This is a genomic window from Bacillus sp. FSL H8-0545, assembly GCF_038006105.1.
Taxonomy (GTDB): domain Bacteria; phylum Bacillota; class Bacilli; order Bacillales; family Bacillaceae_G; genus Bacillus_A; species Bacillus_A cereus_U.
Genome location: NZ_JBBOUO010000001.1, coordinates 1336887 through 1394557 on the forward strand (window position 1 = coordinate 1336887; position 57671 = coordinate 1394557).

A 57671-nucleotide genomic window follows, 5' to 3' on the forward strand; every position below is an offset into this window, starting at 1 on the left:
AATGTTACGTTTAGAACAGAACAGTATAAAGAAGCCCCTCGTCGTATTAAAATTATTTCTTCGCTTGTCGTAGGCGATACGGAAGTGAGGAAAGTATAATGAAAAAACAAAGGAATATTTCGTGGATGTATATTCGTTATTCTATGTTGTCCTCTGTGAGTATCGCACTTATTTGTACAATTGTATATGTATGGAAAAGCGAGCAACAAGTTTATGATTTACTATGGAAAGAATCCATTGCTTCTGTTCCAATTGGCTTGTTTATTATAAGTACGAGTCTTCTTATCGGAGGAATTGTAGGATATGCAATCGGTTATTATATAGAGCAGCGTATACAAGGATTAAATACTTTTCTATTTGAAGTAGAGCGAGGGAATTTTCCGAGTGATGTTTCATTTACTGCGGATGATGAATTTCATGAAGTGGAACGAAAAGTAATTGGTCTTGCTCGTCGCTTAGAGGAGCAAGCTGGGCTATTTCAAAAAGTAACGAATGAACGAGCCCATTGGAATGAAGAGATGAGACAAGAAGCGATTTCTCAAGAAAGGCATCGATTAGCGAGAGAGCTGCATGATTCTGTAAGTCAGCAGCTTTTTGCAATGTCGATGATGATGTCAGCCATTAATGAACAAGTAGCTAAAATTCCAGACACGACGCAAAAACAGTTGCAGCTTGTTGAAAATATGGTTGTAAATGCACAATCAGAAATGAGAGCATTGCTCCTTCATTTACGCCCAGTGCAGTTAGAAGGTAAGAAACTAACAGAGGGTATAGAAGAATTATTAACAGAGCTGTCTAGAAAGCAACATATGAAAATTGAATGGTTAATTGAACAGATTCAATTGAAAAAAGGTGTAGAGGATCATTTATTCCGTATTGTACAAGAGGCGCTGTCTAATACTTTACGGCATGCGAAGGCAAAGAAAACCGAAGTACGCCTTCGTAAAATTGATCAATATGCGATTTTGAAAATTATTGATGACGGTGTTGGGTTTAAAGTTGGTGTTAATAAGGCTGGTTCATACGGTTTAAGGTCAATGCAAGAGCGAGTTCATGAAATTGGTGGTACATTAAAAGTTCTTAGTTTTCCGAATAAAGGCACGCAAATAGAAGTGAAAGTACCGATTATGATTGAGAGAGGGGGAGAATCATGATAAAAGTATTATTAGTTGATGATCATGAAATGGTTCGAATGGGTGTATCAGCATATTTATCAACGCAGCCAGATATTGAAGTAGTTGGAGAAGCTGAAAATGGAAGAAAAGGTTCAGAGTTAGCTTTGCAATTAAGACCGGATATTATTTTAATGGACCTTGTTATGGATGAGATGGATGGGGTTGAAGCGACACGTGCTATTATTCAAGAATGGCCAGAAGCGAAAATTGTAGTTGTCACGAGCTTTTTAGATGATGAAAAGTTATATCCTGTTATTGAGGCGGGGGCGACAAGTTATTTATTAAAAACATCAAGAGCGAGTGATATTGCAGATGCTGTACGAGCTACTTATGATGGGGAAACGGTATTAGAGCCGAAAGTTACTGGCAAAATGATGTCTCGTATGCGTCAGAAGAAAGAACAACCTTTGCATGAGGAGTTAACAGAAAGAGAGTCTGAAATTTTGTTATTAATTGCAGAGGGGAAAAGTAATCAAGAGATTGCAGATGAGTTGTTTATTGCCCTTAAAACAGTAAAGACACATGTGAGTAATATATTAAATAAGCTAAATGTAAGTGACCGGACACAGGCGGTTATTTATGCGTTTAGACACCAATTGACGAAATAAGAAGGAAGCTTTGGCTATATATGGTCAAAGCTTTTTGTTGACGGTTAATCATGTAAGCGTTATCATTAAGGTGTTAACAGTACATACAAAGGGGAGAGAGTGTATGTTAGTTCAAACGATATTTGGAATGGATGAAACGAAAAAATTAGGTAACTATGTGAATGCGTTGCAAGCACTTTGTGAACAATATGATATTGAAACAGATCGTATTGCAATTATTGAGGCGACAGAAGAATATTATTTATTTCTAGTAAAACAAGAAGATTGCTATGATGTTGTAAAAGTAGAAACAGTGGATACGAATATTGATTACTATACGAAAGCTTATAAAGTAAGTAGCTTTAATCATACTTCTTATCAAATGTAAAAAACTCCCGAAATGGGAGTTTTTTTATGATACTTTCGATTCAGGTGAATGATCCGTTAATGGTACTGCTTTGGCACCACTTAATTTTGCGATAGCAAAACCGATAATAGCCCCAATTAATGCTGGTACTAACCAGCCAATTCCTTCATTATATAATGGAATAAACTCGAAATAAGATGTGATAGATGAAACAGGAATATTCCCTTGTTTTAAACCATCAAATACGCTCACAACTGCAGATCCAATTAACGCACCTACATAAACAGAACGATATCCACCGAAATATTTATGAAGTAATGATAGTAATACGAGTACAATCGCAATTGGATATACAACAAGTAAAATAGGAACAGAGATTGCGATAATTTTTGTTAAACCTAAGTTGGCAACTAATAATCCTAACGAGCAAATGACACTTGCTAACGTTTTATATGAAAATTTCGTTAATAATGTTGAGAAGTATTGACTGCATGCAGATACAAGTCCAATACATGTTGTTAAGCAAGCGAGTGTAACGATAAGAGATAATAGAATTAAACCATATGGACCGAGTAATTGTTGTACGATAACGGTAAGTAGCTGTCCGCCATTTGTTGCGTATCCGAGAGAGACACTAGTTGTACCGAGCCAGCCAAGTGCACCATATACAAGTACGAGACCGGTAGCGGCAATAAGTCCTGCTTTTGCTGTTGCGATGGCAATGGATTTACGGTCATTCACACCTTTTGAGCGAATTGCATTTACAACGATAATTCCAAATGCAAGTGCTGAAATGGTATCCATTGTTAAGTATCCTTCCATAAAACCTTTGAAAATTGGAGAAATTTGATACTCTTGCATTGCTGGTCCGGATTGCCCGAGGGGTGTAAATACACCCTTAACGAATAATAAGAAAATAGAGAGTAATAAAATAGGTGTTAATACGCTTCCGATACGATCGACGAGTTTAGAAGGATTTAAACTAAGCCAAAATACGATAGCAAAGAAGATGACTGTGTATAAAAATAGCGCTAGGCTGCTAGAGCGAATAGTTTCTGGTAAGAAAGAACTAACTCCCATTTCATAAGCGACATTAGCAACACGTGGGATGCCCATAGATGGACCGATTGCAATGTATACAACTACTGTAAAGAATATTCCGAATGATGGGTGAACATGACTTGCAAGTTGTTGCATTCCATTTCCTGATAGAGAAATGGCGATAACAGTAAGTAGCGGTAAGCCGACTCCTGTTAGTAAAAAACCAATCATTGCTGGCCAAAAGTTTTCACCAGCATTTTGTCCAAGCATTGGAGGGAAAATTAAATTACCTGCTCCAAAAAATAAAGAAAATAGCATAAGACCTGTGAAAAAAATATGTTTTTTTGATACAGTGTTCATTGTTTTTGCCTCCTTTTTTGTAAATTCATTGTAAGAACACAAAAAACTCGTCCCTTAAGAAAGGGACGAGTTATATTTACCCGCGATACCACCCTAATTTATACATGTAGAAATATATTTATATGTATACGGCTTACAACGTACAACATGATACGTGTTCCTTGTAACGGAGGACGACCGGTAAGAACTTACTTCAGCATTCGGTTCTACTTCTCGGAGATGATTTTCGGTTACGAACTGAGCATTGGCTTTCAGCAAAATACCAACTCTCTGGGGAACAGCCCTGTAACGTACTCGTTCTCGTCAATGAATTTTTATTTAAGTATTCTGACAATATTTTCACATGTTTTTTTTAGAAAGTCAATATATTTTTTGGGAAATATACTTTCCTGTAGAAATATAGCTGAGAATATGAGGTTTAATGCTGTTTGTAAAAATGCTGTAAAACATTATAGAGAATTGTAAAGTTTATGGAGAAAATCGATATTTATAGGAGTAAGGGAGGAATTATTTGAATTTACAGAGAATAATACAACAATCCACTTGCTGGAAAGAACAAACCAAAAGAGGTGACTGAAATGCTTGCGATGGGAGTATTATTTGGCATTATTGCTATAATTGGTTTTATGTGGTTATATTATTCGCGTTCGTTTAAACAAGCAGAAGTTTTACTCTTTCAAAAAGGTAGTTTGTTGACAAATCAGTCTAGATATTTAGTATGTCCGAAGTGTGGAAGTGCGCAGGCCAGGAGTGGAGGATATCAAGAGTGTTGCAAAACTAGATTATGAAAGAAGGAAGCCTCACATTATTTTGTGAGGCTTCCTTCCTTACAATTTCTTAGCGCTCCAAATTGTCCAATGATCTCTTTCGATGATAGGAGAGACGTTTTGTAATGCCGTTTGGATATGATGTAGAAGTTGAGAAAGTTCATTATCTGTTAATTCATATAGAATGGATCGTCCGGTTCGAGGAGATAAATCTTGCAGCAATGCTTCTACAGAATCATGTGTTTTTCGTACTTCCCAGTGTGCTTGAATGGGGAACACTTGAAGAGAATATTTTTGTAATTCTTGCTGTATAGTAGTGGTTTTTGGTCTTCTTTTTGATTCTATTTCAATGAGTTTTGGAAATACAGAGAAAAAGTATCCACGAATGTGTTCAGGACTTCCTGGAATTGTACAATCTTCAATAGTTCGGTCTTGTAAAATAAGTATACCGTCTTTTTTTAATATACGAGAAGCCTCTCGTATAAATGTAGGAACATCTTGTAAATGATGGATGACTGCGCGAGAAATGACAAGGTCGAATGATTCGTTAGGATATGGAATGTTATGCGCATCACCGTGAATGAATGAAATGTTTGGGAAGGCATTACAATTTTCTTTTGCAGCTTGTAATATTTCTTTTGAAAAATCAAGCCCAACAACATTTTTGGCTCCCATAAGAGCAAGTTCTTTCGTATAAATGCCTCCACCACAACCTATATCAATTACTTGTTTGTTTTGTACATCTACAATATTGTTTATTGTTTCCTGCCATGAAATATGTGCGTTACGATTTGCATACGTATACTTATTATTTGCATCATGAAAATTAATGGACATTGTAAAATCCTCCCTTCAGTGTATAGTATAGCTCATTCTATATAATGTAACGTTTTTGTTTTATGCATGAGGATTATAAGAATTTCTTATTGGAAAAGGAGAATCGATTTGAAAGGGAAATATTTAATGTTTTTATGTGTTATTTTACTCGCGTCGTGTGGTCAAGCCGAGCAAAAGAAGGAATCGAAACAAGTAGAGGAGACAGTGAATGAAGTGAAAGAACCATTACAAATAACTGTTATACAAAAAGGTAAAGAAGAAAAAAATTTAAAGAAAATGGATGCGGAGTTGGTGGTGGATATTATAAACAAAGCGGAAAAACAAGAAGTAACGGGTAGTTTTGGTGAACCGGAATATGAAATACAAATTAGTAGAGATGGGAAAATTGAAACATATTATGCATGGTTAAGAGGAGAAGATCGCCGAGGATGGATTCAATATAAGAAAGATATGTATATGCTGAACGAAAAAGATACTGAAAAACTTTTGGCTATATTTCCAAAGATTCCAGAACAAAAAGAAGATGAGATGCAAGTAGGGCCTTTAACGGAAGTAACGAAAAAAGATTTGCAGATTACCGCGTTTCATATTAAAGCAGGCGATCAAAAAATAAATTATACGGTACGTTATACGATTTCACAATCACTATATAATAAGTTAGCAAAGGAACAAGAATATTATTTGCAATTGATTTTCCCGGAAAAGGTTCAAAAATTAATTGGCGCAAAAGATAGTGAAATGATTTCAGCTGAAAAAGTAAAGGAAGGGTATAAACAGTATGAATTGAATGTTACTGTTCCGATAAAAGATGCTTCAGAATCACAATTAAAATCACTAGAAACCTATTATGATAATTACGATTTACAAATATTAAATAGTAAGAAAGAAAAAGTAGGAGCATTTCAAAACATTATTCAAATTGTTAAAGAGTATGGTGAAAAAATGAATTTACAAAGATAAAGTGAAACTTTAATCAGTGGGGGGCATCCCCCGCTGATTATTAGCACGACTCCCACCTAACTTCTTTGCTCCAGCCGAATTTTGAGGTGGGAGTCTTACTGCCCGCAAATAGCGGACAGTAAGAATCATAAAGTCTATATGGCCTTTCCTAGGAAATGATAATAGAGGGGAAAGATCCCCTCTATTATTTTGCTTTTGCAGATGGCTCATTCATTGATTTTCGTGTAATTAGAAAAGAAATCATAAGAGCAGAAAGAATAATAAGGGCTATAAATAAGTGATTTGGCAACCAATCTAATAATAATACGTAACTGACGGTATAAAAAATAAGAGTTGAAGCTAAAAACGATAGCGCGCCTATCATAAGAGATTGTAATTTCATTTGTATTTACCTCCTTTTATTTTTATTTTTGGCTAAAAATGGATGAAATAAACATTATTTCTAACAATAGAAAAAAATATGTCATAATAGAGAAAAAGAATAAGTTTTGATGAGTGTATATGGCTCAGTAAAGCGAGATAAAGGAGAGGAATATGAAAAAAAATAAAAAAGGATTATGGGGAGTTATCGTTGCAATAGGGTTATTTTTACTGTCTAAGTTAAAATGGGTATTTGCCATTTTTAAGTTAGCAAAATTTTCAACTGTATTTAGTATGTTTTTATCGCTTGGTGCATACGCAGTCATATATGGTTGGAAGTTTGGGGTAGCACTCGTTTATTTGTTGTTTGTACATGAGATGGGGCATTTATGGGCAGCGCGAAAGAAAGGTATACCAACATCGCCAGCAATCTTCATACCTTTTATGGGGGCTCTTATTGGGATGAAAGAGATGCCGAAAAATGCAAAAGATGAAGCATACATTGCCTATATGGGACCTCTTTTCGGATTGTTTTCATTTTTACCCGCGATTCCACTTTATCTGGTAACGAAAGAGCCGTTTTGGGCGCTTATTATTTTACTTGGCAGTATGATTAATTTCTTTAACTTAATTCCAGTTTCTCCGTTAGATGGTGGACGAATAATTTCAGTTGTAAGTACGAAAATTTGGGGAGCAGGGCTAGTTTTACTACTCGGCTATTCTATTTACTATAAGAGTATTTTGGGAGGATTTATTGTTATTATCGGCTGCATGGAACTATATAGAGTAATAAAGAGAGATGAGCCGATTAAGGAATTAGGATATAGAATCGATGGAATGAAAGCATATGTTGCTAGGCTTGAAGAGGAATTAAAAGAAACTGGTGCGGTGCATCGAACGATTTATATGATTCACCATGAGATGAATGTATTAAGACAAAGAGAACGTGAAAAAGAATTAAAAACAGGAGAACTTCAAAAGTTTGAAGTGCTAGAGTACCTTTTACCAAAGTTTGAGCCGCTTGATTATGTCCCATATGAAGATGAAAAAGAAATGCATACAATTCATATAAGAGAAGCATTTGAAATGTCAGAAAGAAAATTAAATGAATGGGAAACAGAAAAAGAACAACAAGAAAATTATTATAAAGTCGATACGAAAACGAAATGGACAGTATTTGCTTGTTATATCGGATTAATGGCTATACTCGGTTATACAGCTTATGAAGGTTATGTTGTTTTACAAGAGCATTTACCAAGGAGAAGTTTGTAGGAAAATAGTGTCGAAATGACAAGAAGGATTTAAACAGGAATTACATTTCTACGAGAGAATGTTACAAGTGTAACAGTACATTGTAATATTCATAGTAGAAAAGGGGTTCTGTATATGAAGAGATTGTTAAGTGTATTGGTAACTATTACTGTGATGGCAATAGCGAGCTATAGTCTTATGAAAGTACTATTATATTATGCGAATAAGTCTGCTGGAGTAAATACAGTAGCACAAATAGAAGAGGTACAAGAGAAGAAGAAGACACTCGATTTTGTTCGTACAACACATGAAAGTTATAATAATTTCTTGAATTATGGTAAGGCAGAGAAATATACAGATGGGGACTGGAAACATTTTAAACAATGGTTTCAAGAGCAAGAAGCCTCTTTAAAAAATATACATAAAGAAATAAAAAATGAAAAAATAAAACGCGATGTGAATAGAAGTTATGAAATTGTAAAGAAAGGTGTGGAGCTTCAGAATATTGAGTATGTAGTCTATGCTCATCGCGTATATCATGACTTGGATATACTTGTGAATAAATATAAAGGTGAAATGAATGTATGGGGGTATACAGAGTTTGGAGATGGGCAGAATATAAAAAGGATTGAACAAGCAATACAAACAAAGTAGTAGGCTAGCTAGAATTCTAGTTAGCTTTTTTTTGAGCACAATTAATGTGGGCTAATAATTAGTGGCGGATGGTAGCACGCCACTAGTTAAAATTTATTTAATATGTGAATTGTTCATATATTTTTCACAAAAACACCATGTTAATAGTGATTAAAATCACAATATGTATTATACAATTCAGTTAAACTAAAAACAGTTAAGGAAATAGAGGAGTGGGATACAATGTTAAGTGCAAAAACAATTGAAATCGTAAAGTCAACAGTACCGTTATTACAAGAAAAAGGCGTTGAAATTACAACGAGATTTTATCAAATTTTATTTTCGGAACATCCGGAGTTATTGAATATTTTTAACCATACGAATCAGAAAAAGGGAAGACAACAACAAGCGTTAGCAAATGCTGTTTATGCAGCTGCAACGTACATTGATAATTTAGAAGCTATTATTCCAGTTGTAAAACAAATCGGTCATAAGCATAGAAGTTTAGGTATTAAAGCAGAGCATTATCCAATAGTAGGTACATGCTTGCTACGAGCGATTAAAGAGGTCGCAGGCGCACCTGATGAAGTTTTAAATGCATGGGGAGAAGCGTATGGCGTCATTGCTGATGCATTCATTAGCATTGAAGCGGATATGTATGAAGAAGCTGCACATAAAGAAGGTGGATGGAAAGATTTCCGCAACTTTGTGATTGTTAAAAAAGTGAAGGAAAGCGACGTTATTACATCATTTTATTTAAAACCTGAAGATGGCGGGAAAGTTTCTTCATTCATCCCAGGACAATATGTAACGATTCAAATAAATATTGAAGGTGAAACATATACGCATAATCGTCAATATAGCTTATCTGATGCTCCTGGAAAAGAATATTATCGTATTAGTGTAAAGAAAGAAAAAGGTGTAGATACACCAGATGGTAAAGTATCTAATTACTTACATGATCATGTAGGGGAAGGAGATGTCTTACCAGTAAGTGCACCAGCGGGAGATTTCGTATTAAATATGGAGTCAACATTACCTGTTGTACTAATTAGTGGTGGAGTAGGTATTACACCGATGATGAGTATGTTAAATACGTTAATTGAACAAGAATCAAAGCGTAATGTATGCTTTGTTCATGCGGCGATAAATAGTAATACACATGCGATGAAAGAGCATGTTGAGACAGTAGAAAAAGAGTATGAACAAGTTAAAGCATATACTTGCTATTCTTCACCGACAGAGCAAGATGTGGAAATGAAGAATTTTGATAAAGAAGGATTCATTGAACGTGAATGGTTACAAACTATTATTCCAACGACTGAAGCAGAATTTTATTTCTGCGGTCCAGTACCATTTATGAAACATATAAATGCTGCATTAATTGATTTGGGTGTTAAACAAGAGAACATTCATTATGAATTTTTCGGTCCAGCAGCAAGCTTACAATAGATTAAATTTGAACAAGCGAAAAACGAGGTATTATTTTACCTCGTTTTTCGCTTGTTCTCTTAATAATCGATTTACTGTTTCACGGCGTACACCTATGAGCTGACCAATTTCAGTTTGTGTTAATATTTCATAAATAGGGATGTCACCTAAATATACGGTGAACCATTCTTGTAAACGATGAAGGCGCTCTTTAGGAGAGACCGTTGTCAATTGATCGATACGCTGTTGCATCATTCGTAACTTCGATTGTAATTGCATAGCGATATTTGCATATGATGCAGGATTTGCCTGAAGTTGATCGTACCATTCATTACTAATTATAGGCTCAACTTCTGTTTTCATTAAAGCGATAGCTGTACCATGATATTCCTTCGGTGAAATTAAAGAATGGTGAGGTATCGTTTCACCAGGAACGATAATATTAAATAAAAATGGTGTTCCGTTTTCTTCTAATCGAATAACTTTTAATAAACCTGTTTTTATAAAGTATAAAGGACCGTCCTCACCTTGACGGAATAATATATCTCCCTTATGTAGAATCAATGTTAGCCCCCCATTAAAATATTTCTATTTCTTATATTTTAGCGTATATGTATAAAGATAATATGCTTTTTAAACAGTAATTTCATTGACGAAATGTATGCTATTACAGTAGTATACTATTTAGTGTGTAATAGTACTAGCAATGAATACGCTGTAGGGGGTTTAGTATATTGTTAGATGCGATGAAGATGACGGATATGAGAATTCCGGCGAATGCTATCATTCATGTAGAAGAGATGAAAGGTGGAGTCGTTTTATCCGTTGAAATAGACGGCCAAATTATTTATACGATGGCTTATGATGAAGAAACAGATAGTTATGCTGAATTATATGATCGAAACGATAAGAGGGCGTGCCAAGTACATGAAGACTTTATGGGATGGTCACTTCTTCACTAAAAAGATGTCAATATGACATCTTTTTTTATTGAATCGATAGATTATACAAAGAAATGAAATATAAGGATAAAATTTGTAATAAATGATTTTGCATTGTTAGCACTTTGTAACTGTAAGATAACTGTTTTTTCGCTATCATAAAGATAACAGTCATAGCTATAGGAGTGATCAACTTGAAGAAAGTACATATTTCAAATTTTATGCTATTAAGTGTTTGTTTAGTTTTATTTGTTCTCCTAGGAGCCTTTTTATATTCATGTGTATAAGAAAAAACGCATTCTAGAAAGAACGCGTTATAAAAATGAAGTAATGATTAATCTAGTTCCAAGAATAATTAATGTGATACGTAATAAATTAATTACTGCATTACCACTTAATTTTGTGTTAATATAAGCCCCGATTTTTCCGCCAATCCATGCACCAGGAATAAGAATTAATGCATAAGCCCAGCTGACATTTCCTAGAGAGATGTGAGTTAAAGAACTTACAATTGCTGAGAGAAATACGATAAACATTGAAGTTGCTACAGCAATGTGTGCTGGGAACGCAAAAAGAAGCATCATCGCTGGCACAAGTAAGGCGCCACCACCGATTCCGAATAATCCGGATATAAATCCAACTATAAAGGCAATAAAGATAGCGAGAAATGGTGGGAATTGATAGTCTACAGTATTTCCTTCGTTATCTGTAAAAGATCGCTTAATTACAGTCATATTTGATAGGGAAAGAGGTTTCAATTTGTCTCGTAGTATAAGAAGAATGGAGACGAATATAAGAAAAATCCCAAAGTATAAAGAAAATGTATCTTGGTTTAAAAATTTGTTTGCCCATGATCCGATAATACCACCAGGGCCACTCCCGATAAATAAAATAAGTCCACTTTTATAATCTACCCGTTTATGTTTCATATAAGTAAGGGTAGAAGACAGCCCCGTAAAAACGACGGTTACCATAGAAGTTCCTACTGCGAGTTGTGGTGATAAACTGTGTAATCCAATTAATAACGGAACGATAATAATTCCGCCTCCAAGTCCGACTAGGCTCCCGACTGTCCCGGCGATTAATCCGATGAAAAGTAACATGATGTATTCCAAAATTGCCAACTCCTCTATATAACTTATCCATCAATCATTATACACGCTTTTTAATAAGAAATAGGCTTGTTCACAAAAAAGTCGTCTTCCTAGAAAAATAAGGAAGACGACTTTTGATTAAAAGATTAAGTGTAATAAGTAGTAAAATAATGCAGCTAAAGAAGCTGAAATAGGAAGTGTAATAACCCATGTAATTAACATGCGTTTTGCAGTTCCCCATTTTACACCTTTCACACGATGTGAAGCACCAACCCCTAAAATAGAAGAAGAGATAACGTGCGTTGTACTAACCGGTAAGTGAATGAATGTTGCACCGAAAATAACAAGTGATGATGATAAATCGGCAGCTACACCATTTACAGGACGAATTTTCATAATTTGTCCACCGACAGTTTTAATAATTTTCCATCCACCGACAGAAGTACCAAGACCCATTGCGATTGCACAACATAATTGTACCCAGAACGGGATGTCGTCAGAAGTATGATAGTTATTGGCCATAAGAGCCATCGTAATGATTCCCATTGCTTTTTGTGCATCATTCGTACCATGTGTGTAAGCTTGTAATGCTGCAGTGAAGATCTGGAATATACGGAAGTTCTTGTTCGTTTTCGTTAAGTTAAAGTTTTTAAAGACCACTTTAAAAATACTATATACGATGTAACCAATAACAAAAGCGATAATCGGTGAAATGATTAAAGCTTCAAGAATTTTTATAAACCCTTTATAGTTTAATGAGCTAATACCAGCAGCAGCAATTGCTGCACCAGCGATTGCGCCAATGATTGCATGCGAAGAACTACTTGGAATGCCATAGTACCAAGTGAGCAAATTCCAGACTATTGCCGCAAGCAAAGCAGCTAAAATTACAAGAGAGCCATTTGGCAAGGCAAACGGGTCAACGATATCTTTTGTAATAGTTTTTGCTACACCTGTAAATGTCATCGCACCTAAAAAATTCATAATAGCTGCCATAACAATTGCATGTCTAGGCTTTAGAGCTTTCGTTGAAACAGCCGTTGCAATAGCGTTTGCTGTATCGTGAAATCCATTGATAAAGTCAAAAGCTAAAGCGCAAATGACTACTAAAACGGTCAGTATCAAGAGTGTATCCATGATCAAACTCCTTACGCGTTCTTCATAATGATTGTTTCTAATACGTTTGCAACGCTTTGACAGCTATCAGCTACTTCTTCAAGCTCTTCGTAAATCTCTTTAAATTGAATAATCTTAATCGGATCTTTCTCACGAGAGAATAGATGCTTAATCGCATGACGGCGAATATCATCACATTGTGACTCGTAATCCTTAATCTTAATCGCATTTGTACGAATATCGACTAATTTCTTTTTAGACAGTAGTTCAACAGAATTTGCAATCTCAATTGCACATTGATTAATTGCTTCAACGAATTTAATCATGTATTCATCAGCTTCTGTAATAGAATACATTTCGAATAGACCAGCACTGTGATCTAATCCGTCTAATACATCATCCATACTCATTGCAAGCTGTAGGATGTCTTCACGTTCAATAGGAGTAATAAACGCTTTGTTTAGCTCCATAATGATTTCGTGAATGAATGAGTCACCTTTTGACTCATACTCTTTCATGCGCATAGAAAACTCTTTTAAATCGCTAGCATTTTTAATTTTATACTCCACGAAAAACTGCGCGCCTTCTTTTAAATTTTCGGAAACATTCATTAGCATTTCAGAAAATTTATCTTTCTTTGATTTAAAGACCATTATTGTTACCCCCACAAAAGTAATATATGTAAAATATATTGGCTAATCAATTCTAACAAAAAACTGTCGTTTTTTAAAACATTTTATCGAAAAGTTTACAAAAACTTAACATAACTCACATTGTTGTATTAATAATATTAATACTGAATAGTGAATATCTTACTTGTAGAATGTCCTTTTCTTGTGAAAAGTATGAATGTGAAAGAAAAGCTTTACACTATAGGAATGACTACGTTATTATAATAAATTTAAAAGGAGGTATATTCTTCCTTTTTAAAAAAAGAATGTAAACAAATGAAGGAAGTGAACGAATGAAATTGAAGAACACTCACTTTAAAAAAATGCTTGAGTGGTTCAATAAGAGGAAGAAACTACGCAATTCATTAATTGTATTGGGAAGTTTACTTGCTACTCTATTTATTGTTGTAAATATAATAATTTCCATTCAAGATATATCTGAATTAAAACAAGCTGTTCCACAACCAACTTTAATTTATGATGCAAATAATGAAGTTGCGACTAAATTAGCTTCTTCTAAAACAGAAGGAGTTAAAAGGAAAGATATTCCTGATATTATGGTTCAAGCAATTGTTGCAGTAGAAGATAAGGAATTTTTTAGTCATCATGGTATTTACTATAGTGGAATCATAAGTGCTGTATTTAAGAACATTACAGCTGGTGAAGTTGTGGCAGGTGGTAGTACAATTACACAACAACTTGCAAAAAATGTATTTTTGACACAAGATCGCACATACTCACGTAAAATAAAGGAATACTTTTTAACAAAAAAAATAGAGCGTACTTATTCAAAAGATGAAATTATAGAAATGTATATGAATCAAATTTATTTTGGTGAAGGTGCTTGGGGGATAAAAAGAGCAGCTAAATCGTATTTTGATAAAGAGGTAAAAGACTTAACAATTTCAGAAGCTGCAACGATTGCAGGATTAATTAAAGCGCCATCTGCGTATTCGCCGTATAAAAACTTTAATAAATCAATTGAAAGACGTAATGTCGTATTAGGTTTAATGAAGGAGCAAGGGTATATTTCTGAAGAACAATATAGTCAGGAGAAAGAATCAGGTCTTGTATTACGACGTGGTGTTGACGATAAATATAAGGGGAAATATTCTCAATACGTAGATTATATTGTTAGAGAAGCGATGGACAAGTATGAATTAACACAAAATGAAATTTTAGCAGGTGGTTATCGTATTTATACGGAACTTGACCCGAAAAAACAACAAGCGGTTGAAGATGTTGTGAATAATGATAGTTATTTTAAAGATAGTGGTTCAGATCAGCTTATGCAAACTGGAGTGGTCCTTATGAATCCAAAAACTGGCGGTGTTCCGGCTTTAGTTGGAGGTAGAGGTCCTTATCAATTTTTACAGTTTAATCATGCAACACAATTAAAAAGACAGCCAGGTTCAACGTTAAAGCCTCTTGCAGTGTATGTACCAGCGTTAGAGCAAGGATATGAAGTATACGATGTCTTAAAAGATGAACCGTTTAATATTAAAGAATATGCACCACAAAATAGTGATCATACGTTCCATGGTAATGTAACGATGTATGAAGCAGTGGCAAAGTCATATAATGTTTCAGCAGTTTGGCTATTAGAGCAAATTGGATTAGATAAAGGATTGAAATCTTTAGAGCGGTTTGGTATTCCATTAGATCCTGAAGACCGTACGTATCCGATTGCTTTAGGGGGTATGCATGTAGGGACTTCACCATTTGTAATGGCTCAAGCGTATAGCGCAATTGCAAATGATGGTGTCCAAGTAGAAGCTCATGCCATTAGAGAAATCCAAAATGCTGAAGGGGAAACAATTGGAAAATGGTATAAGAAAGAAACTCGTGTGACGAATGAGAAAGTTGCCCAAAAGATGACATACTTATTAAAAGGTGTTATTGAAAGGGGAACAGGTGAAAAAGCGAAAGTTAATAATATCGATACCGCAGGCAAGACAGGGACTACCCAGCTTGTAAATGGACCAAGCACTGGTGCGAAGGATTCGTGGTTTGTTGGATACACACCGGATTTAGTAGGTGCGATTTGGGTAGGGTATGATAAAACGGATAGTGAGCATTATGTGCCAGGAGGCAGCCAAATTACAACGACAATGTTCCGGGACATTATGAAGAAAGCGAATGGAAATCCAACTCAAAAGGCATTTCAGTTATCACTAATACCTGAGGCGGATTATACAAAACAATTAAAAACGATTGAGGAAGAAAAACGAAGGAAAGAAGAAGAGAAAAAACGAAAAGAAGAGGAAGAACAAAGAAAAGAACAGCAAAATGAATGGATAGATAAAGTAAAAGAGTGGATTCCATTTTGGTAAAAAAAGAGGCGAATAACGAGTTCGCCTCTTTTTTATGAGAAATGAGTGATTTTATCTCGATTCAAAATGTGGCAACAGAAAAGAAGTTAGGTGAGAATCGAGCTGCCTATAAAAATTTGATTGGTTTAACTTAATAATAAGTGGGGATGGGAAAAGCTCCACTGATTAAAGCTTCAGTTTATTTATTTAGCGTAACATTGGTCCTGCCGAAGGATTGAGAATCAAACGTGACGGTTATTATTCCTTTACTAATAGGTTCATATGGTAATTCCTCTTCGAAACTTCCAGTATTTTCATTATGGATAGAGAGTGTTATTTCATCAACGTCTTTATTTTTATATTGATCTTTAATCGTTTCAGCGATTTGAAGTAGGTTTTCATAACTAGAAGCTTCTGTAATAAGCATTCCTTTTATAACTTTTTTTTCATTTTGTGTGGAAGAGGAATACGGGATGTTGTTTTGTTTTGTATACAGAAGTTCGTATGGAATTGTTTTTCTTTCTGCTTTTGAAACATTTGAATATTTTAGAGTTAAAAGAAACCCTATACATAAAATTATGCAAACCATAAGAACAAACCAAAAACGTGTCAGTGATATAATTCTCATTATCATCCCTCTTTCATGTCTTTGTCTTCACTATTTATCATACAAAAAGAGGATTAAGCTAGAGTAAATTTGAAGTAAAGAAACGTAAAGAAGGAGCACTTATCCTCCAAAATAAGTGCTCCTTTTTATTAAAAGAGAGATTTAACATGCAATCAAAATAATACAAATTACTATAAATTAAACATTCTTTGTCTTTCAAAAATAAGATAAAAACTAAAAGTTAGTAAATTCGGAAGACTGATAGTGTAGCTGTTGTGTCACCAGTGTTAGGGATGGAAATAGTATTTACTGTAGGTTGTACAGAGATTGTTGTACCAGCTGTTAAAGTAATAATTGTGGAGAAAGAAACCGCACTACCGATAACGTTAGTTGAAAAATTACGAGTAGGTGGTTGACCGTTGAATGAAATACCGAATCCAAACGGTGAAGAACCCGGGAAGGTTGTAGATGCTGAGAAACTAATATCGTATACTCCTGTTTCTAAAATAGTTAAAGTATCTGAAGTGTCATTAAAAGAGAGATTATTTAGTTCGAAAACTTGATTAAATTGGATATTTGTTCCAGGCGATATAGTTTGTGGATTAGAATTTCCTATTGCTGCTATAGTTACAGGGAGTGGTGTGCCCGACGGTCCAGTAGCTCCCGTAGGACCTATTGTTCCTCCGCCAAGGCAACCTGATCCATATTGCACTAGAATAGCTTGAATTTCTGTAATGAGCTTAACGAGTTTATCGATAGTACAGCAATCGATTTTGAATAACTTAGCAATATACAATAAATAATTAAGCAGACTTTGTAGTTCAACGTATAATGCTCCGCATGAGAAAGGTGATGTCTTTAGGATAGTTAATAAGTTAGCAATAATAGAGTTTCCGACTTGTTCTTGTGCAGGTGATAAATCTAAGCAATTGAGGAATTTTTGAAGATTATTTAGGATATCAATTAGTTTATCAATATTATCTTGAGAAGGGTTTTGAAATACAGCTTGAATATTTTGACCAAGAGCTTGAAGAAGTCTAACATACTCTTTAAGTTCGGACTTAGAGATATTAATATAACTGCAAGCTCTTACTTCGCAACAATCATTACCATAGAATACTTTCCCTTTATTCTTGTTGGACATTTGTTCATTCCTTTCTTTTATAGAATAAATAGCCTTTACTATATAATAAAATGAAAATTAAACTGAATTCGTGATGGACAAACTACTATTTCAAAAAAATAAGAAGTTTACCCATCTTGCGAAAACAAAGAAAAATTAAGAGGTAGAGAAAGATTTATATAAGTAAAAAAAGAATAGGCTGTAATAAAAAAACTGCACGCCAATTGTTAGGTTATATCTAACAATTGGCGTGCAGTTCGTGGAACAGTCCAACATTGTTAATGATTAATTCTTTCATGGTTTGTTTTAGGCAAAATTGGGATAGAAATAGTGAAAGTTGTACCATTTTGATTACTAGTAACTTTTAATGTGCCATTATGATTTTGAATAATTTTCTTCGTTACTGATAATCCCAGTCCCGTTCCTGAGTCTTTTGTAGAGAAAAACGGATCAAATATATATTCTTGAATAGCTGGAGGAATGCCGGTTCCATTATCTTTGAAAGTAATACGAACAAAATTATCTAAGCGATAACTAGTAATTTGAATAGAAAGAGGTTCTTCACCTTGAGCGTCGACAGCATTTTGAAATAAATTTAAAAAAACTTGCACGAGTTCATGGCGATCAATATTGACGAGTACACCATCTAATTCGGTAGAAAAATCATAGTCAATAGAAATGTTGTGCAAAAAAACTTCACTAGCAAGTAGTTGTTGAATATACTCGCGTAAAAACGTATTGATTGGAAAATGTTCTCTAGTAAATTCACGCGTTTTTGAAATAGCTAAAAATTTTGTAATAATACTATTGGCACGATCTAATTCAGGGATGAGTAGACTTTTAAACAATTCTTTATTGGATGGAGAAACGCTATCTTGTAGAAATTGCAAGTACCCACGTACCGTTGTAAGGGGATTTCGTACTTCATGTGCAATCCCAGCTGCAATTCGCCCAGCTAGGGAAAACTTTTCGGCATCACGTTCTGTATTTAAATAATGAAATACACTAATAACTCGAAAAATCTCCCCATTATAATCACGAATAATACGGTTATTTACGATGCCATAGTTTTTGTCTAACACTTCCTCATTATATATTTCGGTTCCCGTTTTTAACGTTTCAATAGCTTTAATTTGTTCTTCAGGTAAGTTTAGTAATTGTTGAATTGGTTTTCCAATTATAGAATTTCGTATTACACCAAAATCATCTGCTGCAGCTTGATTACATAATGTAATGTTACCTTTATTATCAATAAAAGTGACGTGATGCGAGAATGCATCGAAAATATGAACAAAATGTTTTTCTAGTTGTTCAAATAAAAATAGTGAATCGCAAGTAAGCTGAAAGGTAGGCTCTTTATCTTTTTGTTGTATGTGTTGAATAGAATGAGATGTTCTCGTTTTTTTTATTTGCAAACCAATATGTGGATTTTTATATGTGAAATGATGTGGTAATTGATTTACAAGTTCTTCATATAACCGTACTTTATTTTCCAATTCTTTTATTTGATTTTCATGAGATAAAATAATATCGTCTTGAAGCATAAATAAATAACTCCTCAATTTAAAAATTCTTCCATCTAGTATATCATATTTTTATACGGATACTCTTAAAGAAAGAGCGACTTTATGAAAGTGATCGGATGGTATTTTTGTGAAGTAATATAGAATGAGTGTAAGCTGAAGTTGGGAAGGGAGGAATACGTTTGTTTTTTATTGGAGTGACGGGATGGGGAGATCATGATTCTTTATATAGTAATCCCTATGAAAATAGAAATAAATTGCGAACTTATAGTGAACATTTTCCCATTGTGGAAGTAGATAGTTCATTTTATGCGATACAACCTGCGCGGAATTATACAAAATGGGCGATGGAAACGCCGAAAGATTTTTCTTTTATAGTAAAAGCTTATCAAGGAATGACAGGACATATGAAAGGGGAAATCCCTTTTTCTACGTTCGATGAGATGTTTGATGTGTATAAACAATCAATTCTTCCTTTAATAGAAGCGAATAAATTAAAAATGATTTTATTTCAATATCCACCATGGTTCGATTGTAAAGTGAAAAATGTAGATTTACTTCGGTACACGAAAGAAAAAATGGAAGATTTCCCATGTGCAATAGAATTTCGAAATCAAACATGGTTTTATCCAGAGATGAGAGATAAGACGTTACAATTTTTAGAACAAGAAAAATGGATTCATACAATTTGCGATGAGCCTCAGGCAGGAATAGGATCAGTACCGCTTGTATTAGAGGCAACAAATTCAGACATGGCGTTAATACGTTTTCATGGCCGGAATGTTCATGGATGGCTTGACAAAGGAGAAAATTGGAGAGCGGTTCGTTGTTTATATCGCTACAATAATAATGAGTTGAAAGAATGGGTAAACCGATTAGAGCAATTGAAAAAAAAGACTAAGGACATATACGTTTTGTTTAACAATAATTCGGGTGGGGATGCGGCGGACAATGCGAAACAGTTGATGGAAATGGCGAATAGTACATATGGCGAGCCGAAACCAGAGCAATTAAATTTATTTGAATAAATACAAACAAGAAAAGCACTGTACAAACAGGGGGAATGTACAATGCTTTTCTATATGAAAAAGAGGGGTAACAATGTTACTGAGCGTTTGGTTGATTCATCAATTGTTGGCTTCATAATAAATGATAATGGTTATCATTATCATAGTCAATAGTTTTTCGGAAAATAAATAAAAAACTTTTGATATTTTGAAAATAAATAAAAAAAGAACAGCGATTACTGCTGTTCTTTTCCATTGACGAATTGTTGTAAATCAAAAGGAGTTATCGCTTGGATAAATTCCTTTGAGATAAGTGTTTGAACAAGAGTGCTTTCAGAAATTGTAGCACCTGTTTTCTTTTCATAAGATTTCTTTAATAAATCAAGTTTTTCAGCCGTTTCTTTCGGTAATTCAATTGTTAATGTGTTCATAATTTCTCCCCCTTACTATTAGATTACCACTACAGTATAGGAGAGACAAGAAAAGAGAATATGAAACATAAAAAAGGTTACCAAATTTACAAATGGTAACCTTTTTTATGTATAAGAGTTATTAAGCAATACCGATATACTTTAATGTTTTTGATGGAGTACTGTGATCAAAGAAGTGTTGTAAAAATGCAATATCAACACCTGATTTGTATGCACAATAGCCCCAAGTTTTTCGAAGTGTATGTGAGCTAATCCCTTCTAATCCAACTTCTTTTGCAGCTTTGTTTAAAATGTACCATGCATGTTGTCTCGTAATAGACTTTGTTCCTTTTTGAGACTTTAATAATGGTTCATTACGTTTCCAAGTTTTACGTTCTTTCATGTAGTCTTCGATTGCGTGCTGTAAGTCTTCATTTACAGCAAACCATTTATGTTTCTTTACTTTTTCATTGTAAAATAAAATGGAATGGCGAACATTTTCGTCTTCATCGATTACATCACTAACTTTTAATTGTAAGATTTCACTTACTTTTAAGCCAGAATTTACAGCTAATACGAATAATAAGCCATCACGTTTCGAAGATTGTAAAAGTATATTTTTGATAGTTTCTAATTGTTTTTCGTTTTGAATAGGTTGTCCTGCTTGTTTCATTTCACGCACTCTCCTCTTTTATATGTGTAAAGGAAAGGATTAACTTGTTTCTTACTATAAAGGGAGAGTGTGAATTTCATGTGAACTCCTAGTGAAATTAAGACAAATTATTTGACTTCTTTCACTTTTTGTAAATTAAAATAAAATACAACGCTATTAGTGGTATTATACACACCGTACTCGGCGTGATGGAGATCTAAAATGTTTTTTACAATGGATAACCCAAGGCCAGTACCTCCAGTATGACGGCTACGAGAAGCGTCTAAACGGTAGAAGCGATCCCAAATTTTTTCAAGGCTTTCCTCTGGAATAGGATTGCCTGTGTTTTCAATTTCGATTTTCACTGTATCTTCCGTTTCTACAACAGAGACGTGTATTTTTTCACCATCTGGAGTATATCGAATTGCATTGCTAAGCAAGTTCACAACTACTTGCTCAATACGGCTACGATTTGCTTTAACAAATAGAGAAGAGTCAGCATGGATGTCCACTTGTAAATGTTTTTCCTCCATACTAAATAATAATTTTGTATAGATTTGTTGAATTAATTCACCGATTGAGAATGTCGACATTTCTAGTTTGTACGTACCAGATTCTAGTTTTGCTAATTCTAACATTTCAACAATGAGCCTGTTCATATTATCTGTCTCTTCCAAAATAACATTTGTATAATATGTCGTATCTTTACTTACGCCATCTTGAATACCTTCAGCGAAGCTACGAATAACACTAAGTGGTGTTTTTAATTCATGAGATACACCAGAAATGAATTCTTTTCTCGTTTTTTCTAATTGACGTTCGCGTTCAATATCTTGTTGTAATTTTGTATTGGCAACATTTAATCGGTCGATGCGATCTTTTAAATTTACAGAGAGTGTATTAATACTACTTGATAACCCGCCAATTTCATCGTCTGCTGTAACAGGTAACTTCTCGCTAAAATCAAAGTTGGCCATTTTTTTTGTAACGCGATTTATCTTAATTAATGGTTTAACAATGATTTTTGAGTAGTAGAAGGATAACAAAATAATAACGAGAAACACGATAATTAAGGCATAGACATAATAATCTTTTAAAACGAGCATCGCTTCATTAACAGGTTGTAAAGATGCTATCGCAAAAGCGTACTCCTTAATTTCTCCGTTTTCCATAATAGGCTTTACAAAGACACTGTTTTTTATATTTTCCCCACTATCTAAAATATACGTGTTTAATTGATTTGAATTAGAAGTACCTTGTCTAATAGTTCTTGCAAAATATTGAACAGCTTGTAATGTTTCAAAATCCTTTGCAAGACGAACCTCAGTCTTGGAAGGAAGCTGTAATTTAGATATTACCCCAGTAAAATGGATTGGAGAACCAGTATTATCATATCGATTTTTAAGTTTATTTTTAGATGGATTACCACTAATGGATTGAAAATCTGAATTGAATTGTTCATTTTCCCATCTAGTATTATTAGTTATTAATTCTTGAGGTGTTATTATATTATTCGGTTGGAGTAGTCCGTCTACATAAATTATTCCATCTTTTTTTAATCCTAAGTTTGCGAATTTATTATATTCTTCTGGTGTTAAAAGATTGTTAAGGGGGATGGAATAGGTTTTATTATTGTTAGGGTTAATCACATCAATGTAAAAACTGTTTTCACTTTTAATAATTCCGTTAGAATCTAAAAATTGGATTTCGGCATTTGTTTTATCATGAAATTCTTGTTTTAATTTTCTAGTTTCCTCAAATCCTTGGTCACTTTTTTCGTAATTATCTACGAATTTTTCAAAAGCCGTTTGAACGGTTTTTACTTTCTTATTAATGTAGAACTTCTCTAAAAATAGAGATTGTCCAAGGAAAAAAAGGAGAAATATGATTGTAAATAAAGTTGATGTTAATAAAAATAGTTTAAAGACGATGCTTCTGTTCTTCACTGTTTCACCTCGTATGAAAAATACTGTAATATAAATGATTTCTTAATTATAACAAAGGTTACAAAAAAGTAGAGGGGATAAATCTGTCTCTCTCTAAAGTAGTTTTTTATAGAAAGTCACATAAAGAGAAGGTGCAGTGACTGTCGAAGTATTGTAGCATAAAAAAGAACTCGCCAGACGTATGACAAGTTCTTTAGTGTGCTATTGCTGAATTGCTGCATCTAAAGCGATTTCAATCATTTCGTTAAATGTAGTTTGACGCTCTTCAGATGTTGTTTCTTCACCAGTGAAGATATGGTCGCTTACTGTTAATACAGATAATGCATTTACACCATATTTAGCTGCTAATGTGTAAAGAGCAGTCGTTTCCATCTCTACTGCTAATACACCGTAATCTCCAAGTTTTTTAACCATGTCCATGCTCTCACGATAAAATACATCTGCTGTTAATACGTTACCAACACGAACGTGTAATCCTTTTTCTGTTCCAGCATCGTAAGCTTTCTTTAAAAGATCAAAGTTTGCAGCAGGAGCAAAATCAAAACCTGGGAATGTTAAGCGATTCATATTAGAATCTGTACAAGCCGTCATCGCAATAATAATGTCACGTACCTTAACATCTTTTTGAATTGCACCACATGTCCCAACACGAATTAAATTTTTCACTCCGTAGCTTTGAATTAATTCGTTTACATAAATAGAAATAGAAGGAACACCCATACCTGTACCTTGAACAGATACACGCTTTCCTTTATAAGTTCCAGTGAAACCTAACATGCCACGCACGTTGTTATAACAAGTAACATCCTCTAAAAATGTTTCAGCAATATATTTTGCACGTAATGGATCACCAGGTAATAGAATAGATTCAGCAATTTCGCCTTGTTTTGCTTCAATATGTACACTCATGAAAAATCCTCCTTATAATGTATTGATAGAAATCAATATCATTTGCATTATACACTACGACTCCTTTCAATTAAAATCTTTTTTATTTGTAATATGTGCAAAAGAGGAGGATTTCATAAATCATAATCTAGAATATATATTTAAGAGGTTTTGCATGGATAAAGACAATAAAAATGGTAGGTGATATTTTGAAAAATCTTGTCATTGGGCTTATTGCACTAGTACTTATTGTGGCAGGAGGATTTTACATAAAAAAATATCAAGAAACTGTAGAAACGACCGGAGATGTTCAAGAAGTGAAATGGGATGTGAAGAATAAAAAGGGAAATGAAAAAGTCGATATTTCGTTTCAATTGCTAAATAAAATGAATAATGAAGTTCGTGGTGTGAACGATCAAATTCGAGCAGTGATAGTGGATGGGAATTTGAAAAACATACAACAAACGAAGCCTATATTTGCTGGAAATGGATCGTATAAGCTATCTTCAGATGTAGCAAAAGGTGAAGAGTACACGATATTTTTGTATGAAGATGAAAACAAGTCCGTGGAATCATTTTCTAAGAAAGATTTTGGTGAAGAAAAAAAGGAGAAAAACAAGGACAAGAATAAAAAGAAACTACCTGTCGATACTGTACTTACAAAAAATATAGGGGAGCATCAAGTGTCTCTTTTATTTGGTGCATTACATCCGAATGAGGCAACGACATTAACATTTCAGTTTCAAGCGAAAAAGGGAGAAAAGCTGAAATTAAATTCAGGGAGAGGTGAAGTCAACACTCTATATATCGTTGATGAAACGAGGAAACATTTTTTATATGCCATTCCTGTTGATACGGATGAACAATTACAATATCGTATTACATTTCCAGAAGAAGGAACATATAAAATATGGGGGGATTTCTATATAAATGGTAAGAAGTATGAAAAGGAGTTTAGTATACAAGTGCAAAAACGAAAAAACAGCTAAGTACTTAGCTGTTTTTTCGATTTCCTATTAATTTTGTTACAGAGAGCATTGTAATTGGTAAAGAATGATTCTTTCGAAATGCTAAATATTTTCCACTCCATGCAGGTTTGTATTTTTCTTTGAAATGTCGTAAACCGCTGAAGCTATATGTGTAACGAACGTTATTAAATATTGCAGCAGCAACTCGTTCAGACCAGAACGATTGCGTTGATAAACCGACATTTGAGAGTGGTGCCATACCAATATTAAAGGAATGGTATTCATTTTCTTTTGCCCAGTGGAATAAGTGGATAAAAATTGCATCCATAATTCCGCTAGGGGCATCTGGATAATAACGCATTAAATCAACAGATAATATGCCACTTTGATATACTGGCATAAAGGTTGTGAATGCAATGATTTTTCCCTCTGCATCAGATAATGTAGCGATAGGGGCACGACTAATATACTCACGATCGAAGTACCCAAGTGAAAATCCTTTCTCTTTTTTTCCGCCGAGCCAAGCATCAGACACTTTCTTTAATTCCTTGTATAATTCGTCTGAGAATGGTGGCTCATGAATAGAGAATGTATAACCTTCTCGTTCAAAACGGTTGAAAGTAGCTCGCATACCAGCACGTTTTTTTCCTGTTATTGTAAAGGTATTTAAATCAACGACAGCCTCTTCGCCAAGTTTAAAGAAGTTGTAGCCGAAATCGTGGTATAAGCTCATCCATTTGCTTTCAATTTGATAGAATACGCAAATATACCCAAATCGATCAGCTTCAGCTAAAAATTCTTGTAACACAGTGCGGTAGGAGGATGGATCACCAATTGGATCACCTAGTACAACAAGACGTTTTCCAGTAATTGAAAAGAGAAGAAGTGCTTTTCCGTCACTACTGAAGAAGAACTGTTTATCTCCTAAAAAACCTAAATGACTAAGTACGTTCCCACCATGTTCATCTAAGAAGTTTTCTAACCTTTTATCATTTGCTGGTTGCCCGGGAAATTGACTACGGTAACGATTGGCAATTAGTGAACCGATAAGTAAAAAAGTAGGAACGAAAAAGGCTGCTGCTAATGCACTTCGTTTAACTTGTGTAATATTTCGAACGACAAAATCAGGTTGGAACGCTTCTTTTGCACCCGCAAATAAAATACCTAAGTTTTTATATAAATATAACGTAAGTAATAAGAAGATAAACACTTTTACGATGTCAGAAAGAGAGACTTCCATTTTCTCGCGTACAAATCTTTTACGAAGCATATACAACACAGCAAGTACGATTAATAAAATAAAGGTTTCTTCAATATCAATTCCTTTTAGGGTATTAAAAATTGCTGCTCCAATTAAAGAAACAATCGTCATATAGTAAGAACGCTTTGTTCCATAATATATGCCTCGCGAAAGAATCAGGAGGAGAATACCGAATGTTAATGATAAGCTAAAAGAAAATTGAATAAGGTGCTTTGGAGCTAAAATATGTAAGGCGTGAGCTCGATTTATACTAGTCGGTAAAATTGTTGATAGAATAACCATTAAGCCAGCGAATACGGTTAAAGCGGCGGATGCCCATGAACCTAATTTCCCTAAAAAATCACGTTGTAAAGTCCAAATTACACCAGTTGTTTCTAATGCAGGTGCAATAAATGGTTTATCTTCAATTTTTTTTATGGCCGCTCCTGTCATTTCAAATGCTGCAAAAATGAGACCAAGGCAGAATGGTAAGATGTAATAGACAAGTCGATATAATAACATAGCGGGTAGTAATACGCCTGTATCAACTCCGTATTGTCCTAGTCCGGTTAAGAAAACAAGATCAAATGAACCAAGGCCACCAGGGACAAGACTTACGACACCAGCTAAAGCAGCAACTACATAAACACCTAAAAACTTTTGAAATTCGATATCAATTCCAAACAATATTAAAATGACGTACATAACGATACCAGCAGATACCCACTCGACTAATGAAACTAATGAATATAAAACAGTTGGATTTTTCTCTTCTTCTTCAGTCTCTTGTCCGTCTAGCTGTTTTGTTTTTCTATTTTTAATTTTAGAAAACCCAATATATATAGGAACGAAAAGAGCAAAGAAGATAAGAACAGGCCATAACCACGGTTTTTCGTGCAGAATAAAACTAGTGTCTAATATCCCAATAAGGCCGAGGAATGACAGAATGGCTAATCCGTTAATAAAAGCGGTTGTCATCCAAGCAATGCTTTTAATAAGTTTCCCATTCTCTTTTATATGTGGACGATAGAGCATTGTACGTACACCGGCACCAACAAGACCACCAAAACCGATAAATCCATTTAAAGTGTTTGCAATCCATGAGATACGGAAAATCTTTTGTACAGGTATATCTGCTTTTAAGTAACGAAGCATAACAAAGTCATAAAAGAACATTGTTGAAACGGCAAATGCACCGAGTGTAATCGCTAAAAATACCCCACCAGTTGGAATGTTTTTAATTGTTTCAATTGCTTCTAAAAAAGAAATGCCCGCTAATTCTTTTTTAGCTTGAAAGAAAACAATTGTTAAGACAACAAATGGGAAGATTATTTTCCCGATTTGTAAGAAACGTTTCCATGAAAACGACATAAATACAACTCTCCTTGTGTAAGAAAACTGAGACAATAATATTATTATGACAAACTTCAAGAAAAATAAAAAGGTAAATTCCTGTATAGGGAAGCTATTTTTTATATAGGTTATATTTAAAAGAATATTTCGTTTATCAGAAAATTAAGTTAAGATAAGATGAAAGAAGGAAGAGAGGGGAAGTAGATGATTATAATAGGTTATGCAGGATATGAGTTAGAAAAAGCAAAACCGAATACATCAGAAGATTTTTTTAATAGATCTGAAGTGACATATATATTAAATAATCAAGAAAAAACCTTTTCTGTCTTATATGTTCGATATTTTGAAGAAATTTTACAAGAAATTATCCCTTTTGAAGGAAATCCAGTTTATAAAGTAGAAGAACAAGACGTATATTTACGAGATATTGTAGCGATCGCTTGTTTAGTGAACAATAAAGAGCTACGCGCGCAGAAGCGCTTGTATCTCAATGAAGTAACAGACTTTCAACGATACTTTGACGAGGGAACAGTGGTGAAAGTACAAGAAATATTAGCTGAATTACATAAAAATAAAAGAGTAGAAATAGCGTAAAACGGCAAAGGAGAGAGAAGCCATGTCTAATTTGATGGTTGAAAATCAAACAGAACAAGTTTCTATATTTTTAGAAGATGTAATTTCCTTGATAACTAATTATGTGAATTATCATACGTTACCTTCTTTATTGGAGGAGACACCAACAGGAAACGAGCAATATTATAAAGGTATATTAGCATCAATAAGAAGACTTCTTGTTTTTTGTGAAGAAGGACTTGATGCATGTTTTGTTTTGTTGAATGGCCAACCATTTCGAAAGACCGCAGCTGAAAAAGTTTTATATAAGATTTACCATCAAGTAATTGCAGAGTTTTTTTCGCCAAAGAATGATCATTGGTATGAAAATAGTCGTTCTGCTTATACAGGGAAAAATTCTATTGTTTTTCAGCAAATCCCTCCTGTATCTATAGAACGAGTGATGAAGGAGTTAGAAGGGAAATTTCAATTGATGCGTGAAGAACTAGAATATTATGAGACAGATTACCAAACAAAAATGTTGCACAAATATTAATTAAGGAAAAGAAGCTAAGGACACTTAGCTTCTTTTCCTTTTGTACAGTTATATAAGGGATTTTCATTGAATATATTTAAGTGGATAGCAATAAGGAGGTGTAACATGAGTCAGCAAGGTGTATTTACAGATTACTTTCATGAAGTAGAAAGTTGGTGTGAAAGTGTTCTTCACGTATTAGATGGCCGTGCAATGGAAGTGTATGATGTCCATATGCTTGCTTATAAAATTCAGACGTTATTAGAGCGTATGAAAGAGCATGAATACGACACAGATGCCGAGTTTATGTATGAAATAAGTGAGGATGTAGAACATATTCAACACCATTTACAGGAAGTATTTATGCAAGAAGGAGAGGAATATGAACTATGTGAAAGAGGGGATAGCGAACGAGCTGTTCCGATTGGGGGGCATACCCTTCCGCCATTACCTTATCCATATAATGCGCTAGAACCGTACATTTCACGAGAAATTATGATGTTACACCATGATAAACATCATCGTAGTTACGTGGAAGGATTAAATAAAGCAGAGAAGATGATGGAAGAAGCGAGAAAAACAAATCAATTTGATTTAATTAAGCATTGGGAAAGAGAAGCGGCTTTTCATGGATCAGGTCATTACTTACACACGATATTTTGGAATAATATGAAAAAAGATGGGGGCGGGGGTCCACGAGGGGCATTATCACAAGAAATTGAGAAGGATTTTGGGAGTTACTTACGTTTCCAAAAACATTTTACAGAGGCGGCCTCGAAAGTTGAGGGGTCTGGATGGGCAATCCTTGTATGGGTGCCTCGGTCCGGAAGATTAGAAATTTTGCAAAGCACGCTTCATCAATTGTTTACACAGTGGGATACGATACCACTCCTTGTACTGGATGTATGGGAACATGCGTATTATTTACAATATCAAAATCGAAAAGATGAATATATTAAAAATTGGTGGAATGTTGTAAATTGGCCAGATGTAGAAAAGAGATTTGAAAGTGCGAAGCAAATTGAATGGACACCGTATTAGACGCATATCCTATGCGTCTTTTTTAGTGGAGGTGGAAGGAAGATTTCGTTCATAATTTAAAAGGCCAAGCATACACTTGTACAAAAAGTGCCAAAAGGACGTGGGGGGAAATATGAGACGAATTTGTATAATAATTACGCTAATTATAATGTACGCAAGCGTTATGCCGATTCCTGCATATGCAAAAATGAACGGTGGTGTCAGTGCTCGTAACGCAGTCTTAATGGAACAACAATCCGGTCGTGTTCTATATGGAAAATTAGAACATGAGCCACAAAAAATTGCTAGTATAACAAAAATTATGACAGCATTGTTAGCTGCTGAATCAGGAAAAATGAAAGAGTTAGTATCGGTTAGTAATGAAGCGGTACGAGTAGAAGGATCGGCAATTTATTTAAAACCTGGACAAAAAGTGAAGCTAGAAGATTTAGTTTACGGATTAATGCTTAGATCTGGTAATGATGCAGCACAAGTAATTGCTGAAAATGTGGGAGGGAGTATAGAAGGGTTCGTATATTTAATGAATGAAAAGGCGAAAGAAATCGGAATGAAAGATACACATTTCTCAAACCCGCATGGCTTGGATGGGGATGGATCGCATTATTCGTCGGCTTATGACATGGCATTATTAACGAAATATGCAATGGGGAACGAGACCTTTAAGAAAATTTTTGGAACAAAAACGTATAAATCAGATTCTTGGGATTATCCGTGGAAAAATAAACATAAGCTTGTGACATCTTATTATGAATTTGCAACAGGGGGAAAGACAGGTTTTACGAAGAAAGCAGGACGGACGCTTGTCACAACAGCTTCAAAAGATGGACTAGATTTAATTGTCGTAACTTTGAGTGCTTCTAGTGACTGGGATGATCATATGAATTTGTTTGATAAAGGCTTTGAACGCTATAAGCAAGCGAAAGTTTTAGGACAAGGCGCACTCGCTGAAATAAATGAAAAGAAATATGCCAATCATGTTTATACGAAAAATAGTTTTTCTGTACCTTTAACTGAAGAGGAAAGAAAGAGCGTGTTATTGAAAGTTGAGCTCGATAAAAGTGAAAAACTTACGGATGGAGTAAAGATTGGGAAGACAGAAATTTATGTAGGGAACGAGAAAGTTGGAGAACGAAATTTGTTTTACAGTAAACGAAAGTTAGTAGCTACAACGGGAATGTATTGGAATAATGTAAAAGAAATCTTCTCTTACATGATAGGTGTTGGGATAGATGGTTAATCTCGTATGGGCAGCGATGGCAGTTATAGGGATTGTGTATGCCATGATAAATGGAACGATGGAAGAAGTGACCAAAGCAGTGTTTGAAGGGTCAAAAGATGCTGTAACGATTTGTATTGGACTTATTAGTGTTTTAGTATTTTGGCTCGGTTTAATGAAAATTGCTGAGGAAGCTGGATTGTTAAAGAAGTTAGTATCACTTTTTATGCCGATAGTAAAAAGATTATTTCCAGAAATACCGAAGGATCACCCGTCAATGGGATTCATTTTATCAAATATGATGGCGAACTTTTTTGGGTTAGGTAATGCAGCAACACCTTTAGGTATTAAAGCAATGGAACAACTGAAAGAGTTAAATGGTGGAAAGGATTCAGCAAGTCGTTCTATGGTGACGTTTCTAGCATTAAATACTTCAGCAATTACATTAATTCCGACTACTGTCATTTCAATTCGAATGACTTATGAATCAGCAAACCCTACTGAAATCGTTGGCGTAACATTTATAGCACAAGTGTTATCGATGATTGGAGCGATTTGGATTGACCGCTATTTTTACCGGAGAAGGAGTAGAAAGGGGCGGAAAAAATGAGTATTGTAAATACAATTTCATTATGGGTAATTCCTTGTGTAATTGGTTTTATCCTTTTGTATGGCACGATAAAGAAAGTTCCAACGTATGAATCGTTCGTTGAGGGCGGAAAAGAAGGGATTCAAATTGCGGTTTCCATTTTGCCGTTTATGGTTGGAATGCTTGTATCTATTTCTATTTTCCGGGCATCAGGTGCTTTAGATGCGATGATATCGGTAATGAAGCCGATGTTAGACTTTATTCATGTACCAGCCGAAATCGTTCCACTTGCACTTATACGTCCGATTTCGGGATCTGCTGGTTTAAGTATTACGACCGATTTAATCGCTACATATGGGCCAGACTCGTTTATTGGTAGGTTAGCTTCAACGATGCAAGGTAGCACAGATACGACTTTTTATATATTAACAGTATACTTTGGGGCTGTCGGTATTAGAAAAATGGGAGATGCATTAAAGGTGGGACTTTTTGCGGATTTAATCGGAATTATTTGTTCGATTGTGTTTGTTTCCCTATTGTTTCGGTAATGCTATTCATTTTTTTCGCTATTTCGCTTATAATAGGTATACGACCACTATTAACGTGTAGTTTAATAGTGGTTTTTTTATGCGGTATTTTTGACAAAATGGTGAACTTTTATCGTGGACAACATGAAAAAGTGTAAATAATAATAAAGGGTGAAAACGTGGTATAGCCTTTATACGTTTATTATCATTGCTATGTTGTTAAAGATAGGCGAAGTAAATGGCATAAAGCTTAGGCGGTTGCCAAGTCTTTCTAATGTAAGGTAAGATAAATTTGAGGTGAAAAAAAGAGATGGAACGATTACAAAAAGTGATTGCGCAAGCAGGTATTGCATCGAGAAGAAAGGCTGAGGAATTAATTCAGCAAGGGAAAGTGAAAGTTAATGGAAAAATAGTGAAGGAGTTAGGAACAAAAGTAACTCCTCAAGATAAAGTGGAAGTAAATAACATCCCTCTTGAAAAAGAAGAACCTGTTTATTTTTTACTATATAAACCAACTGGTGTAATTTCAAGTGTATCAGATGATAAAGGAAGAAATGTTGTAACAGACTTTTTCCCTGAAATTAGACAACGTTTATTCCCAATCGGACGCTTAGATTATGATACGTCTGGCGTATTATTGATGACAAATGATGGTGAATTTGCAAATGTATTAATGCATCCGAGATATAAGGTTGAAAAAACGTATGTTGCGAAAATTAAAGGGCCATTAACAGGTGATAAAATTCGCATGTTAGAACGAGGTGTTGCATTAGAAGATGGGAAAACAGCACCAGCACAAGTGAAAATTATTTCTTGGGACAAGCGTAAAGAGATGGCGATTGTACAATTAACGATTCATGAAGGACGTAACCGTCAAGTACGCCGCATGTTTGAAGCGTTAGATTGTAAAGTAATGAAACTAAAACGTGAACGTTATGCCTTTTTAGAAGTGGGTAGCTTGCGTCCTGGTGATGCAAGAGAATTGACACCACATGAGGTGAAACAATTACGTGCATTGGCTTCTACAAAGCCTCGCTAATTTATATTGTGAAACTTTCACCAGTGGAATGCTCCGCTGGTGATTTATTAAAAAATACATATATTTATCACTCGTCGAAGAGAGGGGAGACAATATGAAAAAAAATCGCTTATTATTTCGTGTTATCATTTTGCTCATTTTAAGCGGTGCGGTAGGGTTTACGCTATATCAAGGATTTTTTACTGATAAAGAGAAAATGCAAATTGGAAAAGAAGCACCTAACTTTGTTGTAACTGATTTAGAAGGAAAGAATATAGAATTAAAAGATTTAAAGGGAAAAGGTGTATTTTTAAATTTTTGGGGAACTTGGTGTAAACCTTGTGAAAAAGAAATGCCTTATATGAATGAGTTATATCCGAAATATAAAGAAAAAGGCGTTGAAATTATTGCCTTAGATGCAGATGAAACGGATATCGCAGTGAAGAACTTTGTGAAACAATATGATTTGAAATTCCCAGTTGCAATTGATAAAGGGCAAAAGATCATAGGTACATATGGAGTAGGCCCATTACCAACAACCTTTTTAATTGATAAAGAAGGCAAAGTAGTAGAGCAAATTATAGGTGAGCAAACGAAGGAACAATTGGAAGAGTACTTAAAGAAAATTACTCCATAATTAAGAAAGCCTTTACATAAGAGGTGCTTACGTATAGCGCCTTCGCTTTAAAAATTCTGAGTATTACGGTAACTCTAAGCTGGAATATACAATAGTACATATAGATAAAAGGGCGGTGAGAGCTTTGAAAGAAATTAAGTGTGAATGTGGACATGTTAATCCGATAGGAACCATTTTTTGTGAAGCATGTGGGAAACCATTTGAAAGTAATGAAAATATGAAATTATTGGATATGAGATATGAGGGGAGTGCCCGGAGATCTCTCACACATACAAAAACGATAGTCGATAAAATTTGGAGTTTTTTCTCTTCTGTAAAAGTAGGTGTATGGTTAATTGTAATAACTTTAGCTGCATCGGCAATAGGAACTATCTTTCCCCAAGAAATGTACATAACTCCAGGAATCGAACCAGCTGAATATTATAAGACCGAGTATGGATTTTTAGGACAATTATACTATCAATTAGGATTTAATAATTTATATGGATCATGGTGGTACATGATTTTAATTGCTTCCATTGGTATTTCACTTGTTATATGTAGTTTAGACCGTGTCATTCCTCTTTATAAAGCTTTAAAAAAACAAGGGGTGAAAAGACACCCAAGTTTTTTAAAAAGACAGAGAGTGTACGGGACTGGTACGCCGCATAAAGGTGACTTAGAACGAGTTCAAATTAATTTAAAGAAACGTAATTATAATGTGAAAGAGGAAGACGGGAACGTTTTAGCGGAAAAGGGACGTTTTTCCCGTTGGGGTCCATATGTAAACCATATTGGTCTTATTATCTTTCTATTCGGTGCAATGCTACGTTTTTTACCGAGTATGTATGTAGATGAAGCACTTTGGTTACGTGACGGTGAAACGAAAGAAATACCAGGAACAGATGGTCAATACTATTTGAAAAACGAAAAGTTTATCAAGGAAGTTTATGATAAGAGTAAGGATAAAGAAGTTTTTGATGAAGCAATTGATCGTGTTGGTGATAAAATGATTGCGAAAAACTTCCAAACAAATGCTGTATTATATAAAGCGGTAGGAGAAAATATAGCGGGTCAAAAACCAAAATTAGAAAAGATAAAAGAAGCTGAAATTCGAGTGAATGAGCCACTGAAATTTGATCGATTTGCTGTTTATCAAGTGGATTACAAAGAAAGTGAGTTTAAAAGCATGTCTTTCCATTTGCAAAACAAAGAAAATAATCAAAAGTGGGGACCGATTAAAGTAGATTTAGCGAATCCTACAGAAAAATATGATTTAGGAAATGGGCATTCTCTAGAACTATTAAGCTATTTTCCTGATTTTTATTTTGATGAGAATGGAAGGCCGAATACGAAAACAAAATTACCGAATAATCCTGCATTCGTCTTTAAAATGTTTACCCCGGAAACACCAGATGGTGAAGTTAGTTTCGTCGGTATTCAGCAAAACATAGAGCCTGACGGGAATAATAAATATAAAATGTCATTTGCAGGTGTGGAAATGCAAAATGCAACAGCTCTTACAGTAAGAAAAGATTTGACGCTTTGGATTCTCGGTATTGGAGGATTTATATTTATGGTTGGTGTGATTCAAGGTATGTATTGGAACCATCGCCGTATTTGGATACAACGTGTTAATGATGAATGGTGGGTTGCAGGCCATACGAATAAAAATTGGTTCGGCTTAAAGAAAGATATTGAAAGAGTACTAGAAGGAACAGCGATTCCACAACCACACGATAAAATGAATGATAAAAAAATTAGTTAAGGTGGGGAAACGATATGGTACAAATAAGTAGTAATTTTCTGTTCGCCGCGTTCATCTTATATTTAATTGCAACTTTATTTTTTGGAGGATCAATTAAAGAAAAAGGTCATAAGTGGGCAAATATAGGTATAACTATAGCAATTTTAGGATTTATTGCGCAAATAGTATATTTTATTACAAGATGGATTGCATCAGGACATGCACCCGTTAGTAATTTCTTCGAGTTTGGTACCTTCTTCGGTATGATGCTTGTGGGAGCTTTTATCATTATGTACTTTGTATATCGTGTAAGTATTATTGGTTTATTTGCTTTACCGGTAGCTCTTTTATTAATCGCTTATGCAAGTATGTTCCCGAGAGAAATTTCGCCGCTTATCCCATCTTTAAAGAGTAATTGGCTACATATTCATGTAACGACAGCGGCAGCGGGACAAGCAATATTAGCAATTAGCTTTATTACAGGCGTAATGTATTTACTGAAAAATGTAGATCAATCAACAAGAAGTAAGCGTACATTTTGGTTAGAGACAGTAGTTTTCACACTTGTTTGTACAGTTGGATTTATTGGAATAACAACGGTATTTTCTAGTATGAAATACGAAGCGAAGTTTCAATGGATTGATAAAAATGAACAACAAGTTGAGATGAAGTATAATCTCCCTGCTTTAGTTGGACCGCATGAAGGGAAGTTAATGACAGAAAATAAATTAGAGCCAACAGTTGAAGTCCCGGCGATTGTAAATGCGAAAAAATTAAATACTGTTATTTGGTCCGTGTTAGTGGGAACACTACTTTATATTGTATTAAGACTTGTTTTACGTAAGCGAGTGTCAGCGGCACTTCAGCCGTTAGTAAAGAATACGAATAGTGATTTATTAGATGAAATCGGATATCGTTCTATTGCGATAGGATTCCCAGTGTTTACATTAGGAGCATTAATCTTTGCAATGATCTGGGCTCAAATCGCTTGGACGCGCTTTTGGGGTTGGGATCCAAAAGAAGTTTGGGCACTTATTACTTGGCTCTTTTATGCTGCGGTATTACATTTACGTTTATCTAAAGGATGGCATGGAGAAAAATCCGCCTGGCTTGCAGTAATTGGTTTTGCAATCATTATGTTTAACTTTATTGTAGTAAACTTAATTATCGCGGGTTTACATTCATATGCATAGAGAAATAAAATAGGAGAGTGTATGTCACTTTCCTATTTTATTTTTGTCAACTTTTCTTCTTTTTTGAGAAAAACATGACAAAGTAGTGGTTGATTCTGTAAAATGATGTCGAGGACCAAATATACTGTTCAAAAAAAATACATAGTTTTGGAAAAAAAATGAACAAACTTTATTATTCTTGTGAAGCATAATATGGGAAGTGGAACGTTAAAAAATGCTTAATTAAACGAGGATAGGTGCAACATTATATTGTAGAAGGGTAGGTGTAAACCGTTGTGGTAAAAATACGCAGCGGGTAGAAATGGAAAATGAATCAAGAATTTTAATTGTAGACGATGAGGATCGTATTCGTCGTTTATTAAAGATGTATTTAGAAAGAGAGCAATACACAATTGAAGAAGCGGATAATGGTGATACAGCTTTAGAAATGGCGTTACAAAATGATTATGATTTAATCCTATTGGATATTATGATGCCTGGTAAAGATGGTATCGAAGTGTGTAAAGGGATTCGTGAGAAGAAAGCGACGCCAATTATTATGCTGACAGCAAAAGGTGAGGAAGTAAATAGGGTGCAAGGGTTTGAAGTTGGAACTGATGATTATATCGTAAAGCCGTTTAGCCCGCGTGAAGTAGTACTTCGTGTGAAAGCGGTATTACGCCGCGCTGTACCAACGACATTCTTTACACAAGATACAACGACGAAAGATGTTACTGTGTTCCCTCATTTAACAATTGATAATGATGCGCACCGTGTTACAGCGGATGGCAATGAAGTAAACTTAACACCGAAAGAATATGAATTACTATTATTCTTAGCGAAAGCTCCGGATAAAGTTTTTGACCGTGAGCAATTGTTAAAAGAAGTATGGCAATATGAGTTCTTCGGAGATTTACGTACAGTTGATACGCATGTAAAGCGTTTACGTGAAAAGTTAAGTAAACAATCACCAGATGCAGCGAAGATGATTGTTACCGTTTGGGGCGTTGGTTACAAGTTTGAGGTTGTGAACGACTGATGCTTTGGAGAAGTGTAGTAGGGAAGTTATGGATGACCATATTACTTCTCGTTTCGTTTGTTCTTGGATTTGTTGCTATTTTACTTTCACAGTTTTTTAGAACGTATTATGTTGATATGAGTGAAGCTAGGCTTCAGAAAGTTGCAACAAGTGTCACGGAATTAATTGAAGAAGGTGCCGATGTAAAAACGATTGAGGATATTGCTTACAAATTTTCTGATCCACTTTCAAGGATTATCATTGTAGAAGATGGTAAGGAAATTTCTTCTTCGCCGAAACAAGAAGGATTAGTTACTCTTACAATAGATGATTTGAAAAGTGATAAAGAATTAGCAGCTGTTTTTACAGATAAAAAGGATATTAAGAATAATATTAGAAAAGCTTCTAATAGTAGGAAGAATAAGAACACTGAAAATGATATTATGATCGTCGGGAAACCAGTACAGTCAAAAAATCAAAGTGCAGTGTTTGTATATGAATCATTGCAAGTTCCAATACAAGGTATGGAGAGAACGACTGATTTTATTTTCTTATCAGCCGGGATTGCGATTATTTTAACAACTTTCTTTGCATTTTTCTTATCTACTCGAATTACGGCACCGCTCCGTAAAATGCGTGAGGTTGCATTTGAGGTAGCGCGCGGTAAATTTGATACGAAAGCCCCTATGGTGTCGCAGGACGAAATTGGTGAACTTGCAACTGCTTTAAATCAAATGGGGAAACAGTTGAAGTTTAATATGAATGCCCTGCAGCAAGAAAAGGAGCAGTTAGCTAGCATTTTGAGTAGTATGGCAGATGGTGTTATTACGTTAAACCAAGAAGGTGAAGTCGTTGTTATCAACCCACCGGCAGAACACTTCTTACAAGTTTGGCAAGAAGAAAAAGAAGTGGAGTTAAGTAAAAAACTGCCTTCTGAACTTGTTGAACTATTCCATCTCGTTGTAGAAAGTGAGCAACAACAAGTTGTTGAAATTAATTTGCAAAAAGGTAACTACGTAGTTCTTATGACACCGCTTTACAATCAGACAAAAATTCGTGGAGCTGTAGCAGTATTGCGAGATATGACGGAGGAGCGGCGTCTTGAGAAAATGCGTCAAGACTTTATTGCAAATGTATCACATGAACTCCGTACACCGATGGTAATGCTTCAAGGATATAGTGAAGCAATTTTAGATGATATTGTGCAAACGAAAGAGGAAATTAATGAGTTTGTTCAAATTATTTATGATGAATCTGTTCGTTTAGGTAAACTTGTAAATGAGTTATTAGATTTAGCCCGTATGGAAAGTGGACATGTAGAGTTACATATAGGTGAAGTAGATATTCATCCATTTGTCGAAAAAATTGGCCGTAAATTCCAAGGGATTGCAAAGGATAAAGAAGTCCAATTAACAGTGGATTTCCAAAGTCCAATTGAACGATATCCGTTTGATGCAGACCGTATGGAACAGGTACTGACGAATTTAATTGATAATGCAATCCGTCATACAAATGCAGGTGGACATGTTACACTTGTAATTAATACGAAAAATAGTGGCCTTACTTTCGAAGTGCAAGATTCAGGTGCTGGTATTCCAGAAGAAGATATTCCGTTCTTGTTCGATCGATTCTATAAAGCTGATAAAGCAAGAACGCGCGGGAAAAAAGTTGGAACAGGACTCGGGCTTGCGATTGCTAAAAATATTGTTCAAGGTCATGACGGGAAGATTTTTGTATCAAGTGTCGTTGGAGAAGGAACTATATTCTCTGTATATTTACCAAATCGTATAATTTAGATGTATAAGTTTTTTAAAGTTGATCACGAATAAAAGCTTTACTGTTTTTTATTTTTTTGTAAGTGCAATTAAATAAAGAATGGTAAAGTTTTTTTCTTTAATAATCAGAATGAAAATAAAAAGAAAGGTGCCATAATGAAATGAAACTTTATACAAAAACAGGTGATAAAGGGGAAACGAGTGTCATAGGTGGCCGAGTGGATAAAGATCATATACGTGTAGAAGCTTATGGCACAATTGATGAGGCGAATTCTCATATCGGATATGCCATGTCTAAATTGCAAGAGGAATGTTTTCGGAATATTTATAACGAACTTGAAAATATTCAACATGAACTATTTGATTGTGGAGGGGATTTAGCAATAGTAGAGAAGAAAATCCCTTATAAAGTAACGATAGAGATGGTCGAGTATTTAGAGAGACGAATTGATTCGTATACAGAAGAAGCGCCGCCGTTAGAGCGTTTTATTTTACCAGGCGGTAGCGAGGTATCGGCTGCACTACACATTGCACGTACAGTTATAAGAAGAGCAGAACGTTGTATAGTGTCCTTGCAAAAAGAAGGAGAAACCAATGAAATTGTTCTAAAGTATGTAAATAGGTTATCTGATTATTTATTTGCGCTTGCTAGAGTAATAAATGCACGTTTACAAGTGAAAGATGTGGAATATAATCGCAGTGCACTTGTTTTTCGTAATAAAGAAGAGAAGGAAGTGGAGTAATTCACTTTCTTTTTTTTGTATACTTTTTTCTGTAATATCCCACAATAGAGAAGGTATGACGGTTATTAGAAAACGGAGGATGTATATGAAAGCGTTAAAATGTGGCGTGGTGATATTGAGTATATTATTTTTATCTCAATTACATGTTTACGCTGAAGAGAATCAGTGGATATGGCCTGTTGATGGGCAGCTAAGTGATTATTTTGGGACAAGACATGGGAAACACTATGGTATTGATATAGCTGCGCCTATTGGAACGCCTGTTGCAGCTATTCAAAATGGTAAGGTGACAAAGTCTTATTTTTCAAGTAGTTATGGAAATGTTGTGTTTATTAAACATGGAGAATATGAGGCTGTTTATGCACATTTAAATAAGAGATATGTAGTTCAAGGGGATAACATTTCAAAAGGAGAGCTAATTGGAGAGGTAGGGAATACAGGAGAATCGCGAGGAGCGCATTTACATTTAGAAGTGCATCAAGGGAGATGGACGATGGAGAAAAGGAATGCGATGAATCCGTTGCTTGTTTTGAATGAACAAAAAAATCAAGTTGTGTCATCATCACTATATATTGTACAAAAAGGTGATACTTTAGTTGGTATTGCTCGGAAATTTAGTATGACAGTTGAGGAAATTAAAGTGAGGAATGGATTGCGACAAGAGCAAATCTATCCGAATCAACAACTATACGTTAAGTAAAGGAAACGTCCCAAAAGCATAACTTTTGAATAGATTTATTTGCTTTTTTGTTAAGATTGCGATAGTAAATGAAATTATATCGACTTAATAACAAAATGCGACAATAAGAGCAACCTATTCTTAACGAAAAACCGTCCCAAAAGATCTTTTGGGACGGTTTCTTTTACCAAAAAATAAAGACACATATAAATCCAGAAATAGCTAAGTAGCTATATAAGTAAAAGACTTTTGTTCTTGTTTTTTCTTTTGTCCGAAATAGTACGATAGTTGGTTCGATTAGACCAATTGTAAGACAAAGTAAACCAAGAAGCATAAAGCCAATTGAAAGAGAATACAGGGCGATTTGTGGCGCTTGAAATGGAATCATCCATTTTAATAAAAATGCAATAAGTGCAGTGTAACAAATGCTACCGATGTATTTATTCAATGGTGTATCAGAACGGAAACCAGGAAGTTTCTTGGAAAACGGACGGGAAACAACTTCCGTTTGTAAAGATGTATGTTCTTCAATTATTTTTTGAGCTTCTTTTCCTTTTTGGAAAAGGGATAAAATCCAATTTCGCTCACCTTGGAAAATAAATTGAGAAGTTGTTAAATAGTGATCAACTTTTACCTTATTCCAACTCTTCCATGGATGACGCTCACACAATTTTAATTTACTTTCTGTTTTTTTATCATACTGATAAATACTTATGCCATCTTGGTCAAAAGTAGCGTAGTATGTCTCTCTTGAGAATGTGCCTAGATCAATTGGACAGTAGAAAAGTAATTCTTTTTTCAAATAAAAGTATTCTTTTCTTAAGTTCTTTTTCATTGCTTCTCGAATAGAGTGTCTTTTATCTTTCTTCATGACATTTCCTCCATAACTCAGAAAATGTTCTTATCTTAACAATTCAACATCTTATCACTTTTGACGACATATGACTAGGGGATTCATAAGAGAAATACCGAATTATAAAAAATATGGGTTGTATTGTAAAATATAGTGATTGCTTCTTTAATAATATAAAATAAATAACTTATTTTTAATAAGTTACGCTTTTTTTGTTCACAATACGATCATGTTGTTGTATAATGAAATGGAAAATAGAATATCGGTCTATCTTCGGGGCAGGGTGAAAATCCCGACCGGCGGTGATGAACAGTTAATAATTTCGTTCTAAGCCCGCGAGCCGTTAAGGCAGGATTTGGTGTGATTCCAAAGCCGACAGTACAGTCTGGATGGGAGAAGATGGAGGTTCAAGCGTTCAAAAAAGATAAGTATTTGAACGTCTGTTTGATGTGCCTTAAAATTCTCCCTTTGTGTAAATCACAAAGGGTTTTTTCGTTCTATGAAAAAATAGGCATAGCAGAACCTTTCCACTTTCCATGAGAAGATCGATGGAAAAGGAGAGAGAAAGATGAAACAAAAAAACAGTGTAGTGCAGATGGTGAGTGTAGCGATGCTAAGTAGTATTGCGTATTTACTAATGATGTTGGATTTTCCATTCCCAGGGCTTCCGCCATTTTTAAAAATTGATTTTAGTGATGTGCCAGCTTTAATTGCGGCGATAATTTTTAGTCCAATTGCGGGTGTAATTGTAGAAGCGATAAAAAATATTTTGCATTACGGGATTCAAGGAAGTTTAACGGGAGTACCAGTAGGAGAAGTAGCAAACTTTATAGCGGGATGTTTATTTATTGGTCCAGCAGCATTCTTATTCCGAAAGTATCGCACAGTAAAAAGTTTAACGACAGGATTAATGCTAGGCACAATTACTATGACAGTTATTATGAGTGTGTTAAACTACTTTATTATTTTACCAGCGTACACTTGGTTTTTAAATTCACCAGCTATGTCTAGTGATATTATGCGACAAACTATTGTAACGGCGATATTACCGTTTAATGTAATTAAAGGAATTGTTGTAACAATTGTATTTGTAGCATTATTTTCACGCTTGAAAGTATGGGTATTTGCAAAAATGAAAAATGCTTAAAAATATTAAACCATTAGCAGTTACGCTGCCAATGGTTTTTTTGTTAGTGAGAATGAAAAAGAGAGCAAAAACCCCCCTCATACTTATGAGGGGGGTTTGAAGTTAATAAAAGACTATTCGAATTTTAAAGAGTCGCCATCAAATGATTCGTCAGCAACTTTAATTGAGTCAGTTGGACAACCTTCGAATGCATCCATCATATCTTCAATTAATACATCTGGAATTTCAACGATACCTTGGTTATCGTCTAATGTTACAAATGCAATACCTTCATCATCATAGTCATAAATGTCTGGTGCAGCAGCACCACAAGCACCGCATGCGATACAAGTATCTTTGTCAACGATTGTATATTTTGCCATCTTTTTTCCCTCCTGGTAATATGTATGTGAAAAGTTCGCCAAAAAATTATAACCTTATTGTAAAACGGTTTTTAAAACTTTTCAACATAAAATTATAATGATAATGCTTATCAATTAGGGTGTCAACTTATTTTTGAATTATTTCATAAGATTTTCAAAATACTTAAATGTTATTTCGTTTGATACAATAGAATATATACAAGCATGTAGTGTGAATATGATAAGTTAAATGAATAGCAGTTAATGTGCAATTGTATTGAAAAAGGAATGAAGTTAGACAGAGAGGTGGAAGCGGTAATGCAGCTACAATATACTTTATTGTATTGTTTAAAACAATTGAATGGTGAAAGAACCGTTTCTTCGATTTATTATTTATTAAAAGGAAAGAGATCGTCGCAAACATTACAAGATGGGAATATGTTTCAAATTTCTTTTTTGTTTGGGATTTATAAGTCATTAAATAGAGCTGATTATGATCAAGAAGTTGCAAGGTTGTTACGAACGGATTTAGTTCAAGGTATACATGATAATACATATGTGTTAACGACTGCTGGTAACATGCAATTAAACAAATGGGAAGGTGACTTTGCCTTTCCGACGTATTTAAATGGTTTACACTATGGTGAAATAGGTGAAACGTTTTGGAGGAGATTATCATTGATCGTTCAAACCATTTCGAATTTACAACAGGCGAATACGAAATTTATTCCAATTCAACAGGATACAGAAATAATGATGTGGGTGAAACGCTTCCTCACTGGAATACCATATATGAGAAGTGAATTGGCTAAAAGATTATGGAAGGAAATGCATACTCTTTTACAAAAAAATAATCCAGTAGAGGCGACAATCGTAACATATCGGTTAACTGGGTATGAACGTATTGGGTGTACTTTACAACAATTAGCGGAAATTACGAAACAAGATATATTTCGAGTTTATTTTTTATTTTGGGGTACAATTCATTTCCTTATTCAAGAAGTTCGCAATAAAGAAAATGAGTTTCCATTATTAGCTGAAATTATATCTTATCCAAATGAGAAAGCTGATTTATTTAGCTTATCAACGAAAAAAACATATAATCTTTGGAAACAAGGACGCTCTTTAGAAGAAATAGCAACAATTCGGAATTTGAAGGTTGCCACGATAGAAGACCATTTTGTAGAAATTGCTTTACGAGAAAAAGAATTTTCTATTGAGATGTTTATGGAAAAAGAAAAAATAGAAAAAGTAACAAAAGTAATTGAAGCATTACAAACACGTAAATTGCGTGTGTTGAAGCAAGCGGTTGGAGAGGAAATCTCTTATTTTGAAGTCCGTCTTGTATTGGCGCGGATGGAGGGTATAAATGAAGCTTGAGGAATATTTATATAAGTGGTTTGGATATTCTGAATTTCGTCTGGGGCAAAAAGGAGTTATTACGGACTTATTGGAAGGAAAAGATGTTGTAGCAATGCTTCCGACTGGAAGAGGAAAGTCAATGTGTTATCAACTTCCGGGGCTTCTGCAAGAGGGTACGGTGCTTGTTGTATCACCATTATTATCTTTAATGGAAGACCAAGTTACGCAATTAAAGTATGTCGTGAAAAATCGAGTTATTGCATTGAATAGTTTCCGGACGTTAAGTGAAAAAAGAGAAGCAATGAAAAAGCTATCTTTTTATAAATTTGTTTTCGTATCACCAGAGATGTTACAGTCGGAACTTCTAATAAGAGAATTGAAAAAAATTCATATTTCATTATTTGTCGTAGATGAAGCGCATTGTATTTCACAATGGGGCTATGATTTTCGGCCAGATTATAAAAAATTAGATAAAGTAATTGAGAGTATCGGATCTCCGACAGTACTAGCATTAACAGCAACTGCGACAAAGGATGTACTGCGAGATATAGCGGAAAGTTTAAATCTAAAAAATATCGCTGAGCATGTGTACTCAATTGATCGTCCAAATATTGCGATGGAAGTGCAATTTGTGGAAACAATAGAAGAAAAAAAAGAGGCGCTTTTTGAGCATGTAATGTATTTGCAAGGGCCTGGTATTGTTTATTGTTCAAGTAGGGCCTGGACCGAGCGTTTAACCGAGTATTTAAGAGGAAAAGGAATTACAGGTGTAGCTTTTTATCATGGTGGTATGGAACATGAAGAGCGTATGTTAATTCAACAACAGTTTATGAATGACCAGTTGCAAATTGTAATATGTACAAGTGCTTTTGGGATGGGGGTAAATAAGGCGAATACAAGATATATTATTCATTTTCAATATCCGACAAATGTAGCTTCCTATTTACAAGAAATTGGAAGAGGGGGAAGAGATGGAGAATTGAGTATAGCCATTTCATTATGTAGTCCATTGGATCACGATTTGCCAATTTCAATCATTGAAGATGAATTACCAAGTAAATCGCAAATACAATTTTTATTTTCGTTACTACAAGAAAGAATGTTTCAAACGAAAGTATTACCATTAGAAGATGTAGAAGAAATTTGTTATAATGCAGCAAGATTTAATGAACAGTATTGGCGTTTTACACGTTATCATCTCGAACATCTTGGAATCATACAACAGCGAAATCTCATGCTAGAGAGCTTGTCAGATGAAATAATGCACAGATTAATAGCGGAAGTGGAAGTGAGACTGCGTAATAAATATAGTGAGCTAGAAAATATGAAGTCATGGATACAAGTTCAAGGATGTAGACGTGAATATTTATTACAACAATTCGGTTATAGAAAAGAAAAAGAGATAGAAAACTGTTGTGATTACTGTGGTATTACAAAAACGGATTATAAAAAAAGACGAGCGCAACAGTTAGTTTTCGACTATAATTGGGAAACAGAGCTACAAAAGCTTTTCGGCCTAGGGAAGATGGAGGAATGATGAACATTCAAAGGCATAATGTTGAAGATATGAGTCCGAGAGAAATAAGACTGAATCTCTACATAACACAACTAATCATCATTGGTATCGGTTGTTTACTAGCATATATATTATTTCAAGATAAAAGAGAAGTTTATAGTTTGTGGAAATGGGAACCGGTTTCTATACTTGTAATAGGTAGCTTGTTAGCGATCTGTATTGTGTTATTAGATTATGTTGCAATGCGAGTGTTTCCAGAATCTTGGTTTGATGATGGTGGCATTAACGATAGAATGTTTCAAGGAATTTCTGTCATGCATTTACTCTTTATCACGTTTATTATTGGCTTTGCGGAAGAGTTTTTATTTAGAGGTGTAGTGCAGACTCATTTCGGAATTGTAATAGCGAGTTTAATTTTTGCTGTGTTACATATTCGGTATATAACGAAGCCTTTTTTATTTTGTTTCGTCTGCTTTATTAGTTTTGTTTTTGGTTATGTATTCGAGTGGACAGGAAATTTGTTTATAACAATCTTTGCACACTTTCTTGTTGATTTTATAATGGGGCTCCAATTAAGAAAATAAATGGAAGGTGGTGGTGAACAACATGAGAAAACGAATTCCTGATTTTGAAGAGGAGTTAGAAGTTGAGCAAGTGGAAGAAGATGAAGGTTTACCGCCGCGTAGTGAAATTCATAGAAATAAAGAGAAAAAACCAAAGTTTAAAATGAATCACATTTTCGTCCGAGTGTTAACATTTTTGTTCATATTGTTACCTATTAGTATCCTATGGTATACGGATAAGTATATACAGGTAAAAAGTGATAGTAATAATGCTGAGAAAAGTGCGTTTGAAGTGATTTTCTTTGATTCAGCTCAGACTGAATCAAAGAAGCAGTCTGAGAAAGTAGCAACTCATGTTGTGAAAGATGGAGAAACTTTAGAAAGTATAGCGAAGCAATATTTCTCAGATGAAAATGGGATAGAAATAATAAAAAAGTATAATGATTTACAAGAAGATGAAGTGAAAGTAGGACAAGAATTGAAAATTCCTATAAAAGATAAGTCCACGAAGTATGAGAGCTAGCTAAATGAGTGATATAGCTTCACATAAAATTAAGGACTATACTTTACGAGGAGGGAGAGTAAAAAATATATGTCATGGATTATATTATTATGTACTCTCATATGCATTGGTTTTGTATGTCTTCTTGGAATGTATAAAGAAGCGATGCGTAATACAGTGTTGGAACATACTTTAGTATTCGAAGAATTTCCGGAAAGTTTTCAAAAAGTTAAAGTTTTTTTTATTTCGGATATTCATAGAAGGATCGTTTCTAGCTCGCTAATTGAACGAGTGAAAGGAAAAGCAGATATCGTAATTATTGGCGGCGATTTAGCTGAAAAAGGAGTACCTTTATCGCAAATCTCTTTAAATATTCAAAAGTTAAGAGAAATAGCCCCTGTATATTTTGTATGGGGAAATAATGATTATGAAATTGAATATCACGAATTAGATGCTTTATTAATAGAAAATAATGTGAAGGTATTAGATAATACAAGAGTTGTATTTGAGTCTGAATTAGGAGAGAAAATTTGCTTACTCGGTATCGATGATGTTGGATTAGAACGAGATCGTTTAGATTTAGCGTTGTCTGATTGTAAAGAAGAAGGTTTTCGCATTTTAATTAGTCACAACCCAGATATAATAAAGAAAATGTCTGGTAAAGAACAAATTTCGCTCGTATTAAGTGGACATACACATGGAGGTCAGATTCGGTTGTTTCCATCTGAAAAGCATTTAAAGGGTGGTGTATATAAGCATTCTAATACGACTCTCTTTGTTAGTAATGGGTATGGAACAACATTACTCCCTCTTCGTTTTCGGGCACCTTCCCAAACACATATCATTACGTTATGCGGAGGAAAATAATGCCGACTTTAAATGGGACATATAATATAAAAGCTGTTTCGAATATACTCGGAATTCAACCGAGTACACTTCGCGCATGGGAAAGACGCTATCATATTATTGCCCCAAAGAGAAATCGTGCGGGGCATCGTTTATATACAGAAGAGCATATTCATATTTTGAAATGGTTAATGAATAAAGTTTCTGAGGGAATGATGATTGGACAAGCATTTCAGTTATTAGAAGGGAATCGGTTGCAGAACAACATTCAAAAAGAAAAAATTACAGATACAGAAGTTGTTTTAGTGGACGATATACTACAAGCTTTGTTAAAATTTGATGAAATTACAACTTCTGCATTATTAAACGAGGTTTTTAGTATATATTCAACGGAAAAGGTTGTTACAAGCATCATCCTTCAAGTGGCAAACAAGTTGTTATCTTTAAAAAATAATAATGAGATTGCAATGTCACAATTCAAATATGTTGTAGCATTCTTACAAACACGTCTAGGAATGATATATCATAATGCGTCAGTGTATTCTTCCGTTAACAAAGTTTTCGTTTTAGAAAATAATATATTAAAAGGATTTATTTTCGCGACGTATTTACGACTAAAAGGATATCAAGCAATGTATATGGGGACAAGTTTAGATGAAGAAGGTATTTTACTAGCTATTGAACAATTACAACCTAAATATTTGTTTATATCTTTTGATGATGAACGAGAACTTGAAGAGGCAGTAGAATTTATTGACTTATTGCAAGAAAAAAATGAAAACCTCTCGGGTGGTTTTATAGGAAGAAAAGGCATTGGAGATCAATTAAATCTTCAAAATATCCTAATTGGTAACACGAAAGAAGAATGGGATGGATGGTTAAAAATGTCAGAATAGTCGTTCGAAAAGAACCATCTATTTTCTATTTCATATAATAAAAATTAGATGCAATGGTTACGTAGGGAGGGTATGAGATGAGACTGGAACGTTTAAATTATAATAAGATTAAAATTTTCCTAACATTTGATGATTTATCTGAACGAGGATTAACGAAAGAAGATTTGTGGAGAAATGCACCGAAAGTACAGCAACTATTCCGTGATATGATGCAAGAAGCGAATAAAGAATTAGGGTTTGAAGCGGATGGACCGATTGCTGTTGAAGTATTTTCTCTACAAGCTCAAGGTATGGTTGTAATTGTAACAAAAGAAAATCACGAAGTAGATACAGAAGATGAGTTCCGTGACGAGTTTATTGAAATGCAAGTGACTCTTGATGAAAGTGAACATATACTTTACGAGTTTGCTACATTAGATGATGTAATCAATTTGTCAAATCGCTTATATAACCTTGGTGTAACTGATGGGAAGTTGTATACGTGGGATGATCGTTTTTATCTTTGGATAGAAGAAGAAGAGCAATTTCAATTATTGAAGGCGGATTTTATAGCTATTTTAGCGGAATACGGTAATCCGTCAACAGCAACAATTTACCGCATAATGGAATATGGTAAAGAATTAATGGATTCTCAAGCAATTGAACAAATATACAATTACTTTGTAAAAAAACAAAACCTCAGCTAATGTAACGTAGCTTGAGGTTTTATTTTTATTCAGCTAAAGATTGGAAAATCTAAAATCTATAAAGCGAAGTGTAGGAAACAAGACTAGCCGATCTATATTTAAAAATATAACCAGTATTTTTTGATGAAATAATTGTTTTATCGAACGTATTTTGATGAAAATAAAAAATATTTAAATATTTAAGTATTTTACTTTTCTAAAAGCAATAAAAGGACTATAATAATAGTGAAAACGCTTGCAATGCAAAATAGTTTGTATATATTTGTTAGCGTTTTCTATTGCATTCCAAATTTAACGGTGTATACTAGGCAATGAAGGTTTACTAAACAAGTGAAATTACAGGGGGTTTACTTACTATGGTAGCCGAAAAGGGAACTCAAACGAAAACACAACAACAAGGGGAACAACATTTTGAATTGTTAAATTCAACACAAATTGTAATTAATGAAGCATTAGAAAAATTGGGTTATCCAAACGAAGTATATGAATTATTGAAAGAACCAATTCGTATGATGACAGTGAAAATTCCAGTTCGTATGGATGACGGGACTGTTAAAATATTTACAGGATATCGTGCGCAACATAATGATGCTGTTGGTCCAACGAAAGGTGGAATTCGCTTCCATCCAAACGTAACAGAAAATGAAGTGAAAGCACTTTCTATTTGGATGAGTTTAAAATGTGGTATTGTTGATTTACCATATGGTGGAGGTAAAGGCGGAATCATTTGTGACCCACGTGAGATGTCTTTCCGTGAATTAGAAAGATTAAGCCGCGGTTATGTACGAGCAATTAGCCAAATTGTTGGTCCGACAAAAGATATTCCAGCTCCAGATGTATTTACAAACTCACAAATTATGGCATGGATGATGGATGAGTATAGCCGTATCGATGAATTTAATTCACCAGGATTTATTACAGGTAAACCACTTGTATTAGGTGGATCACACGGACGTGAAACAGCGACTGCAAAAGGTGTAACAATTTGTATTCGTGAAGCTGCGAAAAAACGTGACATTGATATTAAAGGTGCACGCGTTGTTGTTCAAGGATTTGGGAATGCGGGTAGCTTCTTAGCTAAATTTATGCATGATGCAGGCGCGAAAGTAATTGCAATTTCAGATGCGTACGGTGCACTACATGATCCGAATGGATTAGATATTGACTACTTACTAGATCGTCGCGATAGCTTCGGTACTGTAACAAAACTATTTAATAATACAATTTCAAACACAGAATTGTTAGAACTTGATTGCGATATTTTAGTTCCAGCTGCAATTGAGAACCAAATTACAGAAGAAAATGCTGATAAGATTAAAGCGAAAATTGTAGTTGAAGCTGCAAATGGTCCAACTACATTAGAAGCAACAAAAATCTTAACAGATCGTGGTATCTTACTTGTTCCAGACGTATTAGCAAGTGCTGGTGGCGTTACGGTATCTTACTTTGAGTGGGTACAAAATAACCAAGGTTACTACTGGACTGAGGAAGAAGTAGAACAACGTTTAGAAAAAGTAATGGTAAAATCATTCGATTCAATCTATGAAACATCACAAGTTCGTAAAGTAAACATGCGCTTAGCTGCATACATGATTGGTGTTCGTAAAATGGCTGAGGCTAGTCGCTTCAGAGGTTGGGTATAATATATAATGTTTTGAGAAAACGTGATTTCCTTTTGAGGGAATCGCGTTTTTTGTTGAAGTTACTAGTTAGAGGTGTTGGATATGAATAATGAAATGATGAATCGAGTAGATTGATTAGAAGAAAGGGTAAACCAACTAGAAAGTAAAATAGTAAGGATTGAAAATACTCAGAAAACAAGTATTTTTAGAATGTTTGGAGAGGGTTTATTGCATCTGGTTGTTGGAGGGCTGATTATCGCAGTAGTAATTGGAATTATTACGTAGCTTGGTGAAAAATAAAATAAAAACAAAAAGAACGTTTGTTCTACACGAACAAACGTGCTATACTTTCCTTAGATAAGCAAAACGGAAACGATTTTAAGGAGAGATAAATGATGAAAATGACAGTAGACCAAAGATTTATGATGCCAGCAGATGTTGTGGAACGAGTGGAAGTTTTACGAAATAATCATAGTAAGCGTGGATCATTATTACAATCAGTAAATAAGTTTTTCGGTTTAGATACGAAAGAAGATTGTGTTTGGTTTTACGGTTTTTACGGAGTGGCTGTAAGTATTGTATTATTTATGGTATTCACATCAAATATTTTCGATTTTCTCTTCGCATAAGAAATAATGCCATAAGGACATTGCCACCGAATACATATATAAGGAAGTAAGGTAATTTTTTAGAGCGGGAGTTGGTAGTAATGGCGATGTTCCCTATTGAGCGTAATTATATTGGGTATGGAAATTCACGACCAGGAATTCCTCTTTCAAAAGTAAGATTTATTGTAAGTCATGACACGGGGAACCCTGGTAGCAATGCGATAGGAAATCGGGATTACTTTAATGAAATACAACCGAAAGCTTCAGCGCATACATTTATTGATGATAAAACAATATTAGAAATTGTCCCTATAAATGAAGTTGCGTACCATGTTCGATACAATGTGCCAACGGATAATGATTTATTCGGTTATGATGCGAATAAGGCTGCAATTGGGGTTGAAATTTGCTATGGTGGCGACGTAAACTTTTGGGAGGCGTATACTCGTTTTACGTGGTATCACGCTTATTTATGTCAAAATTTCGGTTTAAATCCTAAAAAGGCTATTGTGTCACACAAAACGTTGGATCCTACTCGGAAAATCGATCCTGAAAATGTATTAGGGCAACAAGGAATTAAATTTCAGCAGTTTTTAGCAGATGTCTATCGGATGTATGTTTCGTTTAGATGACAAATATATGAAAAATGAATACAATAAAGATAGGTGCCTACTGCTGTAAGTAGGTTTTTTCTTGTTTATATAAATAAAGCAGAGGTAGAAGACTAGGAGTGAACCGAGTATGCAAAAAGAAACAGTTATTATTATCGGAGGCGGTCCATGCGGATTAGCAGCGGCGATTTCGTTGCAAAAAGTGGGGTTAAATCCGTTAGTGATCGAAAAAGGGAACATTGTAAATGCGATTTATAATTATCCAACTCATCAAACATTTTTCTCCTCTAGTGAAAAATTAGAAATTGGTGAAGTTGCTTTTATTACAGAAAATCGTAAGCCATTTCGTAATCAAGCGCTCGCGTATTATCGTGAAGTAGTAAAGCGTAAATCTATACGTGTAAACGCATTTGAACGAGTGGAACAAGTTCAAAAAGATGGTGATGTTTTTAAAGTTGAAACGACGAAGCGTGACGGAAACAAAGAAATATATGTGGCGAAATACATTGTTGTCGCAACTGGATATTATGATAATCCGAATTATATGAATGTACCTGGTGAGAAACTTGAGAAAGTAGCTCATTATTTCAAAGAAGGACATCCTTATTTTGATCGAGATGTTGTTGTAATAGGTGGTAAAAATTCAAGTATAGATGCGGCGTTAGAGCTTGTTAAATCGGGTGCACGTGTAACAGTTCTATACCGTGGCGGGGAATACTCGCCAAGTATTAAGCCGTGGATTTTGCCGGAATTTGAGGCGTTAGTACGAAATGGGACAGTTCAAATGCATTTCGGGGCTCATGTGAAAGAAATTACTGAACATACATTAACATATACGGTTGATGGTGAATCATTTACAATCAAAAATGATTTTGTATTTGCGATGACAGGTTACCATCCTGATCATAGCTTCTTAACGAAGATGGGTGTTCGGATTGATGAAGAAACAGGGCGTCCGATTTATACAGAGGATAGAATGGAAACAAACGCTGAAAATATTTTCATTGCAGGTGTAATTGCTGCTGGGAATAACGCAAATGAAATATTTATCGAGAACGGTAGATTCCATGGAGATGCGATTGCGCAAACCATTGCATCAAGAGAAGAATAAAAAAAAGCTGTCGAAATTCGACAGCTTCTTTTTTAATCGTGCATATACATATTTTGGATTGCTTCATGAGAATTTGTATTCTCTAATGCGACTAATAATTTAATACGCGCCTTTTGAGCATTTAAACCGTATGTGAATATAACGCCCATATCTTTTAATTGCTTGCCGCCACCTTCATACGAATATACATCTTGAACGATACCGTTGAAACAGCGAGACACTAATACGACAGGAATTCCTTTTCCTATTAATCGTTCTAGACTTGGAAGTGTTCTTGGAGGTAAATTACCTTGTCCAAGTGCTTCGATAACAATTCCGTCTACTGGTAGTGTTTCGATTGCTGATAATAATGTATCATCCATACCTGCGTATGCTTTTAGAACGACAACGTTTTTAGAAATCTGTCGTACTGTGCATGTTTCGTGATGCACTAAAGCATGATGGAAAACAACACCACGCTTTGTTACCATGCCAATTGGTCCGTACTGTGGACTTTGGAATGTCGCGACATTACTTGTGTGCGTTTTTGTTACATTTGTAGCACAATGTATTTCGTCGTTTAATACAACTAGAACGCCTTTTTCAGCAGCTTCATTACTACTAGCAACTTTTACAGCTGATAAGAAATTATATAGACCATCAGCACCTAATTCATTACTAGAGCGCATTGCTCCTGTCACAACGATTGGGATCGTTGCTTGAACTGTTAAATCAAGAAAATAAGCTGTCTCTTCTAATGTATCGGTACCATGCGTAATGACTACGCCGTGAATATCGTCTTGTTTTACTCTTTCGTCAATGATGACTTGTAATTGTAGCATTTCGCTAGGAGTCATGTGAGGAGATGGAAGATGGAACACATCTTCGACAATTAAATCAACATCGCCTTCTAAATCAGGAATAAATTTTAAAAGAGGATTCTTTTCACCTGGTTGTACGACCCCAGTTTCTTTATCTTCCTCCATTGCAATTGTTCCACCTGTGTGTAAAACTAGGATTCTTTTCAATGCTTATACCCCTTTCAAGTTGAAAAATACATTTAGAACATAACATGTTTTGAGTAAATTCGACAATGAAAATGTATAAAAGTATGGTTAGAAAATGACAATAAAATAAATTACTTTAAGTGTGCTTCGGTAAGTGGTTATTAGGTTAGGTTTTGTTTATGGAAATTTATGAGAGGAGATGTGTAAGTGTAGAGAGGGAAGGAGTGAGTTTTTTGAAAAAAGTGGAGAAAATTATAATTCGTATATTACTGATTCAATTTATTTGTCTTTCTTTCGTCCAACTGCTTTTTATACATAAATCTTCAGTGAAATATTTATCGAAAATTGTTTATTACGAAGGTGTCGTCACGCAAAATAAGGCGGAAATCTTACAGGTGAATAAGTAGTTTTCATTTTCTTCTATGATGGATTATGCTACAATAATTGAGGATTTAATGACGTGAGGCAAATGAGAAGAAGCAGGGGGAGAATACCTGCTTTTCGTTTTGTTTTTATAAGTGAAAAATGAGGTGTTACAATGGATAAACGAATTTCGATTGCTATAGATGGTCCAGCGGCTGCTGGGAAAAGTACAGTTGCAAAAGTTGTTGCGAAAAAACTTTCATATGTTTACATTGATACAGGCGCAATGTACCGTGCTATTACATATGCAGCCCTTGAACAAAAAGTGGATATTGAAAATGAAGAAAAGTTAATGGAAGTTGTAAAAAATGTAAATATTGAATTTCAGCAAGGGGAAAATACACAACTTGTATTTTTAAATGGACAAGATGTTTCCGAAGTGATTCGTACGCCAGATGTGACGAATCGCGTATCTATTGTAGCAAAGCATCGCCTTGTTCGTGAAGAAATGGTACGTCGTCAACAAGAATTAGCTGAAAAAGGCGGCGTAGTAATGGATGGCCGTGATATTGGTACACATGTACTACCAGATGCTGAAGTGAAAATCTTTATGCTTGCTTCTGTAGAAGAAAGAGCGGAAAGAAGATATTTAGAAAATATGAATAAAGGTTTCGATTCTAATTTAGAGCAGTTAAAAGAAGACATTGCTAGGCGTGATAAATTAGATTCAGAACGCGAAGTTTCTCCTTTGAAAAAAGCTGATGATGCATTGGAATTAGATACAACTTCTTTATCAATTGAAGAAGTTGTCCAAAAAATTATGGGTATTGTTTCAGGAGTATTTGCGAAATAAAGAAAGAGGACTATCCTCTTTCTTTTTTTTTTTTTGAAATGTAAAGGATAAGTGAATTATAAGTCTCTTTTCTTGACAAATGGGCTAATTTGTAAGAAGTTAGTTACAGAGGGGAAAAACTGTCAGAATATATTCGCTATTATATTTCAAATCATACTTTCTTCAAGATGATTTTGCTGTATACTATTTATATAGGTTTAATATAGTTTCTTGTGAACTGTATTGAACCAGAATATGTGATGATAAATTCTTAAACATGCAAATGAAAACATTTTTTTTCATTTCGTATATACATAAAAATGCTTTGTCAATTCTGTAGGGAGGTATTTCCATGGTAGAGAAAATGAATGAAGAAGTTATGAATTCAAAAGAATTACAAGTTGGTGACGTTGTTACAGGTTCTGTAACGAAAGTTGAAGAGAAACAAGTGCTTGTAAATGTTGGATACAAAACAGATGGCGTAATTCCGATTAGTGAGTTAGCTAACGTTCATATTGAAAAAGCAAGCGATGTTGTAGAATTAGATCAAACACTTGAATTGAAAATTATTAAATTAGAAGAAGATGATCTTGTTTTATCTAAGAGAGCTGTTGACGCAGAAAAAGCGTGGGTAGAATTACAAGAGAAATTTAATTCTGGTCATGTATTTGATGTTACTGTAAAAGATATCGTGAATGGTGGGTTAGTTGTGGACCTTGGTGTTCGTGGTTTTATCCCAGCTTCACTTGTAGAGGTACATTATGTAGAAGATTTTGCTGACTATAAAGGAAAAACATTAGCGGTGAAAATTGTTGAATTAGACCGTGAAAAAAATCGTGTTATTCTTTCACATAAAGCGGTAGTAGAACTAGAACTAGATTCTAAGAAAAAAGAAGCAATCTCTTCGTTAAAAGAAGGGGATATTGTTGAAGGAACAGTACAACGATTAACGGATTTTGGTGCTTTCGTTAACGTTGGTGGTGTGGACGGTTTAGTACACATTTCACAAATTTCACACGAACGTGTAGAGCAACCTTCTGAGGTATTAGAGCAAGGTCAAAAGGTAAAGGTAAAAGTGTTATCTGTTGATGCTGATACGCAACGTATTTCTTTATCAATTAAAGCAGCTCAGCCGGGACCTTGGGAAAATGTTGCTGGCGAAATAAAGGCTGGAGATATTCGTGAGGGCGTAGTAAAACGCCTTGTTACATTCGGTGCATTTGTTGAAATTTTACCTGGTGTTGAAGGGCTTGTGCATGTATCTCAAATTGCAAATCGTCACGTGAAAAATCCAAATGAAGTATTGGAAATGGGACAAGAAGTAAAAGTGAAAGTACTTGAAGTCCATGTAGCAGAAAAACGTATTTCTTTAAGCATAAAAGAAACGCTTGAAGAAAATAATGTAACAGAAGATTATAGCCAATATGAGCCAAATGCTGATTCTGCTACTTTCCAGTTAAGTGATATTATTGGTGAACAACTGAAAAAATTAAAGAAATAAAGAGGGGTACAAGTGGTAAGGGCAAAACGTAAATTAGATCATATTGAATATGCTCTTTCTACTGGTCAGTCTCGTACGCATGGCTTTCATGATATTGATTTTGTGCATCAAAGCTTGCCAAATTCAAGTTATGATACTGTAACATGTGAAACAAAAATCGGCGAACTTTCACTAAGTTCGCCGATTTTTATCAATGCGATGACTGGTGGTGGAGGAGAGCAAACATTACATATTAATGAGCAATTAGCATATGTAGCGAAACATCATAACCTTGCTATGGCTGTAGGATCGCAAATGGCAGCTTTAAAAAATGAAAGCGAGGCGGCTTCTTATAAGATCGTCAGAAAGGTAAACCCAAATGGTATTTTCTTTGCTAATTTGGGGAGTGAGGCAACTGTCGAACAGGCAGAGCGTGCCGTTGATATGATTGAAGCGAATGCACTGCAAATTCATTTAAATGTCATACAAGAGTTAACG

At 34.6% G+C, this 57671-nt stretch carries 61 protein-coding genes, 1 riboswitch and 1 other annotated feature (2 of these 63 cut by a window edge); of the genes, 43 read left to right on the forward strand and 18 right to left on the reverse strand.

Annotated elements, in window-relative coordinates:
- The 4 genes in view from liaF to MHI07_RS07090 are tightly spaced (at most 10 nt apart) and all read left to right on the forward strand, a layout consistent with a single transcriptional unit that may run on beyond the window.
- On the forward strand, window positions 1-99 hold the end of the coding sequence (gene liaF / locus MHI07_RS07075) for a cell wall-active antibiotics response protein LiaF (RefSeq protein ID WP_002158641.1). The gene continues 642 nt to the left of window position 1, outside the view; 99 of the gene's 741 nt are visible here — the last part of the coding sequence; its start codon lies off the left edge, out of view; the stop codon is at window positions 97-99.
- Window positions 99-1154 carry a sensor histidine kinase gene (locus MHI07_RS07080; protein WP_340822773.1) on the forward strand — a complete coding sequence of 352 codons (1056 nt, stop codon included), beginning with the start codon at window positions 99-101 and terminating at the stop codon, window positions 1152-1154. The genes liaF and MHI07_RS07080 overlap by 1 nt, the downstream gene beginning before the upstream one ends.
- The gene (locus MHI07_RS07085; protein ID WP_000598709.1) at window positions 1151-1783 is read left to right on the forward strand and encodes a response regulator; all 633 of its coding nucleotides are present in this window, start codon (window positions 1151-1153) and stop codon (window positions 1781-1783) included. The genes MHI07_RS07080 and MHI07_RS07085 overlap by 4 nt, the downstream gene beginning before the upstream one ends.
- Before the next feature lie 10 nt (window positions 1784-1793).
- A complete protein-coding gene (locus MHI07_RS07090; RefSeq protein WP_283746834.1) occupies window positions 1794-2150 on the forward strand; it encodes a DUF3992 domain-containing protein in 357 nt (118 codons plus the stop codon).
- A gap of 24 nt (window positions 2151-2174) precedes the next feature.
- Here MHI07_RS07090 and brnQ3 read toward each other — a convergent pair whose 3' ends face one another.
- Complete coding sequence (gene brnQ3 / locus MHI07_RS07095) at window positions 2175-3530, reverse strand: branched-chain amino acid transport system II carrier protein BrnQ3 (RefSeq protein ID WP_016104300.1); 1356 nt, start codon at window positions 3528-3530, stop codon at window positions 2175-2177.
- A 58-nt stretch (window positions 3531-3588) separates the two neighbouring features.
- Window positions 3589-3846: a binding site (T-box leader), on the reverse strand.
- A 262-nt stretch (window positions 3847-4108) separates the two neighbouring features.
- Between brnQ3 and MHI07_RS07100 the strand changes: the two genes are divergently transcribed.
- Window positions 4109-4318: a hypothetical protein gene (locus MHI07_RS07100; RefSeq protein ID WP_000880631.1), complete on the forward strand. Its 210-nt coding sequence runs from the start codon at window positions 4109-4111 to the stop codon at window positions 4316-4318.
- 39 nt (window positions 4319-4357) lie between these two features.
- Here the strand turns inward: MHI07_RS07100 and MHI07_RS07105 are convergent, their stop codons facing one another.
- Window positions 4358-5134: a class I SAM-dependent methyltransferase gene (locus MHI07_RS07105; protein WP_215581115.1), complete on the reverse strand. Its 777-nt coding sequence runs from the start codon at window positions 5132-5134 to the stop codon at window positions 4358-4360.
- 108 nt (window positions 5135-5242) lie between these two features.
- Between MHI07_RS07105 and MHI07_RS07110 the strand changes: the two genes are divergently transcribed.
- The gene (locus MHI07_RS07110) at window positions 5243-6094 is read left to right on the forward strand and encodes a hypothetical protein (protein ID WP_078174432.1); all 852 of its coding nucleotides are present in this window, start codon (window positions 5243-5245) and stop codon (window positions 6092-6094) included.
- Between the two features lie 184 nt (window positions 6095-6278).
- On the opposite strand, the gene MHI07_RS07115 is transcribed toward MHI07_RS07110, so the two are convergent.
- Window positions 6279-6476, reverse strand: a complete 198-nt coding sequence (locus MHI07_RS07115) for a hypothetical protein (protein WP_000776287.1) — start codon at window positions 6474-6476, stop codon at window positions 6279-6281.
- Window positions 6477-6628: 152 nt separating this feature from the next.
- Here MHI07_RS07115 and MHI07_RS07120 point away from each other — a divergent pair, with 152 nt between their 5' ends.
- The 3 genes from MHI07_RS07120 to hmpA all read left to right on the forward strand — a co-directional run bounded on the left by MHI07_RS07120 (window position 6629) and on the right by hmpA (window position 9790).
- A complete protein-coding gene (locus tag MHI07_RS07120) occupies window positions 6629-7726 on the forward strand; it encodes a site-2 protease family protein (protein WP_340822781.1) in 1098 nt (365 codons plus the stop codon).
- A gap of 114 nt (window positions 7727-7840) precedes the next feature.
- Window positions 7841-8359: a hypothetical protein gene (locus tag MHI07_RS07125; RefSeq protein ID WP_340822783.1), complete on the forward strand. Its 519-nt coding sequence runs from the start codon at window positions 7841-7843 to the stop codon at window positions 8357-8359.
- A 222-nt stretch (window positions 8360-8581) separates the two neighbouring features.
- On the forward strand, window positions 8582-9790 hold the full coding sequence (hmpA, locus tag MHI07_RS07130; RefSeq protein WP_078179593.1) for an NO-inducible flavohemoprotein: 1209 nt from the start codon (window positions 8582-8584) through the stop codon (window positions 9788-9790).
- Window positions 9791-9820: 30 nt separating this feature from the next.
- On the opposite strand, the gene MHI07_RS07135 is transcribed toward hmpA, so the two are convergent.
- The gene (locus MHI07_RS07135) at window positions 9821-10333 is read right to left on the reverse strand and encodes a Crp/Fnr family transcriptional regulator (RefSeq protein ID WP_088078155.1); all 513 of its coding nucleotides are present in this window, start codon (window positions 10331-10333) and stop codon (window positions 9821-9823) included.
- A gap of 170 nt (window positions 10334-10503) precedes the next feature.
- On the opposite strand from MHI07_RS07135, the gene MHI07_RS07140 reads away from it, so the two are divergent.
- On the forward strand, window positions 10504-10731 hold the full coding sequence (locus MHI07_RS07140) for a hypothetical protein (protein WP_000883004.1): 228 nt from the start codon (window positions 10504-10506) through the stop codon (window positions 10729-10731).
- Window positions 10732-11024: 293 nt separating this feature from the next.
- On the opposite strand, the gene MHI07_RS07145 is transcribed toward MHI07_RS07140, so the two are convergent.
- The 3 genes from MHI07_RS07145 to MHI07_RS07155 form a co-directional block, all read right to left on the reverse strand.
- Entirely contained in the window at window positions 11025-11825 is an 801-nt protein-coding gene (locus MHI07_RS07145) for a sulfite exporter TauE/SafE family protein (protein ID WP_002158631.1), read from the reverse strand.
- Window positions 11826-11942: 117 nt separating this feature from the next.
- Window positions 11943-12941 (reverse strand): inorganic phosphate transporter, encoded by a 999-nt coding sequence (locus MHI07_RS07150; protein WP_002149443.1) that lies wholly within the window; start codon window positions 12939-12941, stop codon window positions 11943-11945.
- Window positions 12942-12952: 11 nt separating this feature from the next.
- On the reverse strand, window positions 12953-13573 hold the full coding sequence (locus tag MHI07_RS07155; protein WP_000231445.1) for a DUF47 domain-containing protein: 621 nt from the start codon (window positions 13571-13573) through the stop codon (window positions 12953-12955).
- A gap of 311 nt (window positions 13574-13884) precedes the next feature.
- Here MHI07_RS07155 and MHI07_RS07160 point away from each other — a divergent pair, with 311 nt between their 5' ends.
- Complete coding sequence (locus tag MHI07_RS07160; protein ID WP_078179596.1) at window positions 13885-15924, forward strand: transglycosylase domain-containing protein; 2040 nt, start codon at window positions 13885-13887, stop codon at window positions 15922-15924.
- A 178-nt stretch (window positions 15925-16102) separates the two neighbouring features.
- On the opposite strand, the gene MHI07_RS07165 is transcribed toward MHI07_RS07160, so the two are convergent.
- The 3 genes from MHI07_RS07165 to MHI07_RS07175 form a co-directional block, all read right to left on the reverse strand.
- Entirely contained in the window at window positions 16103-16531 is a 429-nt protein-coding gene (locus MHI07_RS07165) for a hypothetical protein (protein WP_002158629.1), read from the reverse strand.
- 220 nt (window positions 16532-16751) lie between these two features.
- Window positions 16752-17654: a Gly-Xaa-Xaa repeat protein gene (locus MHI07_RS07170; RefSeq protein ID WP_340822787.1), complete on the reverse strand. Its 903-nt coding sequence runs from the start codon at window positions 17652-17654 to the stop codon at window positions 16752-16754.
- A gap of 257 nt (window positions 17655-17911) precedes the next feature.
- Window positions 17912-19177, reverse strand: a complete 1266-nt coding sequence (locus MHI07_RS07175) for an ATP-binding protein (RefSeq protein WP_340822790.1) — start codon at window positions 19175-19177, stop codon at window positions 17912-17914.
- Window positions 19178-19338: 161 nt separating this feature from the next.
- Between MHI07_RS07175 and MHI07_RS07180 the strand changes: the two genes are divergently transcribed.
- On the forward strand, window positions 19339-20184 hold the full coding sequence (locus MHI07_RS07180; RefSeq protein ID WP_340822791.1) for a DUF72 domain-containing protein: 846 nt from the start codon (window positions 19339-19341) through the stop codon (window positions 20182-20184).
- A gap of 215 nt (window positions 20185-20399) precedes the next feature.
- Here MHI07_RS07180 and MHI07_RS07185 read toward each other — a convergent pair whose 3' ends face one another.
- The 4 genes from MHI07_RS07185 to deoD all read right to left on the reverse strand — a co-directional run bounded on the left by MHI07_RS07185 (window position 20400) and on the right by deoD (window position 24080).
- Entirely contained in the window at window positions 20400-20594 is a 195-nt protein-coding gene (locus MHI07_RS07185; protein WP_002149425.1) for a DUF3924 family protein, read from the reverse strand.
- Window positions 20595-20715: 121 nt separating this feature from the next.
- Window positions 20716-21246 (reverse strand): tyrosine-type recombinase/integrase, encoded by a 531-nt coding sequence (locus tag MHI07_RS07190; protein ID WP_000806230.1) that lies wholly within the window; start codon window positions 21244-21246, stop codon window positions 20716-20718.
- Between the two features lie 107 nt (window positions 21247-21353).
- Complete coding sequence (locus tag MHI07_RS07195) at window positions 21354-23171, reverse strand: sensor histidine kinase (protein WP_002201166.1); 1818 nt, start codon at window positions 23169-23171, stop codon at window positions 21354-21356.
- A 201-nt stretch (window positions 23172-23372) separates the two neighbouring features.
- Window positions 23373-24080 carry a purine-nucleoside phosphorylase gene (gene deoD / locus MHI07_RS07200; RefSeq protein ID WP_002158622.1) on the reverse strand — a complete coding sequence of 236 codons (708 nt, stop codon included), beginning with the start codon at window positions 24078-24080 and terminating at the stop codon, window positions 23373-23375.
- Between the two features lie 173 nt (window positions 24081-24253).
- On the opposite strand from deoD, the gene MHI07_RS07205 reads away from it, so the two are divergent.
- The gene (locus MHI07_RS07205) at window positions 24254-25048 is read left to right on the forward strand and encodes a hypothetical protein (RefSeq protein ID WP_016100369.1); all 795 of its coding nucleotides are present in this window, start codon (window positions 24254-24256) and stop codon (window positions 25046-25048) included.
- Between the two features lie 4 nt (window positions 25049-25052).
- Here MHI07_RS07205 and mprF read toward each other — a convergent pair whose 3' ends face one another.
- Window positions 25053-27638 (reverse strand): bifunctional lysylphosphatidylglycerol flippase/synthetase MprF, encoded by a 2586-nt coding sequence (gene mprF / locus MHI07_RS07210; RefSeq protein WP_340822794.1) that lies wholly within the window; start codon window positions 27636-27638, stop codon window positions 25053-25055.
- A 186-nt stretch (window positions 27639-27824) separates the two neighbouring features.
- Between mprF and MHI07_RS07215 the strand changes: the two genes are divergently transcribed.
- From MHI07_RS07215 to MHI07_RS07280, 14 genes are all read left to right on the forward strand, one after another.
- Window positions 27825-28214 (forward strand): hypothetical protein, encoded by a 390-nt coding sequence (locus MHI07_RS07215; protein ID WP_002158619.1) that lies wholly within the window; start codon window positions 27825-27827, stop codon window positions 28212-28214.
- 22 nt (window positions 28215-28236) lie between these two features.
- Window positions 28237-28728 carry a YpuI family protein gene (locus tag MHI07_RS07220; protein WP_002149419.1) on the forward strand — a complete coding sequence of 164 codons (492 nt, stop codon included), beginning with the start codon at window positions 28237-28239 and terminating at the stop codon, window positions 28726-28728.
- Window positions 28729-28833: 105 nt separating this feature from the next.
- On the forward strand, window positions 28834-29748 hold the full coding sequence (locus MHI07_RS07225) for a superoxide dismutase (protein WP_340822799.1): 915 nt from the start codon (window positions 28834-28836) through the stop codon (window positions 29746-29748).
- 112 nt (window positions 29749-29860) lie between these two features.
- Window positions 29861-30985 carry a D-alanyl-D-alanine carboxypeptidase family protein gene (locus tag MHI07_RS07230; protein WP_002158617.1) on the forward strand — a complete coding sequence of 375 codons (1125 nt, stop codon included), beginning with the start codon at window positions 29861-29863 and terminating at the stop codon, window positions 30983-30985.
- Complete coding sequence (gene spmA, locus MHI07_RS07235; protein ID WP_002086662.1) at window positions 30978-31574, forward strand: spore maturation protein SpmA; 597 nt, start codon at window positions 30978-30980, stop codon at window positions 31572-31574. Before MHI07_RS07230 ends, spmA begins: the two co-directional genes overlap by 8 nt.
- On the forward strand, window positions 31571-32101 hold the full coding sequence (gene spmB, locus MHI07_RS07240; RefSeq protein ID WP_002086660.1) for a spore maturation protein SpmB: 531 nt from the start codon (window positions 31571-31573) through the stop codon (window positions 32099-32101). Before spmA ends, spmB begins: the two co-directional genes overlap by 4 nt.
- 289 nt (window positions 32102-32390) lie before the next feature.
- Entirely contained in the window at window positions 32391-33119 is a 729-nt protein-coding gene (gene rluB / locus MHI07_RS07245) for a 23S rRNA pseudouridine(2605) synthase RluB (protein ID WP_002064494.1), read from the forward strand.
- A gap of 94 nt (window positions 33120-33213) precedes the next feature.
- Window positions 33214-33735: a thiol-disulfide oxidoreductase ResA gene (gene resA, locus MHI07_RS07250; RefSeq protein ID WP_002064495.1), complete on the forward strand. Its 522-nt coding sequence runs from the start codon at window positions 33214-33216 to the stop codon at window positions 33733-33735.
- A gap of 124 nt (window positions 33736-33859) precedes the next feature.
- On the forward strand, window positions 33860-35482 hold the full coding sequence (resB, locus tag MHI07_RS07255) for a cytochrome c biogenesis protein ResB (RefSeq protein ID WP_340822804.1): 1623 nt from the start codon (window positions 33860-33862) through the stop codon (window positions 35480-35482).
- Window positions 35483-35496: 14 nt separating this feature from the next.
- Window positions 35497-36654: a cytochrome c biogenesis protein ResC gene (gene resC, locus MHI07_RS07260; protein WP_016104313.1), complete on the forward strand. Its 1158-nt coding sequence runs from the start codon at window positions 35497-35499 to the stop codon at window positions 36652-36654.
- Between the two features lie 301 nt (window positions 36655-36955).
- Window positions 36956-37672 (forward strand): DNA-binding response regulator ResD, encoded by a 717-nt coding sequence (gene resD / locus MHI07_RS07265; RefSeq protein ID WP_002158614.1) that lies wholly within the window; start codon window positions 36956-36958, stop codon window positions 37670-37672.
- Entirely contained in the window at window positions 37672-39447 is a 1776-nt protein-coding gene (resE, locus tag MHI07_RS07270) for a sensor histidine kinase ResE (RefSeq protein ID WP_340822810.1), read from the forward strand. The genes resD and resE overlap by 1 nt, the downstream gene beginning before the upstream one ends.
- A 140-nt stretch (window positions 39448-39587) precedes the next feature.
- A complete protein-coding gene (locus tag MHI07_RS07275; protein ID WP_002149412.1) occupies window positions 39588-40169 on the forward strand; it encodes a cob(I)yrinic acid a,c-diamide adenosyltransferase in 582 nt (193 codons plus the stop codon).
- 85 nt (window positions 40170-40254) lie between these two features.
- The gene (locus tag MHI07_RS07280; RefSeq protein ID WP_002201156.1) at window positions 40255-40869 is read left to right on the forward strand and encodes a peptidoglycan DD-metalloendopeptidase family protein; all 615 of its coding nucleotides are present in this window, start codon (window positions 40255-40257) and stop codon (window positions 40867-40869) included.
- 163 nt (window positions 40870-41032) lie between these two features.
- On the opposite strand, the gene MHI07_RS07285 is transcribed toward MHI07_RS07280, so the two are convergent.
- Complete coding sequence (locus MHI07_RS07285) at window positions 41033-41719, reverse strand: hypothetical protein (protein ID WP_002149409.1); 687 nt, start codon at window positions 41717-41719, stop codon at window positions 41033-41035.
- Window positions 41720-41966: 247 nt separating this feature from the next.
- Window positions 41967-42106: riboswitch (FMN riboswitch) on the forward strand.
- A gap of 163 nt (window positions 42107-42269) precedes the next feature.
- Between MHI07_RS07285 and MHI07_RS07290 the strand changes: the two genes are divergently transcribed.
- On the forward strand, window positions 42270-42848 hold the full coding sequence (locus MHI07_RS07290; protein ID WP_002011769.1) for an ECF transporter S component: 579 nt from the start codon (window positions 42270-42272) through the stop codon (window positions 42846-42848).
- A 113-nt stretch (window positions 42849-42961) separates the two neighbouring features.
- Here the strand turns inward: MHI07_RS07290 and MHI07_RS07295 are convergent, their stop codons facing one another.
- The gene (locus MHI07_RS07295) at window positions 42962-43210 is read right to left on the reverse strand and encodes a ferredoxin (protein ID WP_001151994.1); all 249 of its coding nucleotides are present in this window, start codon (window positions 43208-43210) and stop codon (window positions 42962-42964) included.
- Window positions 43211-43507: 297 nt separating this feature from the next.
- Between MHI07_RS07295 and MHI07_RS07300 the strand changes: the two genes are divergently transcribed.
- The 11 genes from MHI07_RS07300 (at window position 43508) to MHI07_RS07350 (ending at window position 53512) form a co-directional block, all read left to right on the forward strand.
- A complete protein-coding gene (locus MHI07_RS07300) occupies window positions 43508-44569 on the forward strand; it encodes a helix-turn-helix domain-containing protein (protein WP_002149404.1) in 1062 nt (353 codons plus the stop codon).
- On the forward strand, window positions 44559-46088 hold the full coding sequence (locus tag MHI07_RS07305; protein ID WP_340822814.1) for a RecQ family ATP-dependent DNA helicase: 1530 nt from the start codon (window positions 44559-44561) through the stop codon (window positions 46086-46088). Before MHI07_RS07300 ends, MHI07_RS07305 begins: the two co-directional genes overlap by 11 nt.
- Window positions 46088-46651 carry a CPBP family intramembrane glutamic endopeptidase gene (locus MHI07_RS07310; protein ID WP_340826881.1) on the forward strand — a complete coding sequence of 188 codons (564 nt, stop codon included), beginning with the start codon at window positions 46088-46090 and terminating at the stop codon, window positions 46649-46651. The genes MHI07_RS07305 and MHI07_RS07310 overlap by 1 nt, the downstream gene beginning before the upstream one ends.
- Before the next feature lie 22 nt (window positions 46652-46673).
- Window positions 46674-47153, forward strand: coding sequence for a LysM peptidoglycan-binding domain-containing protein (locus MHI07_RS07315; RefSeq protein ID WP_002201152.1), 480 nt, complete (start codon window positions 46674-46676; stop codon window positions 47151-47153).
- 69 nt (window positions 47154-47222) lie between these two features.
- Entirely contained in the window at window positions 47223-47999 is a 777-nt protein-coding gene (locus MHI07_RS07320) for a metallophosphoesterase (RefSeq protein ID WP_016104317.1), read from the forward strand.
- On the forward strand, window positions 47999-48874 hold the full coding sequence (locus MHI07_RS07325; RefSeq protein ID WP_340822816.1) for a MerR family transcriptional regulator: 876 nt from the start codon (window positions 47999-48001) through the stop codon (window positions 48872-48874). The genes MHI07_RS07320 and MHI07_RS07325 overlap by 1 nt, the downstream gene beginning before the upstream one ends.
- Window positions 48875-48951: 77 nt before the next feature.
- A complete protein-coding gene (locus tag MHI07_RS07330; RefSeq protein ID WP_002158605.1) occupies window positions 48952-49560 on the forward strand; it encodes a genetic competence negative regulator in 609 nt (202 codons plus the stop codon).
- 356 nt (window positions 49561-49916) lie between these two features.
- Window positions 49917-51203: an NAD-specific glutamate dehydrogenase gene (gudB, locus tag MHI07_RS07335; RefSeq protein ID WP_000225168.1), complete on the forward strand. Its 1287-nt coding sequence runs from the start codon at window positions 49917-49919 to the stop codon at window positions 51201-51203.
- Window positions 51204-51574: 371 nt separating this feature from the next.
- Window positions 51575-51811: a DUF3961 domain-containing protein gene (locus MHI07_RS07340; protein ID WP_002149379.1), complete on the forward strand. Its 237-nt coding sequence runs from the start codon at window positions 51575-51577 to the stop codon at window positions 51809-51811.
- Between the two features lie 80 nt (window positions 51812-51891).
- A complete protein-coding gene (locus tag MHI07_RS07345) occupies window positions 51892-52422 on the forward strand; it encodes a peptidoglycan recognition protein family protein (RefSeq protein ID WP_340822820.1) in 531 nt (176 codons plus the stop codon).
- Window positions 52423-52531: 109 nt separating this feature from the next.
- The gene (locus MHI07_RS07350; protein WP_002158604.1) at window positions 52532-53512 is read left to right on the forward strand and encodes a YpdA family putative bacillithiol disulfide reductase; all 981 of its coding nucleotides are present in this window, start codon (window positions 52532-52534) and stop codon (window positions 53510-53512) included.
- Between the two features lie 32 nt (window positions 53513-53544).
- Here MHI07_RS07350 and ansA read toward each other — a convergent pair whose 3' ends face one another.
- On the reverse strand, window positions 53545-54519 hold the full coding sequence (gene ansA / locus MHI07_RS07355; RefSeq protein WP_078182170.1) for an asparaginase: 975 nt from the start codon (window positions 54517-54519) through the stop codon (window positions 53545-53547).
- A gap of 212 nt (window positions 54520-54731) precedes the next feature.
- Here ansA and MHI07_RS07360 point away from each other — a divergent pair, with 212 nt between their 5' ends.
- The 4 genes from MHI07_RS07360 to fni form a co-directional block, all read left to right on the forward strand.
- The gene (locus tag MHI07_RS07360; RefSeq protein WP_171902551.1) at window positions 54732-54905 is read left to right on the forward strand and encodes a DUF5359 family protein; all 174 of its coding nucleotides are present in this window, start codon (window positions 54732-54734) and stop codon (window positions 54903-54905) included.
- 131 nt (window positions 54906-55036) lie between these two features.
- Complete coding sequence (gene cmk / locus MHI07_RS07365) at window positions 55037-55714, forward strand: (d)CMP kinase (RefSeq protein ID WP_002158601.1); 678 nt, start codon at window positions 55037-55039, stop codon at window positions 55712-55714.
- 331 nt (window positions 55715-56045) lie between these two features.
- The gene (rpsA, locus tag MHI07_RS07370; protein ID WP_002201144.1) at window positions 56046-57194 is read left to right on the forward strand and encodes a 30S ribosomal protein S1; all 1149 of its coding nucleotides are present in this window, start codon (window positions 56046-56048) and stop codon (window positions 57192-57194) included.
- A 12-nt stretch (window positions 57195-57206) separates the two neighbouring features.
- On the forward strand, window positions 57207-57671 hold the 5' end (the start) of the coding sequence (gene fni / locus MHI07_RS07375; protein WP_088078177.1) for a type 2 isopentenyl-diphosphate Delta-isomerase. 585 nt of this gene lie beyond the right edge of the window; 465 of the gene's 1050 nt are visible here — the first part of the coding sequence; it begins with the start codon at window positions 57207-57209; its stop codon lies beyond the right edge, outside the window.

Bases quoted from the DNA above. Each gene is read 5' to 3' on its own strand.
- MHI07_RS07190 (WP_000806230.1), bottom strand. From the start codon at position 21,246: ATGAAACAAGCAGGACAACCTATTCAAAACGAAAAACAATTAGAAACT.
- MHI07_RS07185 (WP_002149425.1), bottom strand. From the start codon at position 20,594: ATGAACACATTAACAATTGAATTACCGAAAGAAACGGCTGAAAAACTT.
- MHI07_RS07175 (WP_340822790.1), bottom strand. From the start codon at position 19,177: ATGCTTCAAGACGATATTATTTTATCTCATGAAAATCAAATAAAAGAA.
- rluB (WP_002064494.1), top strand. From the start codon at position 32,391: ATGGAACGATTACAAAAAGTGATTGCGCAAGCAGGTATTGCATCGAGA.
- MHI07_RS07325 (WP_340822816.1), top strand. From the start codon at position 47,999: ATGCCGACTTTAAATGGGACATATAATATAAAAGCTGTTTCGAATATA.
- MHI07_RS07125 (WP_340822783.1), top strand. From the start codon at position 7,841: ATGAAGAGATTGTTAAGTGTATTGGTAACTATTACTGTGATGGCAATA.
- MHI07_RS07315 (WP_002201152.1), top strand. From the start codon at position 46,674: ATGAGAAAACGAATTCCTGATTTTGAAGAGGAGTTAGAAGTTGAGCAA.
- spmA (WP_002086662.1), top strand. From the start codon at position 30,978: ATGGTTAATCTCGTATGGGCAGCGATGGCAGTTATAGGGATTGTGTAT.
- MHI07_RS07295 (WP_001151994.1), bottom strand. From the start codon at position 43,210: ATGGCAAAATATACAATCGTTGACAAAGATACTTGTATCGCATGCGGT.
- hmpA (WP_078179593.1), top strand. From the start codon at position 8,582: ATGTTAAGTGCAAAAACAATTGAAATCGTAAAGTCAACAGTACCGTTA.
- MHI07_RS07330 (WP_002158605.1), top strand. From the start codon at position 48,952: ATGAGACTGGAACGTTTAAATTATAATAAGATTAAAATTTTCCTAACA.
- MHI07_RS07290 (WP_002011769.1), top strand. From the start codon at position 42,270: ATGAAACAAAAAAACAGTGTAGTGCAGATGGTGAGTGTAGCGATGCTA.
- MHI07_RS07230 (WP_002158617.1), top strand. From the start codon at position 29,861: ATGAGACGAATTTGTATAATAATTACGCTAATTATAATGTACGCAAGC.
- MHI07_RS07085 (WP_000598709.1), top strand. From the start codon at position 1,151: ATGATAAAAGTATTATTAGTTGATGATCATGAAATGGTTCGAATGGGT.
- MHI07_RS07345 (WP_340822820.1), top strand. From the start codon at position 51,892: ATGGCGATGTTCCCTATTGAGCGTAATTATATTGGGTATGGAAATTCA.
- MHI07_RS07205 (WP_016100369.1), top strand. From the start codon at position 24,254: ATGGTAGGTGATATTTTGAAAAATCTTGTCATTGGGCTTATTGCACTA.
- brnQ3 (WP_016104300.1), bottom strand. From the start codon at position 3,530: ATGAACACTGTATCAAAAAAACATATTTTTTTCACAGGTCTTATGCTA.
- MHI07_RS07285 (WP_002149409.1), bottom strand. From the start codon at position 41,719: ATGAAGAAAGATAAAAGACACTCTATTCGAGAAGCAATGAAAAAGAAC.
- rpsA (WP_002201144.1), top strand. From the start codon at position 56,046: ATGGTAGAGAAAATGAATGAAGAAGTTATGAATTCAAAAGAATTACAA.
- MHI07_RS07275 (WP_002149412.1), top strand. From the start codon at position 39,588: ATGAAACTTTATACAAAAACAGGTGATAAAGGGGAAACGAGTGTCATA.
- MHI07_RS07115 (WP_000776287.1), bottom strand. From the start codon at position 6,476: ATGAAATTACAATCTCTTATGATAGGCGCGCTATCGTTTTTAGCTTCA.
- MHI07_RS07280 (WP_002201156.1), top strand. From the start codon at position 40,255: ATGAAAGCGTTAAAATGTGGCGTGGTGATATTGAGTATATTATTTTTA.
- MHI07_RS07350 (WP_002158604.1), top strand. From the start codon at position 52,532: ATGCAAAAAGAAACAGTTATTATTATCGGAGGCGGTCCATGCGGATTA.
- MHI07_RS07160 (WP_078179596.1), top strand. From the start codon at position 13,885: ATGAAATTGAAGAACACTCACTTTAAAAAAATGCTTGAGTGGTTCAAT.
- deoD (WP_002158622.1), bottom strand. From the start codon at position 24,080: ATGAGTGTACATATTGAAGCAAAACAAGGCGAAATTGCTGAATCTATT.
- MHI07_RS07305 (WP_340822814.1), top strand. From the start codon at position 44,559: ATGAAGCTTGAGGAATATTTATATAAGTGGTTTGGATATTCTGAATTT.
- MHI07_RS07080 (WP_340822773.1), top strand. From the start codon at position 99: ATGAAAAAACAAAGGAATATTTCGTGGATGTATATTCGTTATTCTATG.
- MHI07_RS07150 (WP_002149443.1), bottom strand. From the start codon at position 12,941: ATGGATACACTCTTGATACTGACCGTTTTAGTAGTCATTTGCGCTTTA.
- gudB (WP_000225168.1), top strand. From the start codon at position 49,917: ATGGTAGCCGAAAAGGGAACTCAAACGAAAACACAACAACAAGGGGAA.
- resD (WP_002158614.1), top strand. From the start codon at position 36,956: ATGGAAAATGAATCAAGAATTTTAATTGTAGACGATGAGGATCGTATT.
- resC (WP_016104313.1), top strand. From the start codon at position 35,497: ATGGTACAAATAAGTAGTAATTTTCTGTTCGCCGCGTTCATCTTATAT.
- mprF (WP_340822794.1), bottom strand. From the start codon at position 27,638: ATGTCGTTTTCATGGAAACGTTTCTTACAAATCGGGAAAATAATCTTC.
- MHI07_RS07225 (WP_340822799.1), top strand. From the start codon at position 28,834: ATGAGTCAGCAAGGTGTATTTACAGATTACTTTCATGAAGTAGAAAGT.
- MHI07_RS07215 (WP_002158619.1), top strand. From the start codon at position 27,825: ATGATTATAATAGGTTATGCAGGATATGAGTTAGAAAAAGCAAAACCG.
- MHI07_RS07165 (WP_002158629.1), bottom strand. From the start codon at position 16,531: ATGAGAATTATATCACTGACACGTTTTTGGTTTGTTCTTATGGTTTGC.
- MHI07_RS07120 (WP_340822781.1), top strand. From the start codon at position 6,629: ATGAAAAAAAATAAAAAAGGATTATGGGGAGTTATCGTTGCAATAGGG.
- MHI07_RS07310 (WP_340826881.1), top strand. From the start codon at position 46,088: ATGAACATTCAAAGGCATAATGTTGAAGATATGAGTCCGAGAGAAATA.
- resE (WP_340822810.1), top strand. From the start codon at position 37,672: ATGCTTTGGAGAAGTGTAGTAGGGAAGTTATGGATGACCATATTACTT.
- MHI07_RS07300 (WP_002149404.1), top strand. From the start codon at position 43,508: ATGCAGCTACAATATACTTTATTGTATTGTTTAAAACAATTGAATGGT.
- MHI07_RS07320 (WP_016104317.1), top strand. From the start codon at position 47,223: ATGTCATGGATTATATTATTATGTACTCTCATATGCATTGGTTTTGTA.
- MHI07_RS07155 (WP_000231445.1), bottom strand. From the start codon at position 13,573: ATGGTCTTTAAATCAAAGAAAGATAAATTTTCTGAAATGCTAATGAAT.
- MHI07_RS07220 (WP_002149419.1), top strand. From the start codon at position 28,237: ATGTCTAATTTGATGGTTGAAAATCAAACAGAACAAGTTTCTATATTT.
- cmk (WP_002158601.1), top strand. From the start codon at position 55,037: ATGGATAAACGAATTTCGATTGCTATAGATGGTCCAGCGGCTGCTGGG.
- MHI07_RS07340 (WP_002149379.1), top strand. From the start codon at position 51,575: ATGATGAAAATGACAGTAGACCAAAGATTTATGATGCCAGCAGATGTT.
- resA (WP_002064495.1), top strand. From the start codon at position 33,214: ATGAAAAAAAATCGCTTATTATTTCGTGTTATCATTTTGCTCATTTTA.
- MHI07_RS07105 (WP_215581115.1), bottom strand. From the start codon at position 5,134: ATGTCCATTAATTTTCATGATGCAAATAATAAGTATACGTATGCAAAT.
- MHI07_RS07100 (WP_000880631.1), top strand. From the start codon at position 4,109: ATGCTTGCGATGGGAGTATTATTTGGCATTATTGCTATAATTGGTTTT.
- MHI07_RS07170 (WP_340822787.1), bottom strand. From the start codon at position 17,654: ATGTCCAACAAGAATAAAGGGAAAGTATTCTATGGTAATGATTGTTGC.
- spmB (WP_002086660.1), top strand. From the start codon at position 31,571: ATGAGTATTGTAAATACAATTTCATTATGGGTAATTCCTTGTGTAATT.